Source organism: Marinobacter sp. MA, from assembly GCF_048298425.1.
Taxonomy (GTDB): Bacteria; Pseudomonadota; Gammaproteobacteria; order Pseudomonadales; family Oleiphilaceae; genus Marinobacter; species Marinobacter salsuginis.
Map to the genome: position 1 here is coordinate 4,073,560 of NZ_CP103058.1, position 57,671 is coordinate 4,131,230.

Sequence of the window (57,671 nt, forward strand, 5' to 3'; positions counted from 1 at the left end):
GCTTGCCGAACTTTCGCGCCCGGGCACACATATCGTTTTCGGTGTCGTCCATGTTCAGAGGCAGGCCAACCACCACCAGGTCCGGGCGCCACTCCTCAAGCAGGGATTCAATCTGTTGCCAGTCCGGAATACCGTCGCGGGCGGGAATCAGCGCCACTGGCTGGCCGGACCCAAGCAATTCCTGGCCTACGGCAACGCCAATCCGGCGGGTACCAAAATCAAACGCCATAACCCGGCGACTGGTAGTCTCAGGCATGGCCGACCGATTCACTGAGCTGGTTGAGATCTATGCCGATCAGTTTGAGTACGGCCTTGTAACGTTCTTCCCAGGGGGTACGAAACAGGATCTCCGTGGTGGCCGGGCAAGTGAGCCAGGCGTTACTTCCCAGCTCCTCTTCCAGCTGCCCCTCGCTCCAACCGGAGTAGCCCAGGGCCACAAGATATTCCTCGGGGCCCTCACTACGGCCAATCCCTGCCAGTATGTCGCGGGATGTGGTCAGCAGAATATCTTCTGTGACCTTTGCCGTGTTCTGCCAACTGGTTCCGGGGGGATGCAGCACAAAGCCCCGCTCCGGCTGCACCGGACCACCGCTGAATACCGGCAGATCCAGTTCGCCCCCTGGCATGTCCAGTTGTTCCAGAATCTCGCCCAGGTGAATGTCCAGCGGGTGATTGATCATCAAGCCCAGAGCACCGTCGTCGGAATGCTCACAGATATAAATAACGCCGCCATGGAAACGGGGATCCGCGAGATAGGGTGATGCAACCAGAAAATGGTGCCGCAAGCTGTGGGGAGAGTGTTTTGATGCTGTCATCCGGATGTCAGCCCCCGACGCTGGAAGGACCAGGTACGTATGATTTCGAGTTCATCCACCTCTTTCCGCATTTCGTCCGGAAACGGTGCAAAAGGCGCGGCCATCCTGACAATGCGTATTGCTGCATCATCCAGCACGGTGCTGCCGGAAGACTGAAGGATAGCCACCTCTTTAATGGTGCCGTCTTTCTTCAGCGACACCAGCAACCTCAGTGTGCCATAGATTCCGGCATTGCGCGCCTCGGTGGGGTAATTGATGTTGCCCACCCGGGTTACCTTGCTGACCCAGTTCTGGACATACCAGGCGTTGGTAGACTTGAGCGTGGAGGCAGCGGTAACACGCATCACCCTGGGTTTGCGGGCATAGGCCTGCTGCTGGGCATCGAAGCGGGCCTCCAGGCTGGCAATTTCAAGGCTACGCTCCATCAGGCTCTTTTTCTCCCGCACGGGCAGGGGCTCTTCTTCGGGCGTGGTGCGTTCCTCAGGCGCCTGAACCTTCTGACTGGACGCGCTCTCGGTCTGCACCACCTGTTTTTCCTGGCGCGGCTGCGGCTGGGTCTGGGACGGCGGCTCGGGCTGAACCTGAGCCACTTCAGGCTGACTGACCTCCGCCGGCTGGGGCGTGGTCATTTCCCGAACCTCTTCCTGGGTACCGCTGCCCTTCTGACTGGTCTGGGCCAGAAAATCCGCTTTCTCGGGAGCTTCTTCGTCGTCGAACTGGGACAGGGTGATCTCCATGGTCTGAGCCGAGGAACGGGGCGACTCAGGCGCAAAGGTGATACCCAACACCACAATGGCGTGCACTGCCAACGCCATGAAAAGGGTGAAGGAAAACCGGTCGAAGTCGCTTACCTGAACTGCCATTCCTGATACGGATCCTGTCGTTAAACCTGCCCGGTGACCACTACCGGATTAAGCCTGGCCCAGGCGTTTTGCGATTGCATCCATCAACAGACCACCAATATCGATCCCGAAGGCGGCATCGAGTTCCCGGATGCAGGTCGGGCTGGTGACATTGATTTCGGTAAGATAATCACCGATCACGTCCAGGCCGACAAATATGAGGCCCTTCTCTTTAATCACCGGCGCAACGCGCTCGCAGATCTCCCGATCCCGGGCGGTCAGTTCCCGACCTTCGCCGCGGCCGCCGGCGGCAAGATTGCCCCGATTCTCCCCTTGGGATGGGATTCTCGCAAGGGAATAGGGTACCGGCTCACCGTCGATCAACAGGATACGTTTGTCACCATCGCTGATTTCCGGAATGTACTTCTGGGCCATGGCCTGGTGAGTGCCATAGTTGGTGAGGGTTTCGATAATGACCCCGAGGTTGAAATCGTTTTCGCGGATCCTGAAGATCGAATGACCGCCCATGCCATCCACCGGCTTCATGATGACATCGCCGTGCTTGGCATAGAACTCGCGGAAACGGGTTGCCGAACGCGAGACCAACAGAGGTGGCGTCAGGTCCTCAAACTGCGTGGCAAACAGTTTCTCGTTGCAGTCGCGAAGCGTGGATGCCGGGTTGACCACCAGGGCACCCTGCTGCTCCGCCGCCTCCAATATATAGGTGGCCATCAGGAACTCACGGTCCACCGGCGGATCCTTGCGCATCAGGATGACATCGAGATCCCCCAGCGCCCGATCCTGGCTGGGCCCGAAGCTGTACCAGTTCTCGGGATCCATGTGGACGGTCAGGTCGCGGGTGTGCGCCATGGCCGTGCCGCCATCGAGATACATATCCGGCAGCTCCATGTATTCGATTTCCCAGCCACGTTTCTGGGCAGCCAGCAACATGGCCAGTGAGCTGTCTTTCTTGAAGTGGATATCTTCAATCGGATCCATCACGATCCCGAGTCTGACGGTCATGAGCGTTCCTGCAGTCCTGAGGGTTAAAAACACGAACCGGTCTGCAGAGCGGACCGGGCATTAAGTGCTATGCTGTGAAATCAGATGGTATTGTACCCGAGCTGCAAATGCATCCGGAGAAATCCTCAGTCAGTTACGTGACGTTGCGGGCAGAAGTACATTTGGTCACAAACTAATACTTTTTATCCGGCCATTGATAATCTATAAATGAGCGGGGTTTATAGAAGAACCTTAAGGTTTGTGTTAAAACCCCCGTTTTAAAATAACGACAGTCGCTGAGCGCAAGGCAGTTGGACAATGGATGACAACTTCGAGAATTTGAAGATCATGGTGATCGACGACAGTAAAACCATACGTCGCACCGCAGAAACCCTTCTGAAAAAGGTCGGCTGTGAGGTCATCACCGCGACTGACGGCTTTGACGCTCTTGCAAAGATTGCCGATTCCCAGCCGGACATCATTTTTGTCGATATCATGATGCCCCGCCTGGACGGCTACCAGACCTGCGCACTTATCAAGAACAATTCCTCCTTCAAAAAGACGCCGGTTATCATGCTCTCCAGCAAGGACGGGCTGTTCGACAAGGCCAAGGGCCGGATCGTCGGCTCGGACCAGTATCTGACCAAGCCGTTCAGTAAGGATGAGCTACTCAATACCATCCGCCAGTATGTTCCACAGGCGGAACAGTAAACCTGCTGACCCCAAGAACTTTCGAGGAAACCATGGCCCGCATTCTGATTGTTGACGATTCCCCTACCGAGGTTAAGAAAATTTCCACGATCCTGGAAAAACACCAGCACGAAGTGCTGACCGCCGATAATGGTGCCGACGGTGTTGCCAAGGCCCGTGCCGAAACCCCGGATCTGGTTCTGATGGATGTGGTTATGCCCGGCCTGAATGGCTTCCAGGCAACCCGCCAACTGACCCGCGCACCGGAAACCGCCTCCATCCCGGTGGTCATCGTAACCACCAAGGATCAGGAAACTGATCGCGTATGGGGCACCCGCCAGGGCGCCAAGGGTTACCTGGTCAAGCCGGTTAACGAAGACGACCTGATCAAAACAATCAACAGTCTGATTGCCTGATCCCCAACCGTGGAGTACGCATGTCCGCCCAGGCCGCCCCTTTTGCCGTTCTGACGGATATCGCCGAGCGCAGCCGGTCTCTGGCTGCCGGCCTGCCGGAGCAACAGGAAGCCGTTGAACTCTGGAACGGCATCGGTTTTGTTCTCGCAGGTGAACGCTACGTTGCCCCCATGGGCGAAGTCACTGAAATCCTACATGTCCCCAGGTTCACCCACATACCTGGGGTTCGCCCGTTTTTGCTTGGCGCCGCCAATGTTCGTGGCCGCCTCCTGCCTCTGGTTGATCTCGCCGGCTTTTTCGATATTCCCCGCTCTTCCCGCAGCCAGCGGGAGCGGCGAGTGCTGGTTGTTGAGCAGGGCGATATTTTCAGCGGGCTGGTAGTCGACAGTGTCCTGGGTATGCAGTACTTCGCAACTGACAGTTTCAAGGATTCGCCCGAGGGCGTACCTGAAAACGTTCAACCGTTTGTCTCAGGCGGATATGAACGCAACGAGGAAGTCTGGAAAGTGTTTTCGGCCGTCGACCTGCTCGAGGACGAACGGTTTCTGGACGTCGCACAGTGGTAAGGGTGGTGACAATGGCAGGAACATCACCCTGACCGCCTGAAACCCGAAAAAACAAACTTGCCAATTTCTTGAAGAGGCCGGGAGCCAGAAAATGAAGAACAGAGCCGGAAGACTCAGTATGGGACAGGGAGGCAACAAGCTGGTTGCCGGCCTGATCGCCGCGCTGATCGCACTCACCATCCTGCTCGTTGTCGTGCTGTTCATTATCAATCAGGACAGCCAGAACGATCAGGAGTACATCGCCAACACCGCCGAGCTGAGGGTACTCTCTCAGGAGATCGCGAAGAACGCGACCGAGGCTGCCGGCGGTACCGCCGAGGCCTTCAACCAGCTGCGCCGCTCCCGTGACGAATTCCAGCAGCTCTGGACCAACGTAACCGAGGGTAATCCGGAAACCGGTCTGCCGCCGAGTGAACTGGCCCAGCAGAGTGGCGTTCAGGAAAACTGGAACACCGTGCGGGAAAACGCCGACAGCATCCTCTCCACCCAGGATGCGGTACTCGGCCTGCACGAGGTAGCCCGGACCCTGAACGAAACCATCCCGCAGCTGCAGGTTGAGTACGACGATATCGTACAGATCCTGCTCGACAATGACGCGCCTGCCGAACAGATCGCACTGGCCCAGCGTCAGTCGCTGCTGGCGGAGCGGATTGTTCGCTCGGTCAACAACGTACTCTCCGGTGACGAAGACGCGGTTATTGCCGCTGACCGTTTCGGTCGCGACGCAAGCCTGTTCGGTCGAGTGCTCGAGGGCCAGCTGAACGGCAACCCGGCGATGGGTATCTCTCAGGTTAATGACGAAGACGCCATCTACGGCCTCGAAGCGGTCGATGAACTGTTCCAGTTCGTTTCCCAGAACGTAGACGCGATCCTTGAGGCCTCTCCCGACCTCTTCAAGGTTCGTACTGCCGCCAGCGACATCTTCCAGAATTCAGAGATCCTCCTTTCCGAACTCTCGGTACTGGCTGAAAACTTCCGGACCCAGTCTGGCTCACGACTGGTCAGCCCGACCCTGGCCTTCGCCATCCTGGCCGCCATGGTGGCGATCGTTGTCTTCATCGGTCTGGCCCTGTACCGCGAAGCCCAGGCCCGACTGGCTGCCACCCAGGAGCAGAACGAGCAGAACCAGAACGCGATCCTGCGACTGCTGGACGAACTGGCCGACCTCGCTGATGGTGACCTGACCACCGAGGCCACGGTTACCGAGGACTTCACCGGTGCCATCGCCGACTCCATCAACTACGCGATCGACCAGATGCGCGGATTGGTACAGGCCATTCGTGGTACTGCGGTACGGGTAGCGTCAGCGGCCCAGGAAACCCAGGCTACGGCCATGCACCTTGCCGATGCTTCCGAGCACCAGGCCCAGGAAATTGCCGGCGCCTCCGCCGCGGTTAACGAGATGGCTGTGTCCATCGACCAGGTATCCTCGAACGCTGCCGAATCCTCTGCGGTTGCGGAGCGGTCGGTTGCGATCGCGAAGAAAGGCGCGGAAGTGGTACAGAACACCATCCGCGGCATGGACAACATCCGTGAGCAGATCCAGGAAACGTCCAAGCGGATCAAGCGCCTGGGTGAGTCTTCCCAGGAAATCGGTGACATCGTATCCCTGATCAACGACATCGCCGACCAGACCAACATCCTGTCCCTGAACGCCGCGATCCAGGCCTCCATGGCCGGTGACGCGGGCCGGGGCTTCGCGGTGGTTGCGGACGAAGTTCAGCGACTGGCGGAACGTTCCTCCGCGGCTACCAAGCAGATTGAAGCGCTGGTTAAGACGATCCAGTCGGATACCAACGAAGCGGTTATCTCCATGGAACACACCACCGCCGAGGTGGTCCGTGGTGCCCGTCTGGCCCAGGACGCGGGTATCGCACTCGAGGAAATCGAGAACGTATCCATGTCTCTGGCGGAACTGATCCAGAACATCTCCAACGCCGCGCGTCAGCAGTCGTCGTCGGCCGCGCACATTTCCAACACCATGAACGTTATCCAGGAAATCACGTCCCAGACCTCCTCGGGTACCAATGCGACCGCGAAGTCCATCGGTAACCTGGCAGAAATGGCGTCCGAGCTGCGGTCTTCCGTTGCCGGCTTCACCCTGCCGGAAGAAGACGTGGCGGAACAGGAAGAAGAGGAAGACAGCGACGTTCCGGTGGTGGGCTGATTTCCGTTCCAGGGCTGTTGACGGTTTATGGCGCAAATGCATAACAACCTGTCACCTGCCGAGGGCATCTGGTCACTGCGCCGACTCCCGGATATGGACGAGGCGCAGTTCAGCCAGTGGCAAACCCTGCTGGAACACCGAACCGGCATAACCCTGTCCGCGGAACGCCGTTCGTTTCTGGAAACGAACCTTGGCATCCGGATGCGGGAGATCGGCTGCAGCAGCTATCAGGCCTATTACGAAAAAATCGTATCCGGGCCCGATGCAATCCGGGAATGGTCAACACTGGTCGATCGGCTCACGGTTCAGGAAACCCGGTTTTTCCGCGACCCCGACGCCTTCCGGCTGGTTTCCGACTACGTCCTGACCCGGCCTCGGGAGCAGCTGAAAAAGCGCCCCCTGGAGGCTTGGAGTGTCGGATGTAGCACCGGAGAGGAACCATACACCCTGGCCATGGTGCTGAATGAATGCATGAGCCAGCTGGCGTTGCAGCCGCTGTTCGGTGTCACCGGCTCTGATATCAGCAAGCCGGTGATCGAGAAAGCCCGGAACGGTCAGTTCAATCCCCGCAAACTGCTGGGAATGGATGAAGACATGAAAGCCCGGTATTTCCGCCCGGCCGAGCGGAATACCGTAGAAATTGTGAACAGCATCCGTGACAGGGTGTGCTTTACCAGACTGAATGTTCTGGATCTTGATAAAGCGCCCATGCACGGGATGAACATTATCTTCTGCCAGAATCTGCTGATTTATTTCCGTCGCTGGCGCCGGCGGGAGATTGTCAAGCGACTTGCAGAGCGGCTGGCGCCCGGGGGGTTGCTGGTTCTGGGCCAGGGAGAGCTGACCGATTGGCAGCCTCCCGGGTTACAGAGAGTCCCCTCGGAACATGTGCTGGCGTGGATCAAACGCCAGACTGACGAAGAATAACCGGAGTGGTTATGGGCAATCACCATGACAGCATCGCCCTCGACTGGGTTCGGGGAGAGATACAGGACACGCTGACCCAGGGTCAGCATGCACTGGAAGCGTATGTCGAGAATCGTGACGACACCGCGCGCCTGCGCTTCTGCCTGAATTATCTCCATCAGGTACACGGCACCTTGCAAATGGTCGAGCTCTACGGTGCAGCCCTGCTCACCGAGGAGATGGAAAAGCTCACCCAGGCCGTACTCAACGAAACCGTTGCCAATACCGACGAGGCGGTTGAGGTCCTGATGCAGGCCATTCTGCAGCTGCCCCAATACCTCGAGCATCTGGCCAGCAGTCAGGACGATTTTCCGATGGTGCTGCTGCCACTGCTTAACGACCTTCGGGCCGCCCGTGGCGAATCCCTGCTGTCTGATACTTCATTGTTCAAACCGGATCTGGCGCCCTCACGAATCACAGTGACCGGCAAGGTATCGCAGCGCCTGCAAGACCCCACCGTTCTGGGCCACATCCGCAAGCTGCGCCAGATGTACCAGTTTGCGCTGGCCGGCGTCATCCGGGAAGCGGATCTCGATGCCCATTTCGAGTACATGCAGAAGGTGATCCAGCGGCTGATCCGTTTGTGCCAGAAAACGCCCCGGGGTGAGCTCTGGAAAGCGGCCAGTGCGTTCGTGGAAACACTGCAGGCACACGTCAATCCGGTGAACGCAGCAGTGAAATCCCTGCTCAGGGAACTGGACAGTGAAATCCGCCGGCTTACCGACGAGCATGCGGATATCCTCCAGCAACCGGTACCGGAAGCGCTGCTAAAACACCTGCTCTATTACGTTGCCCGTGCCCGGGATCTGGATTCGCCTCAGGTCAGCGCCCTGCGGGAGGCCTACCAGCTGAACCAGGCACTGCCATCGGAAGACGATGTTGATGCCGCCCGAACCCGGGTATCTGGTCCGGGCCGGGACGCCATCCATTCGGTGGTGGGTGCGCTCAACGAAGAGCTGGCCAAGCTCAAGGACCAGCTGGACTTGTTTGTTCGCTCAGAGCTGCGCCAGAACAGTGAGCTTGAGGACCTGCTCCCAGGTTTGCGCCAGGTGGCCAATACCCTGGCCGTGCTGGGTCTGGGGATACCGCGAAAAGTGGTGACCGAGCAGGTCGAACTGGTAGAAAACCTGAGCGCCCAGTCCGAACAGGTTGATGACGGCACCCTGATGGACATCGCCGGCGCACTGCTTTACGTCGAAGCCAGTCTCGCTGGCCTGGACAGTGACGGACAACAGGAGTCGTCCACAGAGGAGGCCTCCGATGCCCCGGTGAACCTTGGCTCACGTGAGCTGGGTGAAGCCAGTGGCGCGCTGCTCCGCGAATCCCGCAACACCCTGGAGCAGGTTAAGTCCGCCATCGTGAATTTCATTGCCTCGCAATGGGATACCCGGGAAATTGAACACGTCCCGGGCCTGCTGCACAGCATTCGCGGCGGCCTCAGCCTGATCCCGCTGGATCGGGTTGCCGGCATGCTGGCCTCGGCAGAGCGCTACATCACTGACGTGTTGTTGGGCAGCAAACAGGTTCCGGACTGGAAACAGCTGGATATTCTGGCCGATGCCGTCACCAGCATCGAGTATTACCTTGAACGTCTGGCCGAGGGTATTGGCGAAAACGACTCGATTCTCAGAGTTGCCGAGGACAGCCTCGCATCCCTCGGGTTCCCGGTCGGCGCAGAGCCCACCTGGACCGAAACTGCCGCAGAGGACGTGCCGGTTGTTGAACCGGCTGAAGAGCAACCGGAAACCACCGTTACGGCTGCCCCAGAAGAAACCAAGAGCTCGGATTCGGAGCTTCTGGACGATGAGATTCTCGGCATTTTCGTTGAGGAAGCCGAAGAAGTTCTCGAAACCATCCACGAATTCTATCCCCGGCTGCGCCAGAACCACGATGACCGTGAAGCGCTGACCGAGGTTCGTCGTGCCTTCCACACGCTTAAGGGAAGCGGCCGACTGGTTGGCGCCACCAGTATTGGCGAACTGGCATGGTCTGTTGAAAACCTCTTGAATCGGGTGATTGACCAGACCATTCGACCCACCGACGACATGTTTACCCTGGTGGACGAGGTCAATGCCCGCATCCCCTCGCTGATCCGTGAGTTCAAGGAAGGCCAGACCGCTGGCGACGTTGAAACACTCATCAGCCGCGCCGAGGCCATGGCGACAACCCGCCGCACCGACGATGAAGCCGTCGAAACACCGGCAGTTGCCGAAGTGGAAGACACAGCGGTCGATGCGCAAGAAGAGACCCTGGAAACAGAGTCACCCGTCGAGGAAAACGACACCGCCGAGGCCGCACCTGAAACGTCTTTCGATGAAGACGACCTGATTGACGATGAAATACTCGAAATTTTTGTTGAAGAAGCCGGCGAGGTGCTGGAAACCATCCGCGAATACCTGCCGATGCTTCTGCGTCAGCACGATGACCGCAGCGCCCTGTCGGAAGTTCGCCGTGCCTTCCACACGCTGAAAGGCAGTGGCCGCATGGTCGGCGCATTGGTTGTCGGCGAATTGGCGTGGTCCGTTGAAAACATGCTGAACCGCGTGATCGACGGCAGCATTTTCATGAACGATGACATTGCCAGCCTGCTGGAAGATGTCACCGCCAACCTGCCGGCCCTGGTCGAAGATTTTGAAAAACGCCGTGCGCCGTCGGTCGACACGTCCAACCTCGAAGCCCGTGCCAACGCCCTGGCCAACGGCGAAATTCCCGATGCCAGCATGATGCCGGTGGCGGAGTCCGATGGCTCGGAAGCCATGGCTGAAAGCGAATACGCAGCGGCTGAGGAAGAGGCCGGGAGCACAGACGAAGATGCGGTCGACCCGGTATTGCTGGATATTTTTGAAAGCGAAACCGAGACCCACCTGCAAACACTGAAGGACTTCCTGTCGGCAGCAGGTGACAAAACCACGGTTGCCTATACCGATGATCTTTCCAGGGCCCTGCACACGCTCAAGGGCAGCGCACATACCGCCGGCATCGGCCCGATCGCAGCGGTGATCACGCCTCTGGAACGATTCGTCAAGGAATCCCGGGCTCAGAACAAGCGTGCCAATCGTGACGTCCTCTCACTGATCGAATCCGCCTGCGACTTCCTGACCCAGGGACTTGCCCAGATTCGTGAAAACCCGCAGGCCTCGCTCCCAGGCACCGAAGCGTTCCTTGGGAAGCTGGATCAACTGACGGAGGAAACGCTCCGCAGCCACAGCGAGGAGGCGCCAAGCCAGCATCCGGAGCAGGCACCATCGCAGCTGGTCCAGCTGTTCCTGAACGAGGGTCTCGACATTGTTCTTGATGCCGACCGGATCCTGGATCACTGGGCTGACAACCCCGGCGAAATGGCCTCGCTGAACCCACTACGCTCCGAACTGGAACAGCTGACCTCTGGCGCTTCCGAAGCCGGTCTCGGCGAAGTCGCCGCGCTCTCGGGTGCATTGAAGGAAACCTATGACGAGGCTGCACGGCGCGACCAGGCGCCGGACCAGACTTTCTTTGAAACTGTCCGCGCCGCTCATGAACAGCTGATCAACATGATGGACCAGGTGGCAGCCGGTCTTGCCACCGAATCCAGCGAGGATATGGTCGCCGCCCTCGAAGGCCTGAAGCAGGTCCAGATCCCGGAAAATCAGGAACCGGACGCCTTCGACCAGGAATTCACCGGCGACCTCGAGGAGATCGATCTCAGTCTTGAGATGGACGAGACCGAGACACCAGCCAGTGAAGACGCCCAAACCGCAGAGCAACCGCCGCTCCCGGAAACCACTGAATCCGATGACGAAATGGATGAGGAACTGGCGGAAATCTTCCTGGAAGAAGCCCGCGACCTCATCGACAGCACCGCCGAAGCGCTCCAGAACTGGAGCGAGAATACGGCCAACCTTGATATCCTGCGCCTGCTTCAGCGGGACTTGCATACCCTCAAGGGCGGCGCACGGCTGGCAGACATCCCTGCCGTCGGCGATCTCTCTCACGAACTGGAAAACCTGTTCGAGGGGCTGACTGAACAGCGGCTGTCGATCAACGACGAGCTCTCGGACTTGCTGTTCCGCTGCCACGATCGTCTGGCCGGCATGGTCGAAAACCTGGAAGCCAAGGAGCTTCCGCGTCCTGCGCCGGATCTGATCGCTGAAATCCAGGCCTATATGGACAACGCCACCGGAACGCGCCCGGTTACCAGCGTAGCCAGCCCCGATGAAGAATCTGAGCCGGCTGAAACGGCAGAAGAACAGGCGCCGCTTCCTGACGTGGAAGAACCGGAAGAGACCGATGTTGCCGGAACCGATGAAGCTGCCGGGTCGGAGGAAGGCGTTACCGATCTTTCCCACCTGGATCCTGAGCTGGTCGGCATTTTCCTGGAAGAAGCCTACGATCTGATCAACTCCACGGGCAGCGCTCTGCATACCTGGACCGAAGATCCCACGGATCGCAGCATTGCCGCAGAACTCCAAAGGGATGTTCACACTCTGAAGGGCGGTGCCCGGATGGCCGGAGTAGAGGCCATCGGCGACCTGACACATGTGCTGGAAGACCTGTTCGAAAAGGTTGCGGAAGGTCAGCTGGAAGCCAGCGAGTCCATGAACGACCTGCTGTTTGCCTGCCATGACCGGTTGGCGCAGATGGTCGAACAGGTGGCTACCCAGAAGCCCTGCCCGCCGGCCAATGAGCTGGTCGCCCGGGTCCAGTCCATCTTGCGGGGCGAGGAAATGCCTTCAGATGCCCGCGACGAGGAGCCGGAGCAATCGACAGAGACTGAGCAAACTGTATCACCGGCCGAGGAAGTGCCGGAAGCCGCCAGCCTCAGCGAGACTCTGACCCAGGCCAGTGACGACGATCTGATTGGCATCTTCCTGGACGAAGGTCTGGAAATCTTTGACGCCATCAGCGAATGTCTCGACCAGTGGCGCGACGAGCCGGAAGAACTGACCGGCCTGACCGAGCTGCAGCAGGAACTGCACACCCTCAAGGGCGGCGCACGGCTTTCCGACGTTGATCCGATTGCCAACCTGGCGGAGGCCTGGTCAGACGCTCTCGACCCACTGATTTCCGGTTCCAACAACCAGAAGACGCTGCTAAGCCTCAGTGATCGCGCCCTGATCAGCCTCAAGGCCATGCTCAACACCCTGGAGGAAGGCAACAAGCCGGAACCGGATACCGGGCTTATTGAAGACTTCCGGGCCGCCCACGAGGTGGCAGCCGAAGAAACCGCTGCGCCCCGTGAAGAGTCCGAGCAGGAGGCCATTGACCCGGAAGTACTGGAGATCTTTCTGGAGGAGGCCGGCGAAATCATGGATCAGCTCGAGCAGCTGCTTGATGACTGGCGCAAGGAACCGGCAAACCACAACTTCAACCAGGAAGCCCAGCGGGCACTCCACACCCTCAAGGGCGGCGCCCGTCTGTCCCAGCTGACCGAGCTTGGCGACAAGGCACACGCCTTTGAAACCCGTTTGATTGATCTGGGCGGCAATGCCCCGGATGAATCACAGTGGCAGTCGATCACCGAAGATCACGACGCCATCATTGCCCTGGTCGCAGATATCCGTAAGGGCTATGAGTCCGGCTCGGGCGTGCCTGCACCGGCGAAGGCCGAAACACCGGCACCTGTCGCACCGGAACCCAAGAGGCCCGAAGAGCCGACACCGCCCGCCAAGGCGGAAAAGCCGGTGGCACCGGCGCCGAAGCCCGGAAAATCTCCGGCCAAGGCCCGCAAGCAGGCGGCCGAAGCGCAGCGCGCTGCCCAGGAAACCATCCGGGTCTCCGCACCGCTGCTGGATGACCTGGTCAACCTGGCGGGTGAAACCAGTATCACCCGTGGCCGACTGGAGCAGCAAACCAGTGATTTCGGCCACACCCTGGACGAAATGGCCGCCACCATCGAACGTCTGCGTGAGCAGCTGCGCCGGATGGAAATCGAGACCGAAGCGCAGATCCTGTTCAGTGCCGAGAAAGAACACGGTCCGGATTACGGTGACGACTTCGACCCGCTGGAAATGGACCGTTACTCGTCCATCCAGCAGCTGTCCCGCGCATTGACTGAATCCTCGTCGGATCTGGCCGATCTTCGTGAGACCCTGTCTGACCGGGTTCGCGACACTGAAACCCTGCTGGTACAGCAGTCCCGGATCAACACGGAACTCCAGGAAGGTCTGATGAAGACCCGGATGATTCCGTTTGCCTCCATGGTGCCACGTCTGCGCCGCATTGTTCGCCAGATCAGCGGCGAGCTGGGCAAGAAGGTGGATTTCGATGTCCGCAACGCCGAAGGCGAGATGGACCGGAACATCCTCGAGCGCATGATCGCGCCCCTGGAACACATGCTCCGGAACGCCCTGGACCATGGTATCGAGAGCCCGGCCGACCGGAAGAAAGCGGGCAAGCCGGAGACCGGCGAGGTGACCCTGTCACTGACCCGTGAAGGCGGCGATGTGGTCCTGCGCATGATCGATGATGGCGCCGGTATTCCCTCTTCGGTGATCCGCGACAAGGCCATCCGTCAGGGCATGCTGCGCGAAGATGAAGACCTGTCCGAACGGGAAATCCTGCAGTTTATCCTGCAGCCAGGCTTCTCCACCGCCCAGCAGGTCACCCAGATTTCCGGCCGGGGCGTGGGCATGGACGTGGTTGCCAGTGAAATCAAGCAACTCGGCGGCAGCCTGGATATCGATTCCGCCGTGGGCCGCGGCACCACCTTCACCGTGCGCCTGCCGTTCACGGTGTCTGTGAACCGGGCCTTGATGGTTTCCACGGGCGAGGATTTCTACGCGATCCCGCTGAACACCATTGAGGGTATCGTCCGGGTCAGCACTTACGAGCTTGAGGAATATTACAAGCCGGATGCGCCGCTGTATGAATACGCCGGCCAGGAATACCGGCTCCAGTACCTGGGCAGTCTACTGAACAGTGACCACCATCCGAAGCTGCAGGGACAGGCTCTGCCGCTGCCGGTAATTCTGGTGCGCGGTGCCGAGCAACCCATGGCCCTGCAGGTGGACAACCTGATGGGCAGCCGGGAGATTGTTGTTAAATCCCTCGGGCCCCAGTTCAGCTCCGTTCGCGGCGTGTCCGGTGCCACCATCCTGGGTGACGGTAACGTGGTTGTGATTCTCGACCTGCCGGCCATGATCCGTTCCGACATCCTGTCCGAACGCCAGCGCCTGGCCAATCTCGAGAAGGCTCGCGAGTCCGCCCGGTACGAGGAACAGGCCACCGTGGTCATGGTGGTGGACGACTCGGTTACGGTGAGGAAGGTCACCTCGCGGCTGCTGGAGCGAAACGGCATGGAAGTCATCACCGCGAAAGACGGGCTCGATGCGGTGGCACAGCTGCAGGACCACAAACCGGACATTATACTGCTGGATATCGAGATGCCGCGGATGGACGGTTTCGAAGTTGCCAGCTTTGTTCGCCACGACGATAACCTGCGTGAAACACCGATCTGCATGATCACCTCCCGGACCGGCGAGAAACACCGCGAACGTGCGCTGGCCATTGGTGTCAACGAGTATCTCGGCAAGCCGTTCCAGGAAACCGAGCTGCTTGAGACCATTGAGCGGCTGACCGGAAGGCAGTGATGACCGGCCAATGTGGCCGGCCAAAGGTCGGGATCGTCTCGGATGTGGTCCTGCAGCGTCATCGGCTGCAGGCCGCCACATCCAAGTTCGGTCTCGAGGTGCGCTTTTCCGGGGATCCGGACCGGTTGCTGGGTTATCCCGAGTTTCCCGATGCCAGCCTCTGGCTGGTAACCCTGGAGGACGAGGCCGACCACCCGTTACTGTTCGATCACCTGCTTGAAAACACGGAAGCGCCGGTGCTGTTCGGGCTGGACGAAGCACCCAAGCCCGGGAGTACAGAGTACTTCCGGTGGGAGCGACGGTTGCTGGGCAAGCTGGAACAGCAACTGGGGCACCTGGAAGAGCTGGATTCGGAAGCCACACTGGCAGAGCTGGAGCAGGACACGCCGGCGGCGACTCCATCACCGGACCTGCCACACTGGATTCCTCCGGCTGCCCCCGGATCGGTCGCTGAGGAAGTCTGGATTCTCGGCGCCTCGCTGGGCGGGCCCGCGGCGGTCAAGACGTTTCTGGATCACCTGCCTCCGAATCTGCCCGTTGGCTTTATCTATGCCCAGCACATTGATGGCAACTTTACCGAGGTTCTGACCCGGGTGCTCGGGCGTCACGCCCACTATCAGCTCAAGCGGGCGGAAGAGGGCTACCAGGTCAAGAATGGTGACGTCGTGCTGATGCCGGTGGAGCACGAGTGGAAAGTGAGTGAACAGGGTACCCTGACGGAAACCAGCACCGCCTGGCCAGGTCCCTACGGGCCCTCTATTGATCAGGTTTTGCTGAACGTCGCTGATCATTACGGCCAGCGCTGCCATGCTATTCTTTTTTCCGGCATGGGTAATGATGGCGCCATTGCGGCGCCGTTACTGAAAGCTTACGGTAGCCGGATCTGGGTGCAGGAGAGCACAAGCTGCGGCAACAGCTCCATGCCCGAATCCGTGGCCGCAACCGGTTGTGCCGGTTTTTGCGGCACCCCGGAGCAGCTGGCCCGGGAACTGGTTAAAACCATTGAAGAATCCTGCCTGCTCAAGAGCAGGCAGAAACGGGACTCCGCCTGAGGTAACAAGCAATGAATGACAACAGCCAATCCCTCTCCTGCGTCATGATTCCCATGAGCGGACGGCAACTGTTGCTGCCAAACGTCTCGATTGCGGAAGTGGTCGACTACGCCAGCTCTGACGCGGGCGCCAACACACCCGAATGGCTGGTTGGCTACCTGGACTGGCGGGGCCTCCAGCTCCCGGTGATTTCCTACGATGCGGCCAACGGCGGCGTGCTCACCGTCCCTGGTGACAACCGTGGCCGGATTGTTGTGCTCAACACCATCGGAGACCATCACAAGGAAATTCCCTTTATGGCCCTGGTAACCCAGGGCATTCCCAGCCAGGCCCGTTTGAGCGAGGAACAGGTCAGGAAACTGGAGGGTGAGCCAGGCCCGGCAGATCTGATGCTGGTTGAGGTAGAGGGTGAGAACGCCTGGATCCCGAACCTGGAATATCTCGAATCCCTGGTACTGAAGTCCAGACACTAACCGGTTATCCGTTCTGCTGCCGGGCATGGCAGACATCCCTGCAAATGTTATAATGTTTCAAATTTTGCAGGATTTTGACCATGTCCGCCCGAGCCATTCCCTATCGGCCACACAACCACGACGCCTGTGTCAGCCAGGCCCTGACTGACGCACGGGCCATTTGCCAGCGTCAGAATGCCCGTCTGACCCCGATTCGGGAACGGGTGCTGGAACTGATCTGGCAGTCCCACAAGCCGCTGGGCGCCTACGATGTGCTGGCCGAGCTTTCTTCCGATGGTCATAACGCTGCTCCGCCTACCGTATACCGCGCACTGGATTTCCTTCAGCAGCATGGGCTTGTGCACCGCATCGCGTCGCTCAACGCTTTTATCGGCTGTACCCACGCGGGTGAAAGCCACACCGGCATGTTTCTGATCTGTCGGGCCTGCGGCAATGTTCTCGAACTGACCGCTCCCGAGGTGTCAACAGAAGTTCGCAAGGCCGCCTCCGGCCAGGGCTTCCTGGCCGAGAACACTACCCTCGAGATAGCCGGGCTTTGCCCCGGTTGCCAGGCGGAGCCGGAGCATGAGTGAACCTCTGGTCAGCCTTGAGAATCTCACCGTCCAGTTCGACTCACGGCCCGTGGTCGACCGGGTCAACCTCAAGATCCATCGAGGCGATATCATCACCATTATCGGGCCCAACGGTGCCGGCAAAACCACGCTGATCAAGGCAGTCCTGGGCATTCAGAAGGTGTCCTCAGGACAGGTGTCGATCAAGAAGAACCTGGTCATCGGCTACGTTCCCCAGCATCTGACTCTCGAGGCCACGCTTCCCCTCAGCGTCAAACGTTTCATGCTGCTCAGCGGCCGGTCGCTCGGCGAATGTCAGACCGCGCTTGCCCGCACCGGTGTTGGCCACCTGCTGCACGCCTCGGTACACCATTTGTCCGGTGGTGAAAAACAGCGGCTGTTACTGGCCAGGGCCCTGGCCCGAAAACCGGATCTTCTTGTGCTCGATGAACCTGCCCAGGGGGTCGATATCAATGGCCAGGCGTCGCTGTATGAACTCATTCGCCAGCTTCGGGACGACCTGAACTGCGGTGTGATCATGATCTCCCACGACCTGCACCTGGTGATGGCAGCCACGGACAAGGTTATCTGTCTGAACCAGCATGTCTGCTGCAGCGGTTATCCCGAAGACATTTCCCATGACCCGGCGTTCATCGAGACATTTGGCCGCCCGGTGGCAGAATCCCTGGCGGTTTACCACCATCACCACAACCACAGTCATGATCTACACGGGAACGTGGTGGACAGCGAGTCTCAGAACGCCTCCTCCGGACACGGCGGACACACGGAATGTAATCATGCCCATCATTAATGCCGTTCTGGACGATTTCTTCTGGCGTGCCTTGATTGGCGGCCTCGGCGTTGCCCTCGTGGCGGGCCCCCTGGGCTGTTTCGTGGTCTGGCGTCGCATGGCCTATTTTGGCGATACCCTGGCACATTCGGCGCTGCTGGGCATTGCCCTGAGCTTTCTGATCAGCGTGCCGCTGAACCTTGGTGTGATCATAACCTGCGTGGTCCTGGCCATGGCCCTGGTGTTGTTATCCCGAACGAGAGCCCTGGCAACGGATACGCTGCTCGGGATTCTCGCCCACAGTGCCCTGGCCATCGGCCTGGTGACCCTGAGCTTCATGCCGGATGTTCGCGTCGACCTGACCGGTCTGCTGTTCGGCGATCTGCTAGCCATGAGTCGCGAGGACCTGTTGTGGATCTATGGCGGCGCGGCACTGATCCTGTTCCTGTTGTCGGTACTCTGGCGCGGATTGCTGATGAGCACGATTCACGAGGAGCTGGCCCGGGTGGAAGGCGTTGCCGTCGAACGCCTCCGTCTGGTTCTGATGCTGATGTTCTCTCTGGTGATCGCGGTGGCCATGAAAATCGTCGGCGTGCTGCTGATTACCGCCCTGCTCATCATTCCCGCGGCCACCGCCCGGCGCCTGGCCCACAATCCGGAGATCATGGTGGCCATGGCAATCGGTTTCGGCTTTGTTGCGGTAAGCGGAGGCCTGAGCCTGTCATGGCATCTGGACACGCCTGCTGGCCCGTCCGTTGTGGTGACCGCTTTTGCCGTTTTCCTGCTGGTTTACGGTGCTGCCGGAAAAGTCCGCAGTTGAGCATTTCCCTCTATTCACGAGCTGGACTAGAGTATAGGGGTACAGACGGCCTGACCCACAGGTAATGGCCTCGCCGCACAGGACGCCCAGCATGGAAAGCTCAGTTCCAGGCCGGTTCCGCAGACCGGTACTTTGGCCAGGGGTCTGGATCCCACTGCTTCTGGTCGCAGCCGGGCTGCTGGTAACCGGAATCACGGCAAATATCGAAGGACGGCGGGCCATGGCCCTGGCTGAAGCGCGCTACTACGCCCAGCATCAGGCCCTGGTCAATCACCTGCTGGCCAACGTGCCGAATCGTCCGGGCGCGGGCGACAGCAGCCAACCGGTCTCGGCCTGGCTCCAGGCTCTGTTCAGCGACACCCTGCCTGATTCCCTCGGCCTGCGTATCGATACCCTCGAACGACACACCAAGACGCCACTGCTGGAGATACGAGCCAACGGTTCGGTGGACCCTACACGGGCATTGCGCACCGAAGTGTCACCGCTGGACCATCACTGGATACTCACCACCGTGCCCTCACCCAAAGGCCTGGAAGACGTCGCCCGGGCTGCCTCGCAGACCGTCTGGCTCGCAGGTTTCGCTCTGTCCCTGTTTGCTGCCTCGCTTGCTCTACTACTCAACCGCCGGCTTCATCTTCAGGCGCTCCATATCCGTGGCCTGGAACAGAGGGAAATCGGCGCTGACCATCAGATCGCCAACTTTCAGGTCGAGAAGTCGATATTGCGCCAGGCACTGAATGACAGTGAACAGCGAAGTCGCGATCTGGTAGCCCTGTCTGGGGCCGTGATCTGGGAACTGGATGAAAATGGCAGAATCGGCTTTGTTTCAACGCAAATCGCCGAACTTCTGGATCGAGCGCCCGCTGACCTGGTGGGACAGCCACTGGAAGAACTGGTTGCGCCGGCCTTTCAAGACAATTTCAGGCGGGCCCTCGCGGCCGCTCGCAGTGACAGCTCCATTGAGCGGATTGATCTTCCTCTCCTTCACCGGGACCAGGAAGCAGAGGTGCCAGTCGTGCTCAGGGTCCGGGCTTTGAAAGATCCGGTCCACGGACTGTCAGGTTTCCGGATAAGTACCCTGCAACGTATGACCCACTAATCGAGGGTCTTGTGGGTGCCGTCGCACAGGGGGGCATTGCCTGTTTGCTTGCATCCGCAGAACCAGACCCACTCTTTCTTTTCCGCCTCATACTTGACCGGCGTTATACCGGTACCCTTGTGGGAACCGTCACAGAATGGCTGGCTGTTACTGCGGCCACAGGCACACCAGAGGTAGTTCTTTCCTGCCTCTACCATGACGGAGTAAGGCGTCTTACTGGCGATCAACGGTTTCTCATCGGACATAATCTGTTCCTCGAGTCATGACTGTAGTCAACCAGTATAGCCACTCATGGAGAAACACTGCGCTCAGAGCGGCCTGACGATATCCGCAAGGCGCCCGGTCTCGATAAGCTCCATAAACTCGTCGCCCAGACGGTCACTTTCCGCGATCGCCGCCCGCCAGGCCCGTTCTCGGCCAGCATCATCACCCACATAGCGCTCAAAATCCTTACGGTCCGGTAGTTTGCGGTCAGGCAGGGATTCCAGATACTCCTTTGACGGTGCAATCAACAGTACATCCTGCAACCGGGTGGCGTCACCCCGCCGCCAGGGCAAGGACTTATCGAACCAGCCGGGCACCACCTTGTCGGTGAAGTGTGGGTATAGCACGATGCCCGGCTGCTGGTAGGGCAGATCCAAGTGATAATCCAGAAGCCCACCGTCACGATAGATGCCTTCTGGAGCACCGGGTATGTTGCGGACACCGGACATCACCAGGGGGATAGACGCAGAAGCCAGGAGGGCCGGCAGCAGGTTCTCCCGGGTAAAGGCGACCTCGTGGCTGGGGAAATCCACCAGCTTCGCCACGGGCGTTTTCAGACGGGCGTCGTGGATGATGCCCCGCTCCATGAAACGCCCCAGATGCCGGCGACTGACCATGTTGGCGCTGATCGCACCCATGAGGCCCAGCCCCAGGCGGCCTCGCGCATCCTCCGCCAGCATGCCAAGACTGCGAACCACCACAACGTTCAGCCGGTACCAGGGGTGATTCAGAATGGCGTCTTCCCGGCCACCCAGTAATTCTTCCAGGAACAGCACGCTCTTGCGGCTTACTTCAGCACTGCTGACGCCCTTGGCAAACCGCTGGGCGGTATAGAGTTCAGCCAGCCGACCAAGCTGCTCTTTCGGGTCATCGGACGAGGCCACGGCGGCAAACCGCCAGCTGCCAATCGACGAGCCGATCAGCGATCGCTCCTGTGGAACCTGCGGCAGCCAGTCACCAAATATAGCTTTATCCAGGCCGCTGATTCCCAGAGCCTTGGGACCACCGGCAGCGCCCGGAATCACGTGCACGTCTTCCGGTGACAGCGGCTTTTCCTTGAGTCGTTGCATCGCGCGACGACCGGCCCGGATGGTCAAGGCCGGTTCTCGGGTGTGAATAGCAGTCATTGGGTGATCCCTGGGCGTGTCCCTGAAGTAATCTGGCGGAGTTTAGCGAAGTGGACGATGCCCGGCCAACTGAACAAAACTAATGGTGGTCATAAACAGCACTATCTGCTTAATTAAACCAATGGCCATGCTAGACTTCACTACACTCCCGACACAGGACGCGGGCGGATACGACTCTGACAGCAGGAGTATGCTGTGAATTTTTCGGTACCACCCTCTACCCTTGCAAGCAATCCGACGCTCGCGGTGCTCGGCTTCAAACGCCAACTGGTCTACCACCTGCACTTCTGGGCGTTCATCGCGGTAGCGCCGCTGGTAATGGTGCAATGGCAGCAATCCCACTACCTGCTGTCTTCCGTACTGGTGCTTTTTTGCGTCAATGCCCTTCTGGTGATCGCGTTTCTGCGGTTGCGCGGCACCTATTTCCTCAAAGGCCGATTATTCCCTCTGCTCGCGGTGGTTAGTGCCGCCTATTCGACACATATAAATGGCCACGCTGGCCTTTACTGGGCCTATCCTGCCGCTACGGCCCTGTTTTTCCTGCTGCCGCTGAGGGAAGCCATCGGCAGTAACATCGTCTTTGTGGTTGTCATGGCGGTCGTGTCGTTCCTCCGCTTTCCCGAAGCCGACTTTTGGAGAATCACCTTCTCCCTCGGCCTGACTTGCCTGTTTGCCATGATTTTTGCGTTTCTGGTGGGCAAACTTCAGCAAGAACTCACACGACTGGCCACCACCGACCCATTGACCGGCTGCCTGAACCGGTCGCAACTTGCCGATATTCTCAACGGCCAGATTCAGATGCGGGAACGGTATGAGCGGGTATCAAGCCTGATTTTGCTGGATCTGGATTACTTCAAGACCATCAACGATCAGTGGGGCCACCTGGCCGGTGACAAGGTTCTCACCGAAATGGCTCTGCGTTTGCGCAAACGACTTCGGGAAAGCGATCAGCTGTTCCGGATCGGGGGCGAGGAATTCATGATCGTGCTACCGGAAACCCGGCAGAAAGACGCAGATGCCCTGGCCCACCAGCTTCTGACCAGCATCAGTGCCCGGCCATTCCTTGACGATATCAAGGTGACTGCCAGTGCCAGTGTCGCTGAAGTCAGCAAGGGCGAGACCTGGTCGATCTGGCTGAACCGGGCTGATCAGGCCCTTTACGAAGCGAAATCCCGGGGTCGCAACCAGGTAGTCAATGCCGCTCGACCGCTTCCGGTTGTGGGTCGGGGCGCCGAGGACATGCCCGATTCAGCGTCGGGCTGAAGCACGGCACCTACCGTTTCGCCTTTACTGATCGCAGCGTTTACGAAATTCCCGGTAGGCGCTGAAAACCTCCCAGGGGCACTCAAAATGAGGGTAATGCCCGATGTTCCTCAGGGTGACCACATCGCCCTCCGGTATCAGTTCGCGATACCGACGCGCCATGCCGGCGCCAGAGACGGGGTCGGCCGTACCTGAGATCAGCCGCATCGGTTGCGTCGCCTTCTGCAGAGCGCCAACCCAACGATTCCGATGACATCGACGTTCCTCCATGAACTGTATCAGCTGGTGCAGGATGCCCCGACCATTGTTGTAGGTCAGCAGGTGCCAGAAGTCTTCCATGTCCTGACGATCCGGCGGATTCTGGCTGCCGAACAGGCGGCGAAAGTTGCGTTCGAAACTGCGCCGGGTCAGACCACGGCTGATCAAGCCGCCAAAGGGGCTTCTCAATAGCTTCTGAATCAGCAACGGATTATGAACTTCCGGGAAAAGGGCACCATTGAGAAAGCAGACACTGGCAATCCGGAAAGGCAGTCCGTCTTCCTGCTCCCGCGCCAATAGCTCCTGGGCCACACTGCAACCGTAATCGTGAACCAGCAGATGCACCGACGGCAGGCCAAGCCCCTCGATCCAGCCCTGGAACAGATCGGCCTGGTCTTCAATGCTGTAGTCGTAGTTGGAGGGCTTGTCCGAAAAGCCGAAGCCCAGCATGTCCAGCGTCAAAACGTTGTTGTGCTGGACCAGCATCGGCCAGACACGGTTCCAGTCCCAGCTGGCGGTAGGAAAGCCATGGATCAGCACCAGCGGTTCCCCTGAGCCCGCCATCCGACTGAAAATGGCATGTCCCTCGAAACTGAACCACTTACCTCCCTGTTGCCACCCTTCAAGGGTGCCTTCCACGCGCGCTGCGGCGGAACCCCCACCGACGGTGGGCATCACCTCTTCCATGTATTGTCCCCGGCGAACATTTACAGCCTGAAACTGTAGAACAAAGCAGCCCCCTCTGCCATAGCCGTACTGCCCAGACCGCCGGGCGGGTCAGCCAGAGTGGTCTTTTCCTGCAATGACGTCGTAAACGTAGAGATGGTGGGCAAATTGCCTTAAGCTTTGGCCCTCGTAAGACACTGCTAACCGGAAATGACTATGAGCAAACTCCTTGACGACCTCTCCGGACACTTTCGTGCCATTATTGATGGCCTGGGCGAAGACCCGGACCGCGAGGGTCTGCAAGACACTCCAATGCGCGCCGCCAAGGCCATGCAGTTCCTCACCTGCGGTTACAATCAGGATCTGGGCGACCTGGTGAACGATGCGGTATTCGAGTCGGCCATGGACGAAATGGTCGTAGTACAGGACATCGAGTTGTACAGCATGTGCGAGCACCACATGTTGCCGTTCATCGGTAAGTGTCACATCGCCTACCTGCCCGCTGGCAAGGTGCTGGGACTTTCCAAATTCGCCCGCATCGTCGATATGTACGCCCGTCGCCTGCAGATCCAGGAAAACCTGACCCGGCAGATTGCCGAAGCCGTCGAGAGCGTAACCGGCGCGAAGGGTGTGGCGGTGGTTATCGAGGCACAGCACATGTGCATGATGATGAGGGGCGTGGAGAAACAGAATTCCCGCATGAAGACGTCGATGATGCTGGGGCAGTTCCGTAAATCCCAGGCAACTCGCACCGAGTTTCTGACCCTGATCAGTAACAACCGCTGAAGCACCTGACCACTGGGAGGCCGCATGACAGACGTTCACGGGAATCATCTCGCAAAGGTCCGCATCAAGGATCTTCTTTTGAGAGCCTACATCGGCATCAAGGAAGAGGAAATCAACAATCAGCAGGACGTATTGATCAACGTTGCGCTGACGTACGATGCCTCTGAGGCGGTGAATCGGAACGAAATCTCGGCCGCCCTGAACTATCGCACCATCACCAAGCAGATCATCCATCATGTGGATGGCAACCGGTTTGCCCTGCTCGAACGCCTGACCCACGAGGTTCTGACCATCGTTATGGAGCATGAGGCGGTGCAGTGGGCCGAAGTGGAAATCGACAAGCCTCACGCGCTACGCTACGCGGAGTCCGTGTCTGTATGTCTTCAGGCACACCGTTAATTCAAAGAGGCTCTGCCAGCAACATGCCCAGCAACACCCCGGACCAGATTCGCGACATCCTGACGACGGTCAAAACCATTGCCCTGGTGGGCGCCAGTGAGAAGACCAGCCGCCCCTCTCACGAAGTTATGGAGTTCCTTCAGAACCAGGGTTACCGGATCCTCCCGGTGAATCCCCGTCTGGCAGGCAAGACGCTACTCGGTGAAACCGTGTACGCCGACCTTCACGGTCTGCCGGAACCTGTAGACATGGTTGATCTTTTCCTGGCACCGGAACGCACCGACGCCGTCATCGACCAGGCCATCGAACTCAACATCCCGGTGGTGTGGCTGCAGATTGGTGTGATCAATGACGAGGGTGCAGCCCGGGCAGAGGCTGCGGGGCTGAAGGTTGTGATGGATCGCTGCCCGAAGCAGGAAATCCCCCGTCTGGGTATTCGCAGGGTTGCCGAACAGCCCTGAAACCTGATCTGAATCAGGAACTACGTCACACTTCCGGCACTCTTCTGTAACCGGTCTGTCAGGTCTGACATAATCACCGGACATAAACAGAAGACTGGTAGAGCCATGTGGTTCCGACGTAAATCCAGCAAACAGCACCGGCCCCAGGTATCGGCGCCATTGGCGCTCGCTACCCATTCTGACGCCCCTGTCTCGACCCTTCAGCGGGTGAGACTGCCTGTAGACCTTCTTCAGCCCGGAATGCGCATTGTCAGCCTGGACAGGCCCTGGACCCAGGTACCGGTCCTGTTTCAGGGGTTTACCCTCACAGATGACAACCAGGCGCAGATTCTGCGCCAGTACTGTGAGTGGGTGCTGGTGGAGGATGAGGAAACGCGCCTGAATCCCGTGCTCGATCAGATTTCCGTACTCAAGCGACGCACCAACGAACCGCTCCCGGAAACCCGCTCCTTACCGCAGGAACTACCCAGGGCTCAGGCAGCCTGGAGCCGGACCCAGGCCTTTGTTGAGGAGGTCACCCGACAGATCGAGGCCGGCAACGACCTTAATCTGCAGAGCGCCCGCCCCATCATCCGCGAATGCGTGGACAGCGTGAAGGCCAATGCCAGCGCCATGTTCTGGATGAGCCGCATCAAATCCCGGGACGCCTACACCGCCGAACATTGCCTCAGGGTGGCTATTTTCTGTGTCGCCTTTGCCCGCTTTCTGGGGATGCCTGACGAGGATCTGGAAACCGTTGGTATGTGTGGCCTGCTGCACGATCTGGGCAAACTCAAGGTACCGGACGAGATTCTCAACAAGCCCGGGGCGTTGACGCCGGAAGAACACGGCATCATGCGCCAGCACACAACCCTGGGTTATGAACTGCTGAGTGCCGATCCGCATCTGAACCCGATCATCAGTGATGTTTCCCGACACCACCATGAACGCATGGATGGCCGTGGCTATCCGGAACAGCTGGCCGAATGGCAGATCAGCCGGTTTGCTCGCCTGGTTTCCATCGTTGACGCCTACGATGCCATCACCAGCGACCGATGCTACCGGGACGGACTGCCGGCTTCCGATGCCATCCGCATCCTTTTCAGAAACCGGGGCCAGCAGTTCGACACGACCATGGTCGAAGCATTTATACGCATGATTGGTGTATACCCGCCGGGCAGTCTGGTAGAACTGTCAACGGGCGAAGTCGCGATTGTGGTGGCGACGCACCCGGGAAGAAAGCTCAAACCCAGGGTGGAAATTTTGCTCGACGGTGACAAACGTCCAGTGACGCCACGGGTCATGGATCTGGGAGCCTCCGATTCGGGGCCTGGTGAGGCGACACCGGATATTGCCCGGCCACTGCCGGACGGTGCCTTTGGAGTGTCACTTCGGGGCCGGATCAAGCAACTGATGGCGGTAGCCGATACATATGCCTCATAATTGCGTAGGCGTTGCCAATTGTTTGGCATTACCGTTCAAACTCACGGAGTAACCTGTGGATCAACCTGCATCACCCCCCAAAGCTGTGGTTTCGGGCCTATTGAGCCCGGCGTTTCCGGTGGTGATTTTCCTGGTTTTCCTCGGCCTCGCAGCCGGCCTGCGCTATGGCCTGGTACAACAGGACAGGAATCAGGTTGAGGCAAACCTTGCCAACGAAGCCAGGGCCATGGCCAATCACCTTGAGCGGGAATTCCTTATCCACGCCGAAGCAATCCGGCGCATGGCCAAACGCCTTGAGGCAGACCCTTCCAAAACCGAACAGGAATGGCGACGGGATGCCCGCAACTACCTAGACGATTTCGGCGTCTACCAGGCCATCGAGTGGATTGACTCCGATTTCATCATTCGCTGGCTGGAGCCAGTCACCGACAACGAAGAGGTCATTGGCTACAACGTCGCCTTCAATAAGGAGCGCCGCCAGGCACTGGAGCGGGCAAAGGAGTCCGGCACCTGGGATCTTTCCGGTGTGATCGATTTGCGCCAGGGCGGCAAGGGCATGGTCATTTATGCGCCGGTGGGTGCCGGCCCGGAAAACAACGGTTTTATAGCCGGGGTATTCCGAATGGAAGTACTGGCCCGCCAGCTTCTCACCGAACGGGTGCTGGAGTCTTTCCAGATCGAAATCCGCGAAGCCGGACAAGTGACCTATGAGCTGAACGCCTCGCAGCCGGTCAGTGGCAATTTCTCTCGAGAACAGGCGGTTGATCTGCCAACACTGGACTGGACCCTGACCCTGCGCCCGTCCACCGAATGGGTGGAAAGCCAGTACAGCCACTGGCCAGCGCTGACCTTTACCACATTTCTCTTAATGGGCCTGCTGACCAGCCTGACCACACTGCTGGTGCAACTCATCCTGAAACGCAACCGGGCCCTGTTGAAGACCCGCCGGGAGCTGGACCAGGAAATCGAGCAGCGCACGGCCATTCAGAAGGATCTGGCCAGGCTGGAATCCACCGATACTCTCACCGGGCTGGCCAACCGTCGGTTCTTTATGGAGGACCTGTCCCACACCCTGAACATTGCCGACCGCCAGATGCGCCAGGTTGCCTTGGTGATGCTGGATCTGGACCGTTTCCAGACGCTCAACGACTCCCTCGGCCACCAGTTCGGGGATGAACTGCTCATCAAAGTGTCCGAGCGCCTGAACCGTCTCAGCAACGAACGCCTGCTGGTGGCCTACTCCGGGGGCGATGAGTTCATGTTCTGTCAGCAACAGGTGGACGACATTGATGACATCATCCACTTGCTGGGTCAGATCAAACAGTGCTTTGATCAGCCCTTCGAGGTTCAGGGCCAGTCCCACAGCATCACCGCCACCATGGGTATTGCGGTCTACCCACAAAGCGGCCTGGACGCGGATACACTGTTGCGAAATGCAGACATAGCCCTCTACCGCGCCAAGGAACAGGGCCGAAATACCTACCAGTTCTATACCGAGGGCATGCAGGAGCGTGAGGTCATGCGCCTTGAGCTGGACAAGGATCTGAGCCAGGCCCTGGCCAACAATGAATTCGTGCTCTTCTACCAGCCTCAACTGAACCTGGACACCGGTGAAATCCAGAGTGTCGAAGCGCTCATCCGCTGGCGCCATCCCCGCCGCGGGCTTCTGCCGCCGGTGGAATTCATCCCGCTGGCGGAGGAGAGTGGGCGAATCACCGATATTGGCCGCTGGGTGGTCCTCGCGGCATGTCGGCAGCTGGCAGCGTGGAGAGGCACGCCTCAGGAGAACTTGCGCATTGCGGTCAATCTTTCCGGCCGGGAGCTGGACGACGAAGATCTGGTCGACCACATTCGGGAAGCCCTGGCGGCGGAGAATGTGCCGGCGGATCGTCTGGAGGTTGAGCTTACCGAGGAGATTTTCATCCAGAATATCGAGCACAACCTGAATCAGCTGTCCCGTCTGCACCAGTTGGGAGTGCACCTGGCTATCGATGACTTCGGTGTGGGCTATTCGTCCCTGGGTTACCTGAGGGATTTCCCGGTCGATCTGCTGAAAATCGACCGGTCGTTTATCACGGAAGTCACGGAGCGCCATGACGACGCAGTGATCACCAGGGCAGTCATCAACCTGGCTCATAACCTGGGTATTGAGGTGGTGGCCGAGGGGGTTGAAACCGAGGAGCAGCTGAATTTCCTCAAGAGCTACCGTTGTAACTTTGCCCAGGGTTACCTGATCAGCCGACCGATTCCGGTTTCAGACCTTGAAAAGGCGCTGGCGTCAGGCGTTCTGGTGGCAGATATTACGGCCGATTCCGGATTGTAATTGCTGCGGCCCGTCCCCAAGATACGGGTAAATCATTCTGGTGAAATTCTATGGCTGCCCAATACCTGACTCCGGAACAGGACGAGAAGATCCGCCAGTGGGAACGCTGGAACCGGAACTATTTCATTTTTGCGTTTGTGGCGCTGACCATCATTCTGGTGTTCAGCAGTCAATTGGGGTTGTCCAGTGGTGAAAGCTGGGGCCCTCTGGGCGTTCTGATCGCTGCCCTGATCACGCCGATCATTGTTCTGCAGCTGAAGCTGGCCTGTCCGGCCTGCGGCCAGAAAATTGGCTGGCAGGCGAAGCTGATGGCGCCGGATCAGTGCAAGACCTGCGGGACGTTTTTGCGTTCGCGGGATTGATAGCTGAAAACCTTTGCCGTTTCGCTGAAATCGAGAGAGCGAACCACAACCAAGGCGATGTAGATCATTGACCAATATGGACGTGTTCTCGTACCTGGTCATTTACGACTCCGGATTCGCTCCAAACCCATTCCAAGGGTTTCTCATCCGTCCAACGGCCAAATCTCTGGTACAAAAAAACGATGAGTGTGGGGCCCGGCAATAATAGGAACAACGCTTTGAATTACGGGAAATAACTCTCCGCTCTAGTCTCACTTTAGAATCTCAGGCCCGTTGCACAGGAGTCTACGATACGAGTTCTCTTGATCTTTGGAAGTCCACATCCCAGTTAAATACTTTTTGCGACAGCAGCGTAACTAGCTAGCGCATTCGCTCTTGGTACCGGAGGCGGTGATGTAAAGAAAAGCTCACCACTCTCGAAAGCACGTTTAATTTCCTCATTTTCCATAGAAGAAGTCATATCTCGATATTCTCTATGAAACCAGTCCGGCACTTTTTGAGAGTTGATCATGATTTGATGCTTGTTCAATGTGACGCTACTGCCTGCGAATGACGTACCGCTTTCTTCAGCAGCTTTCGAAAAAGCTTCTTGGAACGCCTTTCCGGCTGCGACTACACTTTCATCTGAAATCAAAAGGCCCTTTGACGACCATTCTTGCATCGTGTTTATGCCAAGAGCCATTCTACCCAGCGTGTAGGTCCCAATCTCGCCAGTAACGCTTACTAACCCGCCATTAATTGGCTCACCCAAGGTAAGAGATTTAGCCTCCTTGCTGATTTGCACGGTGGCCTCAGGAGGCTCTTCTTTTGGCAAATCATTGCCGCCTGTTGCGGCAAGTTTTCTACTATTTTCCGTAAAACCAGTCTGGTTTAGCGCAGAAAAATAACCTGTACTGTTCGATATCATGTCTATTGCCCCTCCCATTACTCGGGGTAGCAATATCAATGCCGCTTTCCCACTGAATCACAGCAGTCGTCGCCTGCATTAAAATCGTCACCTGAGGCAATACCGCACGGTAGAATCGCCATTGAATTTAAACTGATTGCAAAACTAACAATTAATTCGATTTTCAGCGTGCAGATAGAAGATGCATTGCGACATGAGTAGCCATAGGCCGATGTGCATGCGCAGAGAATTTCGCGGGGTTTACTTAATCACGCAGTAAGAGCTTTTCTGCACCGTGTCTGGCAAGAGCCTCGTTTAAGGCTCCCTCATAATCAGGAAGGGAGTTTGTGATCAGGTCGAGCCCACGGTCTTGAGCAAAAGCGAGCAGTTCAAACGCCTTATCAGTCCGTGGCTGCGGAGAAATTCATCGCTGTTTCAACACATTGGCATCAGCTTATAGCTTGCGCCCCCGCCCCTGTTCATCCAATGCGATAACTGTGCTTTAGCCCGCCAATCGACCAATATCAATAAACGCAGTCAAACTCAGTTATTTGACTATTGCATTCAGTACCCATTTAAACCAGAATATTAACACGTCGGGCGTTTGTGTCCCTCGTTTCACTGGCAGTCCCGTGGCAGAGGTTTATCAACAAGGTCGAGCGGAGCAGAACACATTCAAGCCATTGCATCTATCGAGGTTCGAGAATGATTTCGTCAAATTCATCACGACCCAAAACTGCTTCTCCAGTACCGAAGTCGGAAACTGATCTTGTGGAAGAAATGAAAGAGGGCAGACCAGAGGCTTTTGCGGAGGCGTACAAACGCTACCAACCCTCAATGGTTCGCATGGCAAGAAGGCTGGTTGATCGGAACCTTGCCGAAGATGTCGCCCATGAAGCCTGGTTGGCGGCACTCCAGAGGATTACAGGATTTGAAGGTCGGTCGACGCTTCAAACGTGGCTGTGTCGAATTACCTTAAACGTGGCATTCAATGCGCTGCGAAGAAATAAACATGAGGTCCAACTAACACCAGACCCGGGTGAATGGAGTAACGAGCATAATCTGGGTTTGGCACCTGACCAATCATTGCCACTGAGTGAACCAGAGATGGCAACTCATGTTGCAAGAGTCCGAAGCCTTGTAGACGTGCAGCTAAAGAATATGAGCCGTATTCAAGCGAATGCTTTGTACCTTACAGGCACTTCCTCAATGGACGGAAATCAAATCTCCAAGATATTTTCGATCTCGCACGGAAATTTGAGAGTTATTCTGCATAGAGCCAGGGCGGATTTAAGCAGTAGCATCAGCATCAATTAGCAAGGTCAGTCTTTGCTGGAGTGAACACGCGACTCTCCCCCCACTACTCTCTACTATTCCACCTGAGTGACTAAATCGTCACTTGGTGGAGCACCCCGCAATACTCCCACTGAGCACCAAGGTCTTTCCTTCAAAGCAACGTCAGTGTTGCGCCAGCTGTTTTCCGAATTCTTAAAGCGCATACGTTTGTCGCAAAAACCCCAAAATGATTTCGCGAATACATCCCGCTTTTGGTTGTGGCAGATGAGGCTCGCCAATTGGTCAGCAGAAGTGCCGAATCTGCCGACAGCATTCAGGAGCTATTGGAGCAATTCAAAATCTGAGTGATCGGTAGAGGCGACAAACCCTCCATGTTTGCAGTCTCTACCATCCAACCCTCAACGGACCTCAACGAACCCTGAAATTGAGGTCATAGATTTCTCTATCGTCACCGTTAACCGGTGTTATGTCCTGAGGGCAAGCAGACATCGCAACGATCAGATCGTCTAAGGCCTCAAACTCAATCACATCGCCTGCCTTTGAAATCGGTGGAAGAAACTCAATGGCACCATTCTTACCGAGCCCGACGTTCATCCATAAGTTCAGAGGCGATGGGAGATGCGTGGCAGTCTCACCGATTGCTGCGAGTGCCATCCTCAGGTTATCAGTACAGTTATCGTGGTAACCATCGACTCCCAGCCCCATGTACCGATTGAGATCGCAGGAAGCAATGAGCATGTCATGCACACCCGGAGACGTGTCACAAAGCACCTTCAAAACGGGACGCCGCCAGTTCGTGACTAATTCGTCCTGTTCCTTGATCGAGTTCCTTCCCAGATGAGTCCTGCAATGCTCCATAGACAGCGATTCGTGAAGGTTATCTTCCTTAAACGCCCAGAAATCACAGACCTGGCTCCCACTGTCATTCCTTAACTCGAGCGTGTTGCCTTTTTTCAGGCGCACGGCCACACCGCAACGAGCCGGAACCCTGTACCATTGTCCCGGACTGGGGGTGCCATCCGAGGCAATTGCGCTAGTCAGAGAATCGTTACTGCCTTCGGGTATCCCTGGAGCAAAACTGCGAAAGTTCTCGTTCATGATGATCTTTACGCCTCTGCTGATTTCGGAATGGCCCTTCTCGCTACCTTCTCTAGGGCGGCGGTCAGAACTGCGTAGCTAACGATGGTTGCAACGATGGCATTCAAAGGTGCGACACTGAAAACACCCGTGTCTGGCGACGCCACCGAGACGGCAATTGCAATTAACCAGGCGACAATCGCGACGCCGTTGAATGTTTGTGGTTTAAAGCTCTCAACGGCTGGGTACTTTGTTCTGGCACGGAAGAAGAAATCGGCAATGATGATCCCACCGATCGGTGGCAGCGACACGCTCAGGAAACTGAGCCATCCTATGAAGTTGTTGTATAGAAAATCCGATGCGACTGTACCGAAAATGCCAGCAGCCCATACCAGGTGGGATCGCTTCAGGCCGGTAATATTCACCAACCCAAGACCCGACGCGTAAAGCGCGTTGTCGTTGGTTGTCCAGATATTGAGAACCAGCAAAATAATCCCAGCGCCCAACAGGCCTTGAAGAGCCAGAACCTCTGCAATGTCCGAAACCCCGGTGGCGATTGCGCCGACAGCGCCAAAAATGAACATCAGGCTGTTACCGAAAACGAACCCGATTGCAGTAGAAAAAACACCGATTCGCTTATTCTTTGAGAAGCGCACAAAGTCCGGAGTAAGCGTCGCCCCACTGATGAATGAACCAACCGCGAGTGACATCCCGACAGCAATCGTCATAGACCCACTCGGCTCTGAGAAAAGGATCGTATCGATGCCTTCGGGCGCGTCAAAGATGGCCTTGAAGACAGAAGTAAAGCCGAGGATAAGTATGGCAGGAACCGCAATCATGCTGAGCAATTCTATGGCCTTGAAACCTACCGCTACGGTATAGGTCATTGCCAGACCGCCCACCAAAAGCAGAGGAACATAAGGAATGCCCACATACTTGGTAATCGGGGCGGACAACATCGCTATCCCCACACCGAACCATCCGATTTGCGTTATGGCCAACATGAAAGAGGGCAGCTTCGACCCTTTAACGCCGAAGGAATGCCACAATAAAACATGCGTTGAGAGGTTGGTCTTAGATGCAGCGTAAGCCAGGAGTGAGCCGTATATCCCAAGTAGCAGGTTGCCACCAAGAATAACCAGCAAAAGATCGGGCCAAAGACTGAAGTTCTGGCCTAACGTGCCGCCGGTCCACATGCTCGACGCAAAGAATGTGAATCCCAGCATTACCGCTGTCATAGAAATAAAGCCCCTTCTTGCATTAAGAGGGACCGCTGTTAATGCGTAGTCGCCATGACTCTCCAGCTCGTCTTTGTTGGTTTGACTGTTCATAGCCTTATCCTTGTAGTTTGATCAAACTTCATTCTTGAACGTCCAACCATCGTCTTGAGAGATAGTTGTGTTCGTCCATCACCGAATTCCAAATTGCTATATTTGATCTGCGCTCGAGATAGTTTCCGCCTTCGTGCACCTCCCCTGGGTCAATGATTTTGTTGCCAAACGGATCTTTGAGAGATTTTTGGGTCTCACGACCTTCGTACCAATAATTCCATTCATCCTTCTCCAGAAACTTCTTGGTGCTTTTCGGGTTTGCGACATATGCACCGTTTCTGGTCATCGAAGCGCCGGCAAATCCGTCAAGCCACCAATTCAAGTAGCGATATGCCATATCAAGCTTTTTACCCTGCGCTTCACTGGATATTGAGAGCCCGCCAAACCAGCCGCGATATCCTTCTTTTGGTGTACACATATTGATGTTTATTCCGAGGCGGCGAAGATAAACGAAGCCTTGCCACCACATACTTGATATTTGAACTCGTTTAGCATTGATTGCATTAGCCACTTCAGATTCTTCTTTCCAGAACTGTGCAAAATGCTTTTTCTTTTTTAACCCCAAAAGAAAATCGATCAATTCGTCTATTTCAGGAATTTCAAAGTTTCCCGGATCCTTAAAACTTTTCCCGGAGTACGATTGGTAGGCGAGATAACAATCGATGACACCGATTGCCGCATCGTTCTGGATGCTCACTTGGCCGGAGAATTCGGGATCAAATAAAGCTGCCCAACTATTGGCGGATTCCGTTGCTTTACCAACCATGGCAAAGGTGTCGGCGTTGTAGACCGTTGGCAACATACTCAAATTGCCCGTGCAATCTCCAGTTAAACGGTCCGCTGAATCGATAAAAAGTCTTGAAAATGGATTCCCTCCGGGAGTTCCTTTGGAATCGCAGGAAACTCTTAAACTATTAAGGGACTCAGATATTTCATTCCAATGGGCAATCCTGTTGATGTCTATCGTTTGTAAGCTTTTAGTCGGCCAAATCAAATCCAGGTCGTGAAACCACTGATCGTATACATCAAACTTGTGGGGACTTAGCGCAGCAACCCGCTGCGCCTCAGTACCGTCCAAGGTGATATACTTAATTGGAAATCCAAGATCTGACTCAGCCTTTTTCTTTATTACTTCCAAATGCGTAACTGATGTTCCCAAGACTGTTAATTCTTCTGTGCTGCTATTTTTTATAGTCTTCATCACATACTCCATTTCACATATAGGACGGTGCTTGTTCCATAATTTCTTTAAAAGTACAGAACTCCACACCCTCGTGGCTTAACATGTAATCAATTAACCTTTCGTGCATAAGAAGGACTTGAGGCCTTCCCGAAACATCTGGATGAATCGTCATTGGAAAAACCGCAAAATCGTATTCTCGATAAACCCAATCAAATTGGTCCTTCCATAACTCTTCAATTTGCCGAGGCGTGACAAACCCATGGCTATTAGCCTGGTTTTTCACAAACATCATCGGGACTTCATCGTCCAGGTACCAATTTGCGGGGATCTCGAGGAGATCAGTCACCTGCCCTCTTTCAATGGGTTTCATCCACTCCGCAGCGTCTTTGGAATAGTCGATCTTCGTCCAACGATCGTTCTTTCTCAGGTAATAGGGCTGGAAGTCGTGGTGCATCAGGCTGTGGTCATACTTGATGCCGCGTGAAAGCAAAAGATCGGCGGTGTTTTTGCTGAATTCCCACCATGGTGCGACGTACCCAACAGGTCGCTGACCGCTGAAGCGCTCCACCAATTCGATGGATTTATCCAAGACATCACGCTCTTGCTCGTATGTCATTGAAATCGGGTTTTCGTGACTGTAGCCGTGCAACCCAACCTCGTGCCCTGCCTCTACGATCTCCATAAACTGATTCGGAAAGCTTTCAATCGAGTGACCAGGTACAAACCAGGAGGCTTTAATCCCGAATCGATCGAACAGATCAATCAGTCGCGGAGTGCCAACTTCACCCGCGAAGACGCCTCTGGAGATATCGCTGGGTGAATCTTCGCCTCCATAGGAGCCAAGCCAACCGGCTACGGCATCAAGATCTACTCCATAAGCAACCATTATTTTTTTCATCGGGATCACCTCAATGAGACACTGTGTCTGGTGTGTAAATGTTTTGTTTTGATAGCGCTGCTTCCAGGAAGAGCGCAGTCCTGAGAAGAAAATCGTCTTTGCCGGACGCTGCAGACAACTGGATAGACGTCGAAAACCCATTGGGGGCGTGACCATTCGGAATGGCTATCGCTGGCATCCCGAGGTAATTCGCGTACATCGTGTTGCCAAGGATGAGTTTATTGAGCGCCTTGAACTCGTCGGCGCTCTGTAGGACCGATTCAATAGCAGGCGGTAGAATTCTTACTGTCGGCTGGAGAAGGATCTTGTTACCAAGACTGGAAGTCAGCTCGGCCCGCATGTTCCTTCTAATCTTCTGTAGAAGTGCATAGCTCTTGGGGTTGAGTAACGCTCCCTCTCTCAACCTCTGCGAAATCTTTGGGTCGAGGTACGAAGTCAGTCCATTCTCAAATAATGCTTCATACTGTTGGGCCGCCTCATGGGCGACCAGGCTTCCATGTATATCGAAGAGTCGGTCAACTTCGGCGTAGGGTGAAAAATCAACTTCGTGAATCTCGAACCCAAGGTTGGACAACAGATCCAGGGTTTTATCGAAATTGTCTTTGATGTGCGGATCACGTGGCTGGATCGATTTATTCCGTGGCACCAGAAACTCGGTTTGCTCGGAGAGCATTCGAACTTTCGGTATGGGGGCCAGACCTCTCAGGGCCTGATCCAGAATGATGCAGTCCTGTACTGTAAGAGAATTGATGCCCAAATGATCCAGGGAGGGGGCCAAAGGGGCCACTCCCCTTAGGGGATACCTATCGAAAGATGGCTTGAATCCGACGACGCCACAAAATGCAGCCGGGATCCGGGACGATCCCGAGGTATCAGTACCCAGTGAAACGGGCCAGAGTCCTGAGGCGACACCTGCGGCACTTCCCGAAGACGAACCACCCGTGATGTATTTCCCGGTAGTTGCCCTTGGATTAATGGGAGTGCCAAATAAGTCGTTTGTCCCAACTCCCGAAAATGCCAGTTCGGACAGATTCGTCTTCCCGCCGAAAACCATTCCCTGAAAACCAAGTCTCTCGACGGCCTCAGCACTTCTCTTCGCAGGTGGCGCATTTCTGTATACGAGAGAACCGCGAGAGGTAGTGCACCCTTCAACGTCGATGAGATCTTTTACTCCGAAAGGAATGCCGTCGAGCAATCCAAATTGCTCATCATTCAGGTACCTTTTTTCACTGGAGCGAGCCTGTTCGAAAGGGGCTTCTCCCAGAGGCGTCACCAGTATTCCTTGGTTCTTCGAATACCATTGTTTGAATCGAGTATCCCTCAGAACATCGACCGGACTTAACCGCCCAGACCTCATCCCAAAGCTAAAAGCCTCAATTCGACTTCTTAGGGCCCCCTCACGAAGAATTTCGCTAATTCTCATCACAATTGCCTTCCAGGTATTGTTCTATTTTTGAAAGATATCTGAAAATGACTATTGGATACAATACCTATTTGTGATTAGCAACGCTCTGTTAGGTCCAATTTGCATTACAGTGCAAAGTCGCTATGCTCCGACAAGCGTTTCGGGAGGAAAAAGGCATTGGCAAAACAAAGGGCTAGTGGGAAAAAACCGAATTTTGAGGTCATCAAGGACGCACTGAAGGCGGCGCTTGAAAGGGGCGCTTTTCCGGAAGGACAGGTTATTCTCGAGAGACCAATCGCTGAGATCTTCAACACAAGTCGAGCGCCGGTAAGGCGTGCCCTGGCCGAGCTCCATGAAGAAGGCAAGCTGTTTAAGTTCGAAGGCAGAGGCTACAAAACCGACAACTCTGACATCATCCTGAGAGAGGATATTCGCCCAGAGACGCTGGGTTTGGACGACAAAGTCCAGAGTAGCGCCCCCTCGGAATCTAATATTATTGACGAGGTTTACAGAGCGACTAAAAGATCCACCTCAATCGCTATGACGTTTGGCCAATTCAGGATCCGCTCTGAAAAACATTCTCAGCATTTTGGAGTCAGCAGGACGATCTCCAGAGAAATTCTCGGCAAATTGATGGACGAAGGGCTTGTTGGGAAAGACAGTACCGGGCACTGGATTACAGGGCCGCTCACGGCTCGGGATGTAAAGCAGGATTTTGAAACAAGAAGGCTTTTAGAGCCTTACTCCCTTGAAACCTGCGGACCATTAATTCCAGTGGAACTCCTTGAGCAGATGAAACTTCGCCTCCAGGAAGCACTTTCGCAAACCCCCGAGGACAAGAATCCGAGTCTTTTGGAGACGATTGAAGCTGACCTCCATCAGCTATGCCACTCGTTCAACCCGAATAGAAAGATCGCCAAATTTATCAACCAGAGCTTAACGCCTCTGGTTGTCGGGCTGGTTTTTAGCGACGCAGTAAGGGCGTCAGTTGAAAAACCTGGCCTTCGCGAGCACCTTGATATCATTGAGTCGCTGATCGCCGGGAAGCACTCTGAAGCATCTGAGCATCTTCACGATCACTTGCTCAACGCAGAAACCAGGACTTTGGAAAGGATGAAGTCCCTATCCGTTATCCCAGAGCCTTCTTTGCCAAACTACCTGGTAAAAATTTCCTAAAAAGAGCCGGGCGAACTTCCGCCCAGCAAAAGGCTGACACTGTGCCAAGCCCATACCTCCCAGCAGAACAGCTACATTCTAAAACTCCGCACCCAGCTGGCTAGAGCCGTCTCAGATTGCACACCAACTGCGTACCAAATACCTCATCCTCAAGTTGCCCTAAAAAACCTTTGACCTGTGAGTTGCTCACAGGTTTTAGTCTCTATCTTATGTTTTGGAGTTCGCCGTGTCTGTGCGGGGCGGGCTTCCGAAAACCGCTGCGAGTACATCCATGTACGCTTGCGCTGAGCCATCCATGGCTCAGCGCATTTTCGGAAGCCCGCCCCGCACAAACACTCCGCCAACTTCAGCGATATTTCCTGACAATCTCCTATTGGGGAGTTGAGGCAAATGAAAGTCAAAGAAATTGCACAAGCCGCTGGGGTAAATCCGGATACGGTGCGTTTTTACACCCGGGAGAAACTCCTTCAGCCAACCCGTAACCCGGACAACAACTACCAGCAATACGATACCGAGGACCTTCGGCGGCTTCGATTTGCCCGGAAAGCACGGCAGCTGGGATTTTCCTTGCCGGAGATTCGACAGATTCTGGATCAGGCCGACGATCATCATTCGCCCTGTCCGATGGTTCGTGATGTATTCCAGCACCGGTTGGCGGAAGTTGAGCGGGAGATTCGGGAGCTGCAGCAGTTGCGCAATCGGATGACCGCTGCGCTGGCGGCCTGGCAGGACATGCCGGATGGCACGCCCGATGGCCATACCATTTGCCGGTTGATCGAACACTGGGATGATCCGGCGCCCTGTCGCGGGGCAAGCGAACAGAACGAGGAGTGATTCTGGATGACTGACACACCTGTTTTGCAAACCACGCTGAGCATTTCCGGGGCTTCCTGCCAGGGCTGCGCCAAGAAGATTCGCAATGCGCTCGAGCCGTTGACCGGCGATACCGAGCTGGTTGAAGTGGATCTGGAAAACCAGACGGTGGCCTTGCCGGAGGGAGTGGATGCCGCTGAGGCGGCGCGTATTGTTACCGAGACCGGCTATCCTGCCGAGCCTTTCGAGGAGGATGCCCAGCCAGCCAGCTGCTGTGCTTCCGGGAACAAGAGCGAGAACCTTGCCGGCGACGATTCCGAAGACCATGCAGTGACCGAAGAATCGGTTCAGTCGAGCCCTGAATCGGCAACAGCGGCCGACGGGCAGGTTCATCTGTCGGTGACCGGTGCCACTTGTGCCTCCTGCGTCAACACGATTGAAAAAGCCCTGATGTCCGTCTCGGGTATTCACCATGCCCATATGAACCTGGCAGACAATACCGCCACGGCCACAGGTGATGCCGACCCTGAGGCACTGGTGCAAGCAGTGGAAAGTGCCGGCTATGGCGCCAGCGTCATCGAAGACGAGGACGAAGCCGACGACCGGAAGCAGGAGGAAGACCGCAAGCAATACAGGTCACTGCTGGTGAAGATGGCGGTCAGTCTGGGCCTGGGGCTTGGGCTAATGGTCTGGGGTATGGGCTTCGGCACCATGATGGTTACCGACGCCAATCAGGGTACCTGGCTCGGTCTGGGTGTGCTGACATTGATCGTCATGGCCGCCACCGGCGGGCATTTCTATACCGGCGCGTGGAAGGCGTTCCGGCACCACAACGCCAATATGGATACCCTGATTGCCCTGGGTACCGGAACCGCCTGGCTCTATTCCATCGTGGTGGCCAGTGTTCCGGGCGCGTTGCCGGAGATGGCCCGTCATGTGTACTTCGAGGCCTCGGCCATGATCATCGGTCTGATCAATCTGGGTCAGGCGCTGGAGCTTCGGGCCAAAGGCAAAACCTCGGAGGCGGTGCGCCGGCTCCTGGACCTGCGGGCGAAAACCGCCCGGGTGATTCGCAACGGGGAAGAGCAGGACATTCCGGTCGAGGAGGTCCGCAAGGGCGATCGTATCCGGGTTCGGCCCGGGGAAAAACTGCCGGTGGATGGCCTGATCGCCGAAGGCTCGACCCGCATTGACGAGAGCATGCTCACTGGCGAGCCGATGCCGGTCAGCAAGTCGGAAGGCGATGAAGTGTCCGCCGGCACGCTGAACACCCACGGTTCCATCGTCTATGAGGCCACTCGGGTGGGCAGTGAAACCGCATTGGCCCAGATCATCAAGCTGGTGAAAAAAGCCCAGGGTTCGAAGCCTGCCATTGGACGTCTTGCGGACAAGATTTCCTCAGTGTTCGTGCCTACGGTCATGCTGATTGCCGTCGTGGCGGCGCTGGTCTGGTACAACGTCGGGCCGGAACCGGCGGTGGTTCATATGATGGTGGCCGCCACCACGGTGCTGATCATTGCCTGCCCCTGCGCTCTGGGCCTGGCGACGCCCATGTCGGTGATGGTCGGCGTTGGCAAGGCCGCTGAATACGGCGCGCTGATCCGCCAGGGTGATGCCCTGCAAACCGCGGGCAAGCTGGATCTGGTCATACTGGATAAAACCGGCACCATTACCGAGGGCCATCCGGCGGTTACGCGGCTTCACGCCAGCGACGGTGACGAGAAGCGCCTGCTGACCCTGGCGGCCGGGCTGGAACAGCACTCAGAACACCCTCTGGCCGAAGCCATCCTGGCGAAGGCCAAAGAGAAGCAGGCTGATCCCGAGAAGGTAACCGATTTTAAAGCCCTGAACGGCAAGGGCGTACAAGGCGAATTCGAAAGCAAGCCACTGCGCCTGGGCAACCGGCGGTGGCTGGAAAGCGAGGGTGTGGAACTTGCCGACCTTGCAGGTGCTGCCCGGTCGATTACCGAAGAAGCCGGCACGCCCCTGTTCCTGGCATTGGGCAATGAGGCTCTGGGCGTCATTGGAGTGGCCGATGCCATCAAACCGGACTCCAAGGCGGCCATCCAGCGTCTTCACGACGCCGGCATCAGGGTGATGATGGTGACCGGCGATGTCGACGCCACCGCCAAAGCCATCGCGAAAAAGGCCGGCATCGATGACTATCGCGCGGAAGTTCTGCCTGAAGACAAGGCCGAGGTGGTCAGTGAAATGCGCGGCAAGGGCCACACAGTCGCTATGGTCGGCGACGGCATCAATGATGCGCCGGCCCTGGCGGCGGCAGACGTCGGCTTTGCCATCGGCACCGGCACGGATGTCGCCATTGAGAGCGCCGGTATCACTCTGATGCGAGGTTCGCTCCACGGCGTTCCCGATGCCATCGAGATTTCCCGCGCCACTGTGAAGAACATTCACCAGAATCTGTTCGGCGCATTCGTATACAACACAATGGGTATTCCGGTTGCCGCCGGCCTGCTCTACCCTGTCTGGGGAATACTGATGAGCCCGATACTGGCCGGCGCTGCCATGTCCCTGTCTTCGGTCACCGTAGTCTCGAACGCCAACCGCCTGAGATTGTTCCGGACCAGTCACCGCCCGGAACGGAGCGACAGCGACAGTGATCCAAAACAGCAACAGGAGCGGAACTGATGGAAACACTACTGGTCAACGTCGGAGGTCTTGCCCTGATGACAGCCATCGTCTGGTGGTTCTGGCTTTCCGGTTCTGACGACACAGGCTCAAGTGAACATCAACATCACCACTGAGGTACTTGCCATGAAAAAACACACCCTGGCTTTTGGCCTGATGGCTGCCCTGGGATTCAGCACCACCACGGTGGCGGCCGGCGCTGCCCAGAGTATCCACGTCTACAAATCTCCCACGTGCGGCTGCTGTGAAGACTGGATTGATCACCTGGAAGACAATGGCTTCGAGGTGGAGGCGACCAACACCAACGATATGGGCAGGATCAAAGCCGACGCAGGTCTGCTTGCCGGTCTTGGCAGTTGCCATACCGCGTTTGTCGGCGATTACGTCATTGAAGGCCACGTACCGGCCGATGACATCAAACGCCTGATCAGCGAAGCACCCCGGGCCACCGGCCTGAGCGTACCCGGGATGCCCATAGGGTCACCCGGCATGGAGATGGGCGACCGGAAAGATCATTACAAGGTCATCCTGTTCAACGAAGCGGGACAGACCCGAATCTTTTCCCAGCACAATTAACGGGAATCACCAGACAAGGGCCGGCATTTACCGGCCCTTGCTACCGCTTTTTCCTTCCGGTTTACACCTATCCCTGTCTGTTTTTCCTACACTCTGGTTAACCAGTGTTCTATCATTGGCGCCCAGAAACCCGGAAAATCCGAGAGGGATACTCGTTGAGTCTTAAAACCCGCATCCTTGGTCTGGCTGCCACTCTCATCATCGTGGCTTCTGCGGCTTCGTGGCTGGCCTATCGGGAGCTGTCCGAGAGCATCATCGAACGCTGGGGCCAACAGGTCGCGGAAATACAGGTGCGCTACGACAGCGCCCGCCTGCTGCAATCCCTGGAGCGGGAAATCGGCTTGGCCAAACAAATGGCAAGCTCGTCCGCCCTGATCAACTGGGCCGCCAATCCGGGTGACGCCGCGCTCCAAGCGGAAGCCATCCGCCAGATGGAAAGCTTTCGCTCCAATTTCAGGGACAACAATTACTTCGTTGCCCTCGTCCAGAATGGTCACTATTACTACAACAACGAAGAGAACGAATACGCTGGCAACCAGTTCCGGTATGTTCTCGATGAAGAAAAACCCGATGACGCCTGGTTCTTCCAACTCATTGAGGAAGGTCGCGACTTTCACCTCAACGTAAACCCGGATACGGAGCTGGGTGTCACCAAACTCTGGATCGATGTGCTGATGCGCGATGAGGCTGGCCAGATCGTCGGCATGGTCGGCACAGGCCTTAGCCTGGACGCTTTCCTGCAGGATATTGTCGACATCGGTCAGGATGGCATCACGACCCTGTTCGTAGATTACAACGGCGCCATCCAGCTGTACCGCGACCGGAACTACATCGACTTCGCCAGTATCATCAAACCCGAAGGCCAGAAGAACACCGTCGATCTGCTGTTCGATGATCCCCAGGACAAGCAGCAGATTCTCGGTATGCTGCAGTTGCTCAAGAAGCGGGGCGACCAGGCAGGCCAGGTGGAAAGCGGCTTTGTGACCGTGGATGGCCGAAAGCATCTGGCCGGCGTTGCCTTCCTCCCGGCCATTGGCTGGTTTGAGATCACCCTGCTCGACCTCAACACCCTCCTGCCAACCAGCTATCTGTGGCCGCTGGTAGCCGTGTTCCTGGGCACCTTGCTGATCACCCTGGTACTGTTCCACCTGATTATCCAGACCCGGATTCTCAAGCCCATCATGAGTCTGGAGCACGCTGTGGAAAAAGTCCGGGAAGGCAGCTTTGATCTGCCACGGCTGGATAAGCCGGATAATGAGATCGGCTGGCTGGCCGATCACTTCGAGAAAATGACCCAGAGCCTGGGCCACTCCACCCGGGAGCTTGAGGAAAAAGTTGCGCAGCGAACCGATGAGTTGAATCGACTGGCCCGGATTGATCCCCTCACCGGTCTGAAAAACCGTCGGGGCCTGGACGAGGTGCTGGATGAGGAAATCCAGCGGGCCCGCCGCCAGGAGTCCGGCTTTGGCGTGATCTGGCTCGACATTGACCATTTCAAGAGCATCAACGACAACCTTGGCCACCAGGCCGGTGATCAGATCCTGTGCCGGGTTGCCCTGTGGCTGAAAGCCGGCGTTCGCCCCTACGATCATCCCGGACGCTGGGGCGGCGACGAATTCGTTGTTCTGCTCTCACCCTGCGACCCGGAGACCCTGGGCCGTATCGCCCGTCGTATCCGCGAATCCGTGGAACAGGAAAGCCGCAAAACCGGGACTGCCGTCACTGTGAGTGTTGGTGGTTACTTCGCCCTGCCCGGCGATAACAGTGACACCATTCTTCGTCACGCGGATCGGGCCCTCTATCAGGCCAAGCATGAGGGGCGCAATCGGGTCTGTATCACCGTCTCGGAAGACCCGGAGATTAACCCGGCGTAACAGGTCTGACTCATACCGCCATAACCGTTATACTCCGCCCCATCATTCATTTTTCTACCAGCCAGGTTACTTCATGCTCAATGCCGACGCCCTCAGCCAGTTGCGCCAGCTGAAATCGGATATCAAGGACAATAAGGTGGTGTTTCCCGGGACGGTCAAAGCCACCAATGGCCGCTTCGGATTCGTTGCGCTCGACGAGGGCCGGGACGTCTTTCTGCCACCTGAGGAAATGCAGAAAGTGCTGCCCGGGGACCGGGTGAATGTCACCGAGCAGGAAGTTGAGAAAGGCAAAACCCAGGGCGTGGTGGACGAATTGCTGGAAACCCGCCTGAACACGTTTGTCGGGCGCTATCTGATCAAGGGCAAAGGGCATTTCGTGGTACCCGAGACGCCGGGTATCAACCGCTGGATCTTCATTCCCCCCAAGGAACGGATGAACGCCCAGCAGGACGATTACATTTACTGCCAGATTCACCGGCATCCGATCAAGGACGGCAAAGGCCAGGCCAGGGTCCTGCGGGTGATCGGCAAGGCCGGGGAACCCGGTATCGAACGCTCCTTTACCCTGGCGACGTTTGATCTGGCGGACACCTGGCCCGACGCGGTGCGCGCGCAAGCCGACAGCCTCAGTGACAGCGACATTGAATCCCGGGAAGCCGGGCGGGAAGATCGCACGGATCGCCCCTACGTGACCATCGACAGTCCGGGCACCCAGGACATGGACGATGCCCTGCTGGCCGAACCCAACGCCACCGGCTGGACCCTGTCGATTGCCATTGCCGACCCGACCGCTGTGATCGAGACCGACAGCCCCGCGGAGCAGGAAGCGTTCAACCGCGCCACCGCCATTTACTTTCCGGGCGAGCCCCTGCCAATGCTGCCGGACAGCATCAGCACCCGACTGTGCTCATTGATGCCGGATATGAAACGCCTGGCTCTGGTGTGTGATCTGCAGGTCAACAACGATGGCAGCCTGGGCGATTACAGCTTTCACCAGGCGGTTATCCGGTCCAAGGGCAAGCTCAGCTACGAGTTGGTCTCCAACCTGATTGAAGGCCGGGAAGACGATGAGATCAAGGCGCTCCCGGACGCCGTTGCCAACAGCCTGGATCAGTTGCACCAGGCAGCGACAGCGCTCAGGAAATGGCGCAGCGAGCATGCGTTGCTGAGCGGCGACCGGCCGGAATTCCGGCTCCGCCTGGATGAAAACAAGCGTATCCGGCTGATCGAGCCGTCTATTCAGAACGAAGCCCACCGCCTGGTGGAAGAGTGTATGGTTGCTGCCAACCGCTGCGCCGCGGATTTTCTTGCCAACCAGACAGCGGGCTTGTTTATCCAGCACCCCGGGCTTCGGGATGATCGCGCCGAGAACATCCGTGCGCTGCTTGACAGCCACGCCCCACATCTGGCCGGGGTTGATGCGCATCAGGCCGAGGGCTTCCGCAAACTGATGAAAGAAACCGACGCCTTGGAGGCCGAGGTGCCGGTCAAGGCCATACTGTCCCGCCAGCTCGCCCGGGCCGAGCTGAGCTTCAAGCCGGCTCCGCACCAGGGAATGGGCCTGGATGCCTACACCACGTTTACCTCGCCGCTGCGAAAGTTCTCGGACTTTTACGTGCACCGGCTGATCAAGTCGGCGCTGTGGGATACTCCCATGAAACCCTTGACCGAGGATCAGCTTGAAGCCCTGCAAGCCGCCCAGATCCGCGCCCGCCAGGCGGCAAACAGCCTGGAGGCCTGGCTCAAGAGCGACTTTGCCAAGACACTGAGCGAAGAACCCATGACCGGGGTGATCAGCCGCACGGTACCCGCCGGCTTCTTTGTGCGGTTGGACACCAACGGGCTGGAGGGGTTTGTCAGCTGCAAGGACCTGGATGGCAAATACAGCTTTGACCCTGTCACCCTGCGCCTGATCCATAACAAGAACGGGCGCATCTTCCAGCTGGAGCAGCCGGTGACGGTTAGCTTTGCCGGGGTAGACGAAGAACGCAGGCAGATTAATTTCAAGCTGGTGGAAGCGCAGGAGATAGCCACCGGAGCCAGTTCCAAAGACGGTTGAAAAACCACGCTGGCGGGCGCATCGTATCATTCAGGACATGTTCCTTTGATGGAGGTGCGCCATGCCCATCAGCCCTGACGAATTTCTCAGAAAGTACGGTTTCGACAAGGAGGAGGAAGAACGGGACCACAGCCTCCGCCACAACGCCATGGAGCACGCCAAACACCTCCGCCGGCCCCATGCGGGAACGCCTCATGACTGGGAAGAGTGGGAACGCTACAAGCGGGAGCATCCGGATGAGGTTGAAGACGATGATCAGTGAACGATAAACGCCTCAGCAACGCCTGTTTCTGGCGTGGTTAACAAATTTTTGCATTGTTTTTCATTTCTCTATATTTCCGGAAAGTCCCCAAGAATCTTATACATTTCATTTAGTTAGAAAAAACACCTTCCTGCCCGAACCATGCCACAGTGGCCCATGCCTCATGATGGTGCGCCTGAGGCAAGACGGGGTCATTAAAAATTGTTTATACATTTACCCGAATTCCGGAGTGTCGCTGTACCGGACTCATTACAACCAGTGGAATTTGGGTATCAAAATGAAGTTCAGTCGTTTTCAAACCTTACTGAAAAAAGCCATAGCGGCCTCCGCCGTCGGGAAAGCGCTTGTCAGCCTTGCCACGGTCTTTTTGCTGGCAGGATGTCAGGTGTACCAGTTTGACCGGAGCAGTGTGAGCGCCAACAGCACAGGCTCCTACGATACAGGGACAGTCCCTTTCACCATTGTTGGCGATGAGCGTCCTGACTGGCTTGTTCCGGAATCCCCCACAGCTCCCCAGGTAGTCGTCAGCCGGACCACAGAAACCAAGGGATCGACGGGCTTCAATGGCGCCAGCTTCCTCGGCTACATGGTCACCCTGTCACTGATTCCCTACTACGATGAGGTGCAGTACGAGGATGTCTACGCACTGAGCTGGCAAGGTGAGACCTTGCTGGAAAGCCGCGTTACCTATTCCATTGACTCCTACCTGTCCCTGTATTTCCCGACGCCCATGATGTTCATGGGGTCACTGAATGATGAAGCGGCCGAGCAGGCGGTGGCACGAGACTTCATCACCGATCACCACAAGGACAGCGTCCTGGCAACAATCGATCAGCAACGCAGGGACTTTGAGCAGGCAAACCCGCAAACTGCCGCCGACATTGCCGCCTATCTGAAGGCGGGAGGAGCCAATTCAGTCTATCGCCCCTCGGCTGTCCTCAGGTTGATTGAACTGGCCCCTGAAACCGACACGCTTTCCTACCACGCAGCCAACAGCCAGGTACCGGGCTACGTCGAGCTGCTGCCTGCCCGCTACCAGGCCTGGTTGATTGGTCCGGAGGGTCTGCGCGGCATTGATTTGAAGACACAACTCGCCAACGGTGTCGATGCCGATCAACTTCTGGTACGCATGCTTAATGCCTATCCGGAACAGACTGGTGACATTCAGTCCGGTTATTACACCGGCATGACCCGGGCGCATCGGGAGTTGCTGAAAGAAGCTGGCCTGCCCGACGGACTCGTCGATCGCATGACCAATGAAGCCCCCTCCGCCCAGCTGTTGGCCGCCGCGAAAACCGGCAAACTTCGCGACAAGGATGGCAACATCCGGATTCCCACCGAAGAAGAACTGCTTGAACAGCTGGTGCGCCAGGACAATCTCGGCAAATACATGAGCCCCTATACCAGTGATGATGTTCTGGCTGAGTGGGTAAACTCCGCCATCAATGCCAACATTGGCGCGACGGTTGGCACGGGACTCGGAGCCGCGGCAGGCGCCTATGCAGGAGAGAAGGCCCTGGAGCAAATACCGTTCGTTGGTGGCTTCCTCGGCGGTGCCGTGGGGGCTGAAATCGGCAAGTCTGTTGGCCGGGAAACGGCGATCAGCGCCTCAGGCGGCTGGGAAGCCATTCGCGCCTCCTCAGACCGCAGCTTTGATGACATTCATTCCATGGCTCGCTACCTGAAAGCAAAATACGGCCACACCGGCAACTTTGCCGATGCCATGGAAGCCTCCCGACAGATCTACCCGGAATTGGCAGAAGCCCTCGCGCGTGCCTACTGACCTAATTGGAGATATACATGTTCAGCAAAAACACCTTTAAACCGGCCTGCGCTCTGGTCCTGACTTCCCTGGTCCTTTCCGGCTGTGCCAGCAAGATCGAAAACGTACAGGGCAAGCCCAGCGTCTACGAGGACGTATCCACCACAGGCAGCGTGGGCGGCGTCGGTATCGAAAGCCAGGACGTGGTCGCGATGACCGACCAGATGATGCGCGACATGCTGGCCAACCCGATGCTCACCGGTCGCTCAACACCACCCCGGATCATTATCGATAACGAATACATCAAGAACGAAAGCACCTCCGTGATCAACACCAACATGCTGACTGATCGCCTGCGCATCGAACTGAATCGCGCCGCCAACGGTCGGATGATCTTCGTGGGTCGTCACTTCTCCGACATGGTCCAGAAAGAGCGGGATCTCAAGCGGGATGGCGCGGTGGATGGCGGCACCATTCGTCAGACCGCGGCCCAGGCAGGTGCTGATTTCCGCCTTGGAGGCCGCATCTCGTCACTGGATGCCATCGATCGAAACACCGGAACCCAGTCCCGGTACAGCCAGGTCACCTTCGAGATGGTCGATCTTGAGCTGGGCACCATCGTCTGGAGCGGACTCTATGAAATGAGAAAGGCGGCCCGTGACAATGTGGTTTACCGATAAAACCTGGCTAAAGCCGGTGCTGGCGACAGCGATTGCCGGCACACTGGCCGGCTGCGCCAGCGGCCCGAAAGTCTATGACCGGGCAGCACTGGCACCGGCCGAACAATCGCTGATAGAGAGCAAGCCCGCGGTTCTTCAGGCCGACTTCCAGAACCTCTTCGAGGAAGGCCAACGGAACAAGGTCCTGAACCTGATGGAGATCGGGGTCAAGGCATACCGTGCCGGCTATCGACAGGAAGCAAAGAACACGCTGACCCAGGCACGCCTGGAGATCGAGAATGTTTATGCTGACAGTGACGCCGCGCGAAAGGCGCGAAGCATCTGGTACGAAGAAGCCGAAAAGGACTTCAAGGGCGAGCCCTATGAGCGCGCCATGGTCTACCTGTATCTGGGCCTGATTTACCTGGAAGAAGGCGACTACGGCAACGCACGAGCCAGCTTCCTGGCTGGATTGCTGCAAGACGCGTTTGCCGAGGAGGAGCAGAACAGTACTGACTTCGCACTGCTGCTGTACTTGGCTGGCTGGTCCGCCATGCAGATGGGCAGTGACCAGCTCGCACGGGAGCATTTCGAAGAGCTGAAACTCTATCGGCCGGACGCCCCCATCCCGGAAGCCGACGACAACGCGCTTTTGATCGTGGAAACCGGCAAGTCCCCCAGGAAGCTGGGTGACGGTGTCGGGCACTATCAGCTGGTCTATCGGCGTGGCAAGAACTTCCAGGATGTGGCTGCCGAAGTCCGCAACGGTGAAGAATGGTCCGCGCTGTACCCCATGGAAGATATCTTCTTCCAGGCCTCCACTCGTGGGGGCCGGGCTATCGATCGGATTGTAGAGGGCCAGATCCAGTTCAAGGAAAATACCCGGGCCGTCGGTTCAACCCTCAGCAGTATCAGCCAGGACAGCATGCTGGCCGGCTTCAGTAGTGCGGCCGGCGGTGCCGTCGGCGCCGGATACGCTGCCATCAGTCTGATCAGCGTTGCGGCGGAAGGTATGTCAGCGTCCGCCAACACCCGGGCAGATATCCGGTACTGGGAGGGCCTGCCCGACACCATACATCTGTTGCCCGTGACGGCCGCCGAGGGCGATCCGGTCACTGTCCGCTTCCTGGATAAAAACGGTCAGCCTGTGCCAGGCCTTGCCGACACTACCGAATTCAAATTTGATGGTCGCGGGGCCGGCCTGGCCTTTGCCACGTCCCGCCGTCCGGATTCCGGAGGAACCCAATGAAAACACTGATTAAATCCATGGCCACAGCGGCGATCTGTCTGGGTCTGCTGTCTGGCTGTGCCGCTAAATCCGCCAGCAGCACGGACCTGATTGAGCGCACCGCGCCCATCACCATGAACTCCGTGGCATTCACCGACTACAACCTGAAGCGCACCTACACCCGCGGTTTTGGGCAACTGGAGGACGGCGAACGCTATCGACTGTCACTGGTCCAGCACGGCCAGCGGCCGACGGCAACGGGAACCACCGAGGTCTACGTGGTCCTTCGCAACCACACGGATTACGATTACCGGATCGAAGCCCGCACCCAGTTCTTCGATCAGGACGGCGTACCCACCGATGTGAAACCGACCTGGCAGCGCTCGACCATCCCGGCCAACAGCATCGCTACCTATCGTGAACTGTCTACCACCACGCAACCTCTGCAGTATCGCGTGGAAGTCCGGGAGCTCAACTGATGAAGCGATTTGCCCTGGCACTCTGCGTGCCTTTGCTGGCGCCAGGTTTTGCCCTGGCCGCCGGCCAGTCCCATGAAGCAGCGCCGATGATGGCGCCGGCCCAGAAGCCGTTGACCGATGAAGATCTGAAAGAGGATCGAGCGGCAGCCCAGCGCACAGAGAGCGCAGATGTGATTATCGCGCGCTTCAAAGGTGCCTTCGGCGACCAGCCTCCGCGCATGGCCGTGTTCTGGAATCGCGCCTTCGATGACCAGGTCAGCGACTGGAGCAGCAATACCCGGGGTGTAGTATCAACACGGGGCTCCCTGAACGGGGAGGTGCCTGACGGCAACGTCAATCTTCAGGCACAGGGCCAGGCAGCGGCCCAGGGGGAATACCGTTCAAATCGCCAGAAAGGCCCGGCAGGGCCGGCGTTTGAACTGCAGAGTGGCCTGGTCAGCCAGATGGTTGAGGCCGGCGTCACGGTCGTGGATCGGGCTGCCATCATGCGCATTACCGATAATGCGCTGGAAACCGGGGAGTTCTCTCGCCTCTCTCCAGATCAGCGCCGGCTGGAAATGCGCGCACTGGGCGAACATGCGGATATGTTGCTGGTGTTTCGCGAAGTAACCAGCGACCAATTCCAGGTGGAGGTTCTGGACGTTCGCAACGGCAGCATTCGCGTGATGTTGAGCTCCAATGGCGTTCCGCCCGAAAAAGCCGGAAGCAACCGTTGGAAAGCCACAGACCGCGGATTCCAGAAAGTCGAGCAGACCGTGACCCTGGATGAAATTGGCCGTGAGCTGGCACTGCAGACACTGGCCAAACTGTCCTCCTGATTCAGGAGGACAGCATGCTGTCCAACTTCTCATCCTTCTGGCTCCAGATCTCTCCGAGCCAGTTCTTCACGTTTCGGCGGTGCTCCGCATCCGTTGAGTAATCCCGGCCTTTCAGGTGGTCCGGGATATCAACGGTGTGGATTTCCAGTTTCACTTCCTTCACCCGGCCACAGATAAACTCCCAGAAGGTGGGGGCGCCACCCGGATAGGCGATGGTCACATCCACCAGCGTCTGGATAGAGTCGCCCATGGCGTCGAGCACAAAGGCGGCGCCGCCGGCCTTGGGTGTCAGCAGGTGCTTGTAGGGCGACTTTTGCTTGTCGTGTTTGGCCTGGGTGAACCGTGTGCCTTCCACAAAGTTCATGACGCTCACCGGGGTATAGCGGAACTTCTCACAGGCCCGGCGGGTTGAACGAAGATCCTCGCCCCGCTTCTCCGGGTGCTTGATCAGATATTCCCGGGTGTAACGCTTCATGAATGGGAAATCGAGGCCCCACCAGGCAAGACCGATGACCGGTACCCAGATTAGCTGCTGCTTGAGGAAAAATTTGAGAAACGGCGCCCGGTGGTTGAACACCCGCTGCATGGCAAAGATATCCACCCAGCTCTGGTGATTAGCCAATACCAGGTACCAGCTTTCCCGCTTCAGGTTTTCGGCCCCTTTCACGTCCCAGTTCGTGCCATGGGTCAGCTTCATCCAGCCGGTGTTGCAGGCCACCCAGGCCTCGGCGATCCAGATAATCACCTTGGTGCACAGAACCCGGAAACCGGTGATGGGGATGATGAGTTTCAGGATGGCCGGAATGTAGAGCAGGATGCACCAGAACAGGGTGTTGATCCCCAGCAGGATGGAATTGATGACACCAATCACGGGGGCGGGTAGAAAGCTGAGCATGGCGATCCTGTTTTCTGGTTATTCTTTGCAAATGGGGGCTAATGATAGCAACCCCGGGGCCCCTTGGGCAGTGGCCTGAAGTGACCGGTTTGCCCTTCGCTTTGGACACTTCTGCCATGGTGATTTCCGCCTCACCATGGATAATCCCGGTTTGCAACCTGCAAGACCAGGTCTTCATAAATCAGTAAAGTGTGCTTCGAATTCTCCATGGATACCCCCATGCCCAATCTCTTCAAATCAGCTGCTGACCGCGCGGCAGGCGTTACCCGGCAAACGGCCCTCTATGCCGGCAATGCCTTCGACCGTATCTTCCGAGCCGCCAGTCTGGTCCAGGCCGGACAGACGCCGTTTGAGACGCTCCATACCGATGGCCTGGTCAGCCTGCGCTACTATCCGCCGCTGGCCGAGGATTTCATCGAGCTGGACGGTGAGACCATTGCGGTGGAGCGGACAGCCCACAAGACCCCGATTGTGATCGTGCCGCCACTGGCGGTAAACATGCTGATTTACGATCTGTTTCCCCAACGCAGTCTGGTCCGATTTCTTCGCGCCAAAGGGTTCGAGGTCTATCTGATTGACTGGGGCATGCCAACGCGGGAGCACAGTCACTACAACCTGCATACCTATGTGGCGGAGCTGTTACCGGCGTACCTTAACCGGGTTCGGGAGCACAGCGGTGAGCAGGAGCTGTCGCTGCATGGCTGGAGCATGGGTGGCATGTTTACGTTGTTCTATTCAGCGCTCAGCAACGATCAACACGTGCGCAACGCCATTGTGCTGGGATCGCCGATTGACAGTCACGCGTCGGGGATTCTAGGGCTTTTGAACCAGCGTATGGCGGATGTGGCCGGCTTTGTGCGCAAGCGCACCGGGTTCCGTCTTCACGATGTGAAACCGCACTGGTTTCATACCCCGGGCTGGGCCAACACCATCGGGTTCAAGCTGACCAATCCGATTGCCAGCGTGATGAGCTATTGGGAGCTGATTATCCGACTGGGTGACCGGGAGTTTGTCACCAGCCACGCGACCACGTCGGCGTTTCTGGACCGTATGGTGGCCTATCCCGGCGGGATCATTCAGGACACGGTGGTGCGGGTGTGGATCGACAACCAACTGTCGAAAGGTGAAATCCAGATCGGCGAGGATATCGCCAGGCTGGATAATGTGAGTGCCAACTTACTGGCTATCGCAGGCGGCGACGATACGCTCGTGACGCCGGGTGCGGCCAAGCGGGTGATGGATCATGTGAGCTCTACCGACAAGACGTTTCGGGTTGTGCCGGGTGGGCATATGGGCATTCTTGCGGGGAGCAAGGCGCCTCGTCAGAGTTGGCTGGAGTTGGCGGAGTGGTTGGCTTTGCGGTCGGACTGATTTTCTGCCTCGGACACTTCGGAGGTTAGAGTTCGCCGGCAGATGTCGGGAGCGCTTTCCAAAACACGCTCCTTGCGGCACGTCCATGTGACGCTTGACTGTCGCCATCCTTGGCGCCAGACAGTTTTGGAAAGCGCTCCCGACACCTGCCTCCTCTTGCTTCAGAGGTTCTTCAGGATTGCCTCTAGCTCTGAAAGACTGTTGATCACTGCTGAAGGCTGTATGCCCCAATCTTCAAAAATTTTATCCGGATCCCTCTGTACCCAGATGGCGAGTAATCCTGCAGCCCGGGCACCGATGACATCCCAGGCATTGCTCGAAACCAGACACAAGGGCTTTTCCCAACAGCCCGTGGCCCTACGGGCATAGGTGTAGACAGCCGGATCGGGTTTGAAGGTTTTGATGTCATCTACTGACACCAGGCCTTCAAACTGGTCCAACAGATCGTTATGCCCCAATACCTTCTCCAGCGCGGGATAACTTCCATTGGAAAACGCGAACAGCGGATACTGCCCTTTCAGTGTTTTCAGTGCCGGCAAGGCATCGTCGAAGGCGGGCAGGGACAGGTAGGCCGCCATCAGGTCGCTTTCGCGTTCTTCGGACAGGGCCAGTTTGTGGGTGGCCATGGCGTAGCGCAGGGCTTGCCGGGTGCAGACACCGAAGTCTTCGTAGGCTTTCATCAGGCCCTTTCGGAATGAGAACTCCAACTGTTTCTCCCGCCACAGTGCAGCTACGGCTTCTGCCCTTTCGCCAGCGTCCTCCGCCAGGAGGCGGGACATGCCCATGGGGTCGACCAGGGTTCCGTAAACGTCGAAAGCGAGGGTCATGCTCATCAGTGGGGCTCCTCATCCGGAAGGGGGTTCGGGGTCGTATACTGAAGTCACAGTATCGGGATTTGAACGATCACTCAACACAGGCGGTAATGACATCAGTAGGGACGAAAGGAGCGCAATTCTCTCGCCGGCTATGACTATTCTCAGGAATTTGTTCATTCTATTGGCGCTGGGCACCCTTGCTGCCTGCGCCACCAGCACTCAACTCTATACGCCCGGGCCCTCAACATTGGGCGCCGAACCCGTGTCCGATTTCGACCGCTATGTCGAATCTGCCAAAGCCTATGTCGATACCAATCTGGTGCCGGTGGAAGGGTTTAAGCGGGAGCAACAGGTGTTGTGGAACCTGCCATACCGGTTATCGCCGGCCGCCGACTGCAACTCCGGAGATCACACCGGGCTGTTGCTGGTGCACGGTCTGAGCGATTCGCCCTTTGTGTTCCGGGATCTGGCCCGTTACCTGGCGGATCAGTGCATTGAAGTCCGGACCCTGTTGCTGCAGGGGCATGGTACACGGCCCGGCGATATGGTGACGGCCAGTGCCGAGGTGTGGCGCGAGCAGGTGCGCAATCACTTCGTGGCCCTGTCGCAGGAGGTGGACCGGGCGTTTATTGGGGGCTTTTCACTGGGTGGTGCTCTGGCCACGGATTATGCCCTTTCGGAAACCGGGCCCAGACCGGCGGGCCTGGTTGCGGTCGCACCCGCCTGGCAGCTCAACGGTCTTCGGGACTACCTCTGGTTGGCGCCAATTGCCGACGTGTTTGGTGACTTTGTGGAGAAAGAGCCGGAGCTGAACCCGGTAAAATACGAGTCGTTTTCGTTTAACGCCGGCAGTCAGATCGGCGATGTTATCTCGTCAGCTCAGGGCCGCATCGTCCAACAGGAAAATATTGATATGCCGTTGTTCCTGGCTGCGACAGAGGCCGACTCGGTAATCAATCTCGAGTATCTGGTCACTCAGTTCCGGGAACGGTTCCGCCAGCCCGGGAACGCCATGATGATTTTTCGGGATAGCCGCACCCCGTGGCCCGACGCACAGGCTGATGAACGCATCCGGTTTATGAACAGCTACCTGCCTGATGCCAATATTCTGGAATTCTCTCATCAATCCCTGCTGATCTCGCCTGACAATGAGCTCTATGGTCTGGGGGCGCCGCTGCAACGCTGCCTGGAACCGAACAATATTTCCCTCGAGGGTTGCCGCCGGCTGCCGGAGCAAGACCTCTGGTTCAGTGCCTGGCACGACACGGAACGCCCGGTATACACCAGCCGGTTGACCTACAACCCCTGGTTCGATGATCTGGCAGAGGCGATTGGGGCATTTATTCATTCACACGCTTCAGCCGAGAGGCCGTAGCGCCACCTCGGGCATCGGGTTACACTGCCATTCATGAACCCGATTGATACATTCAACCTGGATTTCCGGGCCCTGAGCACGTTTCTGGCAGTGCTTGATGAAGGCAGCGTGTCCCGCGCTGCGGTTCGGCTAGGCGTTACCCAGTCCGCGGTGAGTCACACCCTGGAACGCCTCCGCCAGGCATTGGGCGATCCGCTGTTCGTGAAGTCGGGGCGAGGCATTGTGCCAACCCGCTACGCACTCCAGGCAGGCCCCCATGTTCGCCAGATTCTGGACGACCTGCAGTCGCTGTCTTCTGGCCCTCCGTTCAGTCCTGCCACGGCCGAGTTCACGTTCACAATTGCTGCCAATGACTACCAGCGAGATCTTCTGCTGCCCGGTCTCGTGCGTACGTTGCGGCAAGAGGCCCCGGGTATCAGTCTGCAGGTTATTCCTTCTGGCATTCCCCGGGCTGACCTGTTGCGGAAGGATGTATGCGATCTGGTGATTTCGCCCCACGCGCCGGAGGCGACGGACATTATGCAGCGGGGCTTGATGGCTGATCGGATGGTGGTGTTCTACGATCCCGAACACCGGAAACCACCAGTGGATCTGCCGGAATACCTGAAGGCAGACCACATCGCCCTGTTATTCGCTACCGGCGAGAAACCCACGGTGGAAACCGCGATTGAGGCGCGTGGACTGGTTCGTCGCAATGTGGTGACGGTGTCCAATTTTTCGGGTCTGCCTGAGTTTCTGCGGGGTACCGACATGCTGGCGACGGCGCCTGAAGGCATGAGCAAACACTTACTTCGCGACTTCGCCTGGGTTCCCCTGCCCTTTGATTTCAAGCCGTTCACCTTGCTCATGCTGTGGCATCGCCGCAATCAGAATGACCCTGCCCACAAGTGGCTGCGCAATCAGGTGAATGCCGTGGCCGCTACGCTCAACGGTCTGAAAAGTTAATCAATTAGTTTTGCTCATAGGTTGTATGAGCCTTCTTGCCGTTATCTTCCATCTCCTTCTGCCCTAGACTGCGTTTACTCCCGTGTCGGCCGGGTCGGGTAGGGCTCTCCAAAACACGCTCCTTGCGGCACGTCCATGTGACGCTTGACTGTCGCCATCCATGGCGACAGACAGTTTTGGAGAGCCCTACCCGACCCGGCCTGTTGGACTTTTTGAGATAACACATCAGGAAAACCATGCTGACTTTAACCAGTGTCTGGACAACGATACTTCTCGCCGCCGCTGTGGCCCTTGGGCCGCTGGCGACGGATATGTATCTGCCGGCGCTGCCACAGATTGGTTCAGACTTTGGCACTGGTACCGATCAGGTTCAGCTGACGCTGAGTCTTTATTTGGTGGGGTTTGCCATTGCTCAGCTGATTTGCGGTCCGTTGGCGGACCGTTTTGGTCGCAAGCCGATCATGATTGGTGGTTTCGTGCTGTTCGCCATCGCCAGTATTGGCTGTGCCCTGGCGACCAATATTGAAACCCTGATTCTCTGCCGTTTTTTGCAGGCCCTCGGTGGTTCTGCTGGCCCGGTTCTGGGCCGAGCGGCGATTCGGGATATCTATACACCTCGCGAAGCCGCGAAGATCCTGGCGATTCTGGCCAGCATCATGGCCCTGGCGCCGGCCGTGGCGCCGACCATTGG

At 57.2% G+C, this 57,671-nt stretch carries 52 protein-coding genes (2 of these 52 only partly in view); 37 read left to right on the forward strand and 15 right to left on the reverse strand.

Annotated features, from left to right (window positions below):
- The 4 genes in view from ruvX to gshB are tightly spaced (at most 48 nt apart) and all read right to left on the reverse strand, a layout consistent with a single transcriptional unit that may run on beyond the window.
- Positions 1 to 256, reverse strand: the 5' portion of a protein-coding gene (gene ruvX / locus NUW46_RS18830) for a Holliday junction resolvase RuvX (protein WP_222465636.1). It extends 167 nt beyond the left edge of the window; the window shows 256 of its 423 coding nt (coding positions 1-256); the start codon lies at positions 254 to 256; its stop codon lies beyond the left edge, outside the window.
- Entirely contained in the window at positions 249 to 815 is a 567-nt protein-coding gene (locus NUW46_RS18835; RefSeq protein ID WP_418140947.1) for a YqgE/AlgH family protein, read from the reverse strand. Before NUW46_RS18835 ends, ruvX begins: the two co-directional genes overlap by 8 nt.
- Positions 812 to 1,678 carry an energy transducer TonB gene (locus tag NUW46_RS18840; protein WP_069182278.1) on the reverse strand — a complete coding sequence of 289 codons (867 nt, stop codon included), beginning with the start codon at positions 1,676 to 1,678 and terminating at the stop codon, positions 812 to 814. Before NUW46_RS18840 ends, NUW46_RS18835 begins: the two co-directional genes overlap by 4 nt.
- 48 nt (positions 1,679 to 1,726) lie before the next feature.
- Complete coding sequence (gene gshB, locus NUW46_RS18845) at positions 1,727 to 2,680, reverse strand: glutathione synthase (RefSeq protein WP_083231733.1); 954 nt, start codon at positions 2,678 to 2,680, stop codon at positions 1,727 to 1,729.
- A 297-nt stretch (positions 2,681 to 2,977) separates the two neighbouring features.
- Here gshB and pilG point away from each other — a divergent pair, with 297 nt between their 5' ends.
- The 12 genes from pilG (at position 2,978) to NUW46_RS18905 (ending at position 19,817) form a co-directional block, all read left to right on the forward strand.
- The gene (gene pilG, locus NUW46_RS18850; RefSeq protein WP_008175635.1) at positions 2,978 to 3,370 is read left to right on the forward strand and encodes a twitching motility response regulator PilG; all 393 of its coding nucleotides are present in this window, start codon (positions 2,978 to 2,980) and stop codon (positions 3,368 to 3,370) included.
- Positions 3,371 to 3,402: 32 nt separating this feature from the next.
- Positions 3,403 to 3,765, forward strand: coding sequence for a twitching motility response regulator PilH (pilH, locus tag NUW46_RS18855; protein ID WP_008939836.1), 363 nt, complete (start codon positions 3,403 to 3,405; stop codon positions 3,763 to 3,765).
- A 20-nt stretch (positions 3,766 to 3,785) separates the two neighbouring features.
- Positions 3,786 to 4,331, forward strand: coding sequence for a chemotaxis protein CheW (locus tag NUW46_RS18860; protein WP_069182279.1), 546 nt, complete (start codon positions 3,786 to 3,788; stop codon positions 4,329 to 4,331).
- A 91-nt stretch (positions 4,332 to 4,422) separates the two neighbouring features.
- The gene (locus NUW46_RS18865; protein WP_069182280.1) at positions 4,423 to 6,498 is read left to right on the forward strand and encodes a methyl-accepting chemotaxis protein; all 2,076 of its coding nucleotides are present in this window, start codon (positions 4,423 to 4,425) and stop codon (positions 6,496 to 6,498) included.
- 27 nt (positions 6,499 to 6,525) lie between these two features.
- Positions 6,526 to 7,425, forward strand: coding sequence for a CheR family methyltransferase (locus NUW46_RS18870; RefSeq protein ID WP_069182281.1), 900 nt, complete (start codon positions 6,526 to 6,528; stop codon positions 7,423 to 7,425).
- A gap of 11 nt (positions 7,426 to 7,436) precedes the next feature.
- Positions 7,437 to 15,032 carry an Hpt domain-containing protein gene (locus NUW46_RS18875; RefSeq protein ID WP_418140948.1) on the forward strand — a complete coding sequence of 2,532 codons (7,596 nt, stop codon included), beginning with the start codon at positions 7,437 to 7,439 and terminating at the stop codon, positions 15,030 to 15,032.
- On the forward strand, positions 15,032 to 16,084 hold the full coding sequence (locus NUW46_RS18880) for a chemotaxis protein CheB (protein WP_209399489.1): 1,053 nt from the start codon (positions 15,032 to 15,034) through the stop codon (positions 16,082 to 16,084). The genes NUW46_RS18875 and NUW46_RS18880 overlap by 1 nt, the downstream gene beginning before the upstream one ends.
- A gap of 11 nt (positions 16,085 to 16,095) precedes the next feature.
- On the forward strand, positions 16,096 to 16,557 hold the full coding sequence (locus NUW46_RS18885; RefSeq protein ID WP_069182284.1) for a chemotaxis protein CheW: 462 nt from the start codon (positions 16,096 to 16,098) through the stop codon (positions 16,555 to 16,557).
- Positions 16,558 to 16,637: 80 nt separating this feature from the next.
- A complete protein-coding gene (locus tag NUW46_RS18890; RefSeq protein ID WP_305966310.1) occupies positions 16,638 to 17,129 on the forward strand; it encodes a Fur family transcriptional regulator in 492 nt (163 codons plus the stop codon).
- Positions 17,122 to 17,919 (forward strand): zinc ABC transporter ATP-binding protein ZnuC, encoded by a 798-nt coding sequence (znuC, locus tag NUW46_RS18895; RefSeq protein ID WP_153634093.1) that lies wholly within the window; start codon positions 17,122 to 17,124, stop codon positions 17,917 to 17,919. The genes NUW46_RS18890 and znuC overlap by 8 nt, the downstream gene beginning before the upstream one ends.
- Entirely contained in the window at positions 17,906 to 18,718 is an 813-nt protein-coding gene (locus tag NUW46_RS18900; protein ID WP_069182287.1) for a metal ABC transporter permease, read from the forward strand. Before znuC ends, NUW46_RS18900 begins: the two co-directional genes overlap by 14 nt.
- A 91-nt stretch (positions 18,719 to 18,809) precedes the next feature.
- Positions 18,810 to 19,817 carry a PAS domain-containing protein gene (locus NUW46_RS18905; RefSeq protein WP_418140949.1) on the forward strand — a complete coding sequence of 336 codons (1,008 nt, stop codon included), beginning with the start codon at positions 18,810 to 18,812 and terminating at the stop codon, positions 19,815 to 19,817.
- Here NUW46_RS18905 and NUW46_RS18910 read toward each other — a convergent pair.
- Positions 19,814 to 20,062 carry a CDGSH iron-sulfur domain-containing protein gene (locus NUW46_RS18910; RefSeq protein ID WP_153634095.1) on the reverse strand — a complete coding sequence of 83 codons (249 nt, stop codon included), beginning with the start codon at positions 20,060 to 20,062 and terminating at the stop codon, positions 19,814 to 19,816. The genes NUW46_RS18905 and NUW46_RS18910 overlap by 4 nt on opposite strands.
- Before the next feature lie 63 nt (positions 20,063 to 20,125).
- Positions 20,126 to 21,208 (reverse strand): patatin-like phospholipase family protein, encoded by a 1,083-nt coding sequence (locus NUW46_RS18915; protein WP_153634096.1) that lies wholly within the window; start codon positions 21,206 to 21,208, stop codon positions 20,126 to 20,128.
- A 195-nt stretch (positions 21,209 to 21,403) separates the two neighbouring features.
- Here NUW46_RS18915 and NUW46_RS18920 point away from each other — a divergent pair, with 195 nt between their 5' ends.
- Positions 21,404 to 22,471, forward strand: coding sequence for a sensor domain-containing diguanylate cyclase (locus NUW46_RS18920; RefSeq protein ID WP_069182291.1), 1,068 nt, complete (start codon positions 21,404 to 21,406; stop codon positions 22,469 to 22,471).
- A 24-nt stretch (positions 22,472 to 22,495) separates the two neighbouring features.
- Here NUW46_RS18920 and NUW46_RS18925 read toward each other — a convergent pair whose 3' ends face one another.
- On the reverse strand, positions 22,496 to 23,416 hold the full coding sequence (locus tag NUW46_RS18925) for an alpha/beta fold hydrolase (protein ID WP_222465642.1): 921 nt from the start codon (positions 23,414 to 23,416) through the stop codon (positions 22,496 to 22,498).
- Between the two features lie 189 nt (positions 23,417 to 23,605).
- On the opposite strand from NUW46_RS18925, the gene folE reads away from it, so the two are divergent.
- The 7 genes from folE to NUW46_RS18960 all read left to right on the forward strand — a co-directional run bounded on the left by folE (position 23,606) and on the right by NUW46_RS18960 (position 29,353).
- The gene (gene folE, locus NUW46_RS18930; protein WP_227514428.1) at positions 23,606 to 24,181 is read left to right on the forward strand and encodes a GTP cyclohydrolase I FolE; all 576 of its coding nucleotides are present in this window, start codon (positions 23,606 to 23,608) and stop codon (positions 24,179 to 24,181) included.
- Positions 24,182 to 24,205: 24 nt separating this feature from the next.
- Complete coding sequence (gene folX / locus NUW46_RS18935; protein WP_064229586.1) at positions 24,206 to 24,580, forward strand: dihydroneopterin triphosphate 2'-epimerase; 375 nt, start codon at positions 24,206 to 24,208, stop codon at positions 24,578 to 24,580.
- Positions 24,581 to 24,603: 23 nt separating this feature from the next.
- Positions 24,604 to 25,041 carry a CoA-binding protein gene (locus NUW46_RS18940; protein WP_069182293.1) on the forward strand — a complete coding sequence of 146 codons (438 nt, stop codon included), beginning with the start codon at positions 24,604 to 24,606 and terminating at the stop codon, positions 25,039 to 25,041.
- Positions 25,042 to 25,146: 105 nt separating this feature from the next.
- Positions 25,147 to 26,463: an HD-GYP domain-containing protein gene (locus tag NUW46_RS18945; protein WP_418140950.1), complete on the forward strand. Its 1,317-nt coding sequence runs from the start codon at positions 25,147 to 25,149 to the stop codon at positions 26,461 to 26,463.
- A 55-nt stretch (positions 26,464 to 26,518) separates the two neighbouring features.
- A complete protein-coding gene (locus NUW46_RS18950) occupies positions 26,519 to 28,786 on the forward strand; it encodes a putative bifunctional diguanylate cyclase/phosphodiesterase (protein ID WP_418140951.1) in 2,268 nt (755 codons plus the stop codon).
- 50 nt (positions 28,787 to 28,836) lie between these two features.
- Complete coding sequence (locus NUW46_RS18955) at positions 28,837 to 29,148, forward strand: hypothetical protein (RefSeq protein ID WP_069182295.1); 312 nt, start codon at positions 28,837 to 28,839, stop codon at positions 29,146 to 29,148.
- A gap of 76 nt (positions 29,149 to 29,224) precedes the next feature.
- Entirely contained in the window at positions 29,225 to 29,353 is a 129-nt protein-coding gene (locus tag NUW46_RS18960; protein ID WP_370385333.1) for a hypothetical protein, read from the forward strand.
- Between the two features lie 123 nt (positions 29,354 to 29,476).
- Here NUW46_RS18960 and NUW46_RS18965 read toward each other — a convergent pair whose 3' ends face one another.
- Entirely contained in the window at positions 29,477 to 30,055 is a 579-nt protein-coding gene (locus NUW46_RS18965; RefSeq protein ID WP_305966303.1) for a hypothetical protein, read from the reverse strand.
- A 759-nt stretch (positions 30,056 to 30,814) separates the two neighbouring features.
- On the opposite strand from NUW46_RS18965, the gene NUW46_RS18970 reads away from it, so the two are divergent.
- Positions 30,815 to 31,351 (forward strand): RNA polymerase sigma factor, encoded by a 537-nt coding sequence (locus tag NUW46_RS18970; RefSeq protein WP_418142063.1) that lies wholly within the window; start codon positions 30,815 to 30,817, stop codon positions 31,349 to 31,351.
- Between the two features lie 387 nt (positions 31,352 to 31,738).
- On the opposite strand, the gene NUW46_RS18975 is transcribed toward NUW46_RS18970, so the two are convergent.
- Genes NUW46_RS18975 through NUW46_RS18995 form a run of 5 tightly spaced genes read right to left on the reverse strand, consistent with a single transcriptional unit; the run spans position 31,739 to position 37,242 of the window.
- Positions 31,739 to 32,428 carry a DUF1989 domain-containing protein gene (locus NUW46_RS18975; RefSeq protein WP_418140952.1) on the reverse strand — a complete coding sequence of 230 codons (690 nt, stop codon included), beginning with the start codon at positions 32,426 to 32,428 and terminating at the stop codon, positions 31,739 to 31,741.
- Positions 32,429 to 32,436: 8 nt separating this feature from the next.
- Positions 32,437 to 33,738, reverse strand: a complete 1,302-nt coding sequence (codB, locus tag NUW46_RS18980; protein ID WP_305966301.1) for a cytosine permease — start codon at positions 33,736 to 33,738, stop codon at positions 32,437 to 32,439.
- Between the two features lie 28 nt (positions 33,739 to 33,766).
- Positions 33,767 to 34,939 carry an ABC transporter substrate-binding protein gene (locus NUW46_RS18985; protein ID WP_305966300.1) on the reverse strand — a complete coding sequence of 391 codons (1,173 nt, stop codon included), beginning with the start codon at positions 34,937 to 34,939 and terminating at the stop codon, positions 33,767 to 33,769.
- A 13-nt stretch (positions 34,940 to 34,952) separates the two neighbouring features.
- Positions 34,953 to 35,819: a polysaccharide deacetylase family protein gene (locus tag NUW46_RS18990; RefSeq protein ID WP_014578696.1), complete on the reverse strand. Its 867-nt coding sequence runs from the start codon at positions 35,817 to 35,819 to the stop codon at positions 34,953 to 34,955.
- A 10-nt stretch (positions 35,820 to 35,829) separates the two neighbouring features.
- Positions 35,830 to 37,242, reverse strand: a complete 1,413-nt coding sequence (locus tag NUW46_RS18995) for an amidase family protein (RefSeq protein ID WP_418140953.1) — start codon at positions 37,240 to 37,242, stop codon at positions 35,830 to 35,832.
- A gap of 159 nt (positions 37,243 to 37,401) precedes the next feature.
- Between NUW46_RS18995 and NUW46_RS19000 the strand changes: the two genes are divergently transcribed.
- The 12 genes from NUW46_RS19000 (at position 37,402) to NUW46_RS19055 (ending at position 51,579) form a co-directional block, all read left to right on the forward strand.
- A complete protein-coding gene (locus NUW46_RS19000) occupies positions 37,402 to 38,400 on the forward strand; it encodes a GntR family transcriptional regulator (protein ID WP_418140954.1) in 999 nt (332 codons plus the stop codon).
- Positions 38,401 to 38,790: 390 nt separating this feature from the next.
- A complete protein-coding gene (locus tag NUW46_RS19005) occupies positions 38,791 to 39,234 on the forward strand; it encodes a MerR family transcriptional regulator (protein ID WP_418140955.1) in 444 nt (147 codons plus the stop codon).
- A 6-nt stretch (positions 39,235 to 39,240) separates the two neighbouring features.
- On the forward strand, positions 39,241 to 41,862 hold the full coding sequence (locus tag NUW46_RS19010) for a heavy metal translocating P-type ATPase (RefSeq protein ID WP_418140956.1): 2,622 nt from the start codon (positions 39,241 to 39,243) through the stop codon (positions 41,860 to 41,862).
- Between the two features lie 126 nt (positions 41,863 to 41,988).
- Positions 41,989 to 42,438 carry a DUF411 domain-containing protein gene (locus NUW46_RS19015; protein ID WP_209399475.1) on the forward strand — a complete coding sequence of 150 codons (450 nt, stop codon included), beginning with the start codon at positions 41,989 to 41,991 and terminating at the stop codon, positions 42,436 to 42,438.
- Positions 42,439 to 42,593: 155 nt separating this feature from the next.
- Positions 42,594 to 44,312 carry a diguanylate cyclase gene (locus NUW46_RS19020; RefSeq protein WP_418140957.1) on the forward strand — a complete coding sequence of 573 codons (1,719 nt, stop codon included), beginning with the start codon at positions 42,594 to 42,596 and terminating at the stop codon, positions 44,310 to 44,312.
- A 73-nt stretch (positions 44,313 to 44,385) separates the two neighbouring features.
- Complete coding sequence (locus NUW46_RS19025; protein ID WP_418140958.1) at positions 44,386 to 46,371, forward strand: ribonuclease R family protein; 1,986 nt, start codon at positions 44,386 to 44,388, stop codon at positions 46,369 to 46,371.
- Positions 46,372 to 46,432: 61 nt separating this feature from the next.
- Positions 46,433 to 46,633, forward strand: a complete 201-nt coding sequence (locus NUW46_RS19030) for a hypothetical protein (RefSeq protein WP_069182301.1) — start codon at positions 46,433 to 46,435, stop codon at positions 46,631 to 46,633.
- A gap of 277 nt (positions 46,634 to 46,910) precedes the next feature.
- Positions 46,911 to 48,416 (forward strand): carboxyl-terminal protease-like protein, encoded by a 1,506-nt coding sequence (locus NUW46_RS19035; RefSeq protein ID WP_418140959.1) that lies wholly within the window; start codon positions 46,911 to 46,913, stop codon positions 48,414 to 48,416.
- Between the two features lie 17 nt (positions 48,417 to 48,433).
- Positions 48,434 to 49,075, forward strand: a complete 642-nt coding sequence (locus NUW46_RS19040) for a penicillin-binding protein activator LpoB (protein ID WP_069182302.1) — start codon at positions 48,434 to 48,436, stop codon at positions 49,073 to 49,075.
- Positions 49,059 to 50,303: a hypothetical protein gene (locus tag NUW46_RS19045; RefSeq protein ID WP_418140960.1), complete on the forward strand. Its 1,245-nt coding sequence runs from the start codon at positions 49,059 to 49,061 to the stop codon at positions 50,301 to 50,303. The genes NUW46_RS19040 and NUW46_RS19045 overlap by 17 nt, the downstream gene beginning before the upstream one ends.
- Positions 50,300 to 50,761, forward strand: a complete 462-nt coding sequence (locus tag NUW46_RS19050; protein ID WP_069182304.1) for a YcfL family protein — start codon at positions 50,300 to 50,302, stop codon at positions 50,759 to 50,761. The genes NUW46_RS19045 and NUW46_RS19050 overlap by 4 nt, the downstream gene beginning before the upstream one ends.
- On the forward strand, positions 50,761 to 51,579 hold the full coding sequence (locus tag NUW46_RS19055; protein ID WP_418140961.1) for a hypothetical protein: 819 nt from the start codon (positions 50,761 to 50,763) through the stop codon (positions 51,577 to 51,579). The genes NUW46_RS19050 and NUW46_RS19055 overlap by 1 nt, the downstream gene beginning before the upstream one ends.
- Position 51,580: 1 nt before the next feature.
- On the opposite strand, the gene NUW46_RS19060 is transcribed toward NUW46_RS19055, so the two are convergent.
- Positions 51,581 to 52,474 (reverse strand): acyltransferase, encoded by an 894-nt coding sequence (locus NUW46_RS19060; RefSeq protein ID WP_418140962.1) that lies wholly within the window; start codon positions 52,472 to 52,474, stop codon positions 51,581 to 51,583.
- A 219-nt stretch (positions 52,475 to 52,693) separates the two neighbouring features.
- Between NUW46_RS19060 and NUW46_RS19065 the strand changes: the two genes are divergently transcribed.
- Entirely contained in the window at positions 52,694 to 53,845 is a 1,152-nt protein-coding gene (locus NUW46_RS19065; protein ID WP_418140963.1) for an alpha/beta fold hydrolase, read from the forward strand.
- A gap of 161 nt (positions 53,846 to 54,006) precedes the next feature.
- Here NUW46_RS19065 and NUW46_RS19070 read toward each other — a convergent pair whose 3' ends face one another.
- The gene (locus tag NUW46_RS19070) at positions 54,007 to 54,678 is read right to left on the reverse strand and encodes a haloacid dehalogenase type II (RefSeq protein WP_418140964.1); all 672 of its coding nucleotides are present in this window, start codon (positions 54,676 to 54,678) and stop codon (positions 54,007 to 54,009) included.
- A gap of 163 nt (positions 54,679 to 54,841) precedes the next feature.
- On the opposite strand from NUW46_RS19070, the gene NUW46_RS19075 reads away from it, so the two are divergent.
- The 3 genes from NUW46_RS19075 to NUW46_RS19085 all read left to right on the forward strand — a co-directional run.
- Positions 54,842 to 56,035 (forward strand): alpha/beta hydrolase, encoded by a 1,194-nt coding sequence (locus NUW46_RS19075; RefSeq protein ID WP_418140965.1) that lies wholly within the window; start codon positions 54,842 to 54,844, stop codon positions 56,033 to 56,035.
- Positions 56,036 to 56,068: 33 nt separating this feature from the next.
- The gene (locus NUW46_RS19080) at positions 56,069 to 56,980 is read left to right on the forward strand and encodes a LysR family transcriptional regulator (protein ID WP_349342199.1); all 912 of its coding nucleotides are present in this window, start codon (positions 56,069 to 56,071) and stop codon (positions 56,978 to 56,980) included.
- Between the two features lie 236 nt (positions 56,981 to 57,216).
- Positions 57,217 to 57,671: the 5' portion of a Bcr/CflA family multidrug efflux MFS transporter gene (locus NUW46_RS19085; RefSeq protein ID WP_209399463.1), read on the forward strand. 766 nt of this gene lie beyond the right edge of the window; 455 of the gene's 1,221 nt are visible here — the first part of the coding sequence; its start codon is at positions 57,217 to 57,219; the stop codon falls past the right edge of the window.

What these genes read in the sequence shown, in the direction of transcription:
- NUW46_RS18875 (WP_418140948.1), top strand. Translation starts at nt 7,437, where the DNA reads ATGGGCAATCACCATGACAGCATCGCCCTCGACTGGGTTCGGGGAGAG.
- NUW46_RS19025 (WP_418140958.1), top strand. Translation starts at nt 44,386, where the DNA reads ATGCTCAATGCCGACGCCCTCAGCCAGTTGCGCCAGCTGAAATCGGAT.
- NUW46_RS18840 (WP_069182278.1), bottom strand. Translation starts at nt 1,678, where the DNA reads ATGGCAGTTCAGGTAAGCGACTTCGACCGGTTTTCCTTCACCCTTTTC.
- NUW46_RS18955 (WP_069182295.1), top strand. Translation starts at nt 28,837, where the DNA reads ATGGCTGCCCAATACCTGACTCCGGAACAGGACGAGAAGATCCGCCAG.
- NUW46_RS18965 (WP_305966303.1), bottom strand. Translation starts at nt 30,055, where the DNA reads ATGATATCGAACAGTACAGGTTATTTTTCTGCGCTAAACCAGACTGGT.
- NUW46_RS18970 (WP_418142063.1), top strand. Translation starts at nt 30,815, where the DNA reads ATGAAAGAGGGCAGACCAGAGGCTTTTGCGGAGGCGTACAAACGCTAC.
- pilH (WP_008939836.1), top strand. Translation starts at nt 3,403, where the DNA reads ATGGCCCGCATTCTGATTGTTGACGATTCCCCTACCGAGGTTAAGAAA.
- NUW46_RS19035 (WP_418140959.1), top strand. Translation starts at nt 46,911, where the DNA reads ATGAAGTTCAGTCGTTTTCAAACCTTACTGAAAAAAGCCATAGCGGCC.
- NUW46_RS18910 (WP_153634095.1), bottom strand. Translation starts at nt 20,062, where the DNA reads ATGTCCGATGAGAAACCGTTGATCGCCAGTAAGACGCCTTACTCCGTC.
- folE (WP_227514428.1), top strand. Translation starts at nt 23,606, where the DNA reads ATGACTATGAGCAAACTCCTTGACGACCTCTCCGGACACTTTCGTGCC.
- NUW46_RS18905 (WP_418140949.1), top strand. Translation starts at nt 18,810, where the DNA reads ATGGAAAGCTCAGTTCCAGGCCGGTTCCGCAGACCGGTACTTTGGCCA.
- NUW46_RS19010 (WP_418140956.1), top strand. Translation starts at nt 39,241, where the DNA reads ATGACTGACACACCTGTTTTGCAAACCACGCTGAGCATTTCCGGGGCT.
- folX (WP_064229586.1), top strand. Translation starts at nt 24,206, where the DNA reads ATGACAGACGTTCACGGGAATCATCTCGCAAAGGTCCGCATCAAGGAT.
- NUW46_RS18985 (WP_305966300.1), bottom strand. Translation starts at nt 34,939, where the DNA reads ATGAAGACTATAAAAAATAGCAGCACAGAAGAATTAACAGTCTTGGGA.
- NUW46_RS18885 (WP_069182284.1), top strand. Translation starts at nt 16,096, where the DNA reads ATGAATGACAACAGCCAATCCCTCTCCTGCGTCATGATTCCCATGAGC.
- NUW46_RS18925 (WP_222465642.1), bottom strand. Translation starts at nt 23,416, where the DNA reads ATGGAAGAGGTGATGCCCACCGTCGGTGGGGGTTCCGCCGCAGCGCGC.
- NUW46_RS18960 (WP_370385333.1), top strand. Translation starts at nt 29,225, where the DNA reads ATGGACGTGTTCTCGTACCTGGTCATTTACGACTCCGGATTCGCTCCA.
- NUW46_RS19070 (WP_418140964.1), bottom strand. Translation starts at nt 54,678, where the DNA reads ATGAGCATGACCCTCGCTTTCGACGTTTACGGAACCCTGGTCGACCCC.
- pilG (WP_008175635.1), top strand. Translation starts at nt 2,978, where the DNA reads ATGGATGACAACTTCGAGAATTTGAAGATCATGGTGATCGACGACAGT.
- NUW46_RS18870 (WP_069182281.1), top strand. Translation starts at nt 6,526, where the DNA reads ATGGCGCAAATGCATAACAACCTGTCACCTGCCGAGGGCATCTGGTCA.
- NUW46_RS19030 (WP_069182301.1), top strand. Translation starts at nt 46,433, where the DNA reads ATGCCCATCAGCCCTGACGAATTTCTCAGAAAGTACGGTTTCGACAAG.
- NUW46_RS18880 (WP_209399489.1), top strand. Translation starts at nt 15,032, where the DNA reads ATGACCGGCCAATGTGGCCGGCCAAAGGTCGGGATCGTCTCGGATGTG.
- gshB (WP_083231733.1), bottom strand. Translation starts at nt 2,680, where the DNA reads ATGACCGTCAGACTCGGGATCGTGATGGATCCGATTGAAGATATCCAC.
- NUW46_RS19045 (WP_418140960.1), top strand. Translation starts at nt 49,059, where the DNA reads ATGTGGTTTACCGATAAAACCTGGCTAAAGCCGGTGCTGGCGACAGCG.
- NUW46_RS18900 (WP_069182287.1), top strand. Translation starts at nt 17,906, where the DNA reads ATGCCCATCATTAATGCCGTTCTGGACGATTTCTTCTGGCGTGCCTTG.
- NUW46_RS18940 (WP_069182293.1), top strand. Translation starts at nt 24,604, where the DNA reads ATGCCCAGCAACACCCCGGACCAGATTCGCGACATCCTGACGACGGTC.
- NUW46_RS18975 (WP_418140952.1), bottom strand. Translation starts at nt 32,428, where the DNA reads ATGAACGAGAACTTTCGCAGTTTTGCTCCAGGGATACCCGAAGGCAGT.
- NUW46_RS18835 (WP_418140947.1), bottom strand. Translation starts at nt 815, where the DNA reads ATGACAGCATCAAAACACTCTCCCCACAGCTTGCGGCACCATTTTCTG.
- NUW46_RS19055 (WP_418140961.1), top strand. Translation starts at nt 50,761, where the DNA reads ATGAAGCGATTTGCCCTGGCACTCTGCGTGCCTTTGCTGGCGCCAGGT.
- NUW46_RS18890 (WP_305966310.1), top strand. Translation starts at nt 16,638, where the DNA reads ATGTCCGCCCGAGCCATTCCCTATCGGCCACACAACCACGACGCCTGT.
- NUW46_RS18990 (WP_014578696.1), bottom strand. Translation starts at nt 35,819, where the DNA reads ATGAAAAAAATAATGGTTGCTTATGGAGTAGATCTTGATGCCGTAGCC.
- NUW46_RS19060 (WP_418140962.1), bottom strand. Translation starts at nt 52,474, where the DNA reads ATGCTCAGCTTTCTACCCGCCCCCGTGATTGGTGTCATCAATTCCATC.
- NUW46_RS19040 (WP_069182302.1), top strand. Translation starts at nt 48,434, where the DNA reads ATGTTCAGCAAAAACACCTTTAAACCGGCCTGCGCTCTGGTCCTGACT.
- NUW46_RS18945 (WP_418140950.1), top strand. Translation starts at nt 25,147, where the DNA reads ATGTGGTTCCGACGTAAATCCAGCAAACAGCACCGGCCCCAGGTATCG.
- NUW46_RS19065 (WP_418140963.1), top strand. Translation starts at nt 52,694, where the DNA reads ATGCCCAATCTCTTCAAATCAGCTGCTGACCGCGCGGCAGGCGTTACC.
- NUW46_RS18865 (WP_069182280.1), top strand. Translation starts at nt 4,423, where the DNA reads ATGAAGAACAGAGCCGGAAGACTCAGTATGGGACAGGGAGGCAACAAG.
- NUW46_RS18915 (WP_153634096.1), bottom strand. Translation starts at nt 21,208, where the DNA reads ATGACTGCTATTCACACCCGAGAACCGGCCTTGACCATCCGGGCCGGT.
- NUW46_RS19050 (WP_069182304.1), top strand. Translation starts at nt 50,300, where the DNA reads ATGAAAACACTGATTAAATCCATGGCCACAGCGGCGATCTGTCTGGGT.
- codB (WP_305966301.1), bottom strand. Translation starts at nt 33,738, where the DNA reads ATGAACAGTCAAACCAACAAAGACGAGCTGGAGAGTCATGGCGACTAC.
- NUW46_RS18860 (WP_069182279.1), top strand. Translation starts at nt 3,786, where the DNA reads ATGTCCGCCCAGGCCGCCCCTTTTGCCGTTCTGACGGATATCGCCGAG.
- NUW46_RS18995 (WP_418140953.1), bottom strand. Translation starts at nt 37,242, where the DNA reads ATGAGAATTAGCGAAATTCTTCGTGAGGGGGCCCTAAGAAGTCGAATT.
- NUW46_RS19005 (WP_418140955.1), top strand. Translation starts at nt 38,791, where the DNA reads ATGAAAGTCAAAGAAATTGCACAAGCCGCTGGGGTAAATCCGGATACG.
- NUW46_RS19080 (WP_349342199.1), top strand. Translation starts at nt 56,069, where the DNA reads ATGAACCCGATTGATACATTCAACCTGGATTTCCGGGCCCTGAGCACG.
- znuC (WP_153634093.1), top strand. Translation starts at nt 17,122, where the DNA reads ATGAGTGAACCTCTGGTCAGCCTTGAGAATCTCACCGTCCAGTTCGAC.
- NUW46_RS19015 (WP_209399475.1), top strand. Translation starts at nt 41,989, where the DNA reads ATGAAAAAACACACCCTGGCTTTTGGCCTGATGGCTGCCCTGGGATTC.